Here is a 56504-nt window from a genome sequence, read left to right as displayed (position 1 = left end):
GATCATGTCGACGACGGGCTGCTCGACCTCGACCTGGTCGACCGCGACCTCGGCGATCTTCCAGGCGAGCTGATCCTCGCGGGCAAGGTTCTCGGAGCTGGCGTGCACGCGGACGTGGTGGGTGACGGTCATGAGTGTCCTTCGCTGTCGGGGAGGGAGTCGAGGATGCCGGTGAGCGCGTTGTGCAGGTGCACGTGCGTGGCATGGGCGGCGAGGTCGCCGTCGCGCGCGGCGAGCGCCTCGGCGATCGTGCGGTGCTCGGCGGCGGAGGCAGCGAGCCGGGCGGGCTTGTCCCGCGCCATACGCCGCACGCGGACGAGGTGGGTGCGGACCGTGCGCAGCGCCGCAGCGATGTAGTCGTTGGCGACGGCGTCGTCGAGGGCCGCATCGAATCGCGCGATCAGGGCGTAGTAGGCGTCCCGGCCCTCCGCCCTGGTGAGGTCCACGTGCGCGAACTCCGCGGCGAGCGCGGCGAACCGGTCGGCGTCGCCCCGGACGGCCGCCAGTCGGGCGGAGGTCTCCTCCAGCGCGCGACGGATCTCGAACAGGGACCGGATGTCGTCGGCGTCGAGGTCAGCGACAACCGTGACGCGCGGCGACTGCTGCACGACCAGGCCGTCGGCGGCCAGGCGACGCAGAGCCTCCCGCAGCGGAGTCCGGCTCACACCCAGGCGCTCGGCCTGCTCCACCTCGCCGAGCACGAAACCGGCCGGCAGCTCCCCGGACTGGATGCCGTCGAGGAGCGCCGCATAGGCACGATCGCCCATGGACGCGCGCTCGACAGGGAGGACCATTCCGCCAGTGTATACATAAACCCGCCCACATGGTCGACTTCTCGGGCGCGAGCGGTCCATTCGTATACATAGTCTCCCCCGCCTCCTTCCGCCACCCGGGCACAGCTTCGGAGATCGCCCGGGACACGCCGCACGGCCGGGCCGGGGGCCGGCGTGTCGGCTCCGATCTCCGAAGCCGTGCGCGCGAGTGGGCTCAGGCCGCGGGGCGGGGCTCGCCGAGCTTCACGACGACCACGCCGGCGAGCACGAGCACGCCCCCGAGGGCCTGCAGCGGACCGGGGAGCTGCCCGAGCAGGAGCCAGCCGAAGAGCAGGGCCGCCACGACCTCGGCGAGCGCGACGAACGAGGCCAGCCGGGAGCCGAGCATGCGCGTCGAGACGATGCCGAGCACGTACGCGAGGGCCGTGGCGATCACGCCGATCGCGAGGACCGGCACGAACCAGGGCACCGCGCCGAACCGGTAGTCCACGTCGGCCGTCGTCCACGCGAACGGCAGCACGCCGACGAGCCCGGCGAGACTCAGCCCCACGGCACCGAGCAGCAGGCCGCTGCCCGCGAGGGCGATGGGCGGAATCCCGGTGTCGGCCCGGGCGGACAGCACGAAGTAGCTCGCGGCACCCACCATCGCCCCGAACGCCCAGAGGACACCGACCACGTCCACCTGCGCCCCGGTGACGATGTCGAGCATGAGGACGAGTCCGACGAAGGCGATGCCCGCACCGAGGATGCTGCGCCGCGTGGGACGCTCGCCCCGGCGCAGCCAGAGCCAGAGGAGCACCGCGACCGGGGCGGTGTACTCGATGAGCAACGCGATCCCGACGTCCATCACCGCGACGGCCTGGAAGTAGCAGAGTTGGGTGGCCGCGACGGCGAGGAGGCCGTAGGCGCAGACCATCCCCGCGTTCTGCCGGAGGGCACGCCACCGACCCCGCAGCGCGAGGATCGTGGGGACGAGCAGCACGAGCGCTGCGACCCACACCCGCACCGTGACGGCGGCGCCCGGCGTCCATCCCGCGTCGATGAGTCCGCGCGCCCACGCCCCGGACGAGCCGAACGCGAAGGCGGCCGCGACAGCGAGCGGGAGCCCCAGGCGCATGCCGGTCCGCGTCCGGACGGCGTCATCAGCCACAGCGCTCATGGGACGTGACGCTACGCCGGCGGGAGTAAGCTGTCAACATGGTCTTCACCGATGACACAGAGGATGCGCTGCGCGCGGCGGTCTGGCTCGCGAACTCGGCAGAGGACCCGGACACCCTCGTCGACATCGAGGACGAGAAGACCTTCCTGCAGGTGTTCCCCTACACGGGGCGCGTCGACGGGGACACGGTGGAGCTGGACGACCTCCGCGCCCTGCGTCCGCGGCTCCGCGCGATGCTGCTGGCCCCGCGCGACGAGATGGCCGCGCACGTCAACGCCGCCCTCGCCGAGGTGCGACTGACCCCTCGCCTCGTCCGCCACGGCGAGCTGGACTGGCACCTGCACGGCCTGGCCGATGAGCGCCCGCTCGCCGAACGCGTGCTCGTGGAGACGGCGATGGCCCTGATCGACGTCATCCGCACGGACGAGGGCTCCCGGCTCACCGTCTGCGAAGACGCGACCTGCCAGGCGATCGCGCTCGACCTCTCCCGCAACCGCTCCAAGCGGTACTGCTCCACGAGCTGCGCCAATCGCAACGCCGTGGCGGCCTACCGCGCCCGCCGCGCCGCCGGCTGATCCCGTCGCCCACCACGCTCGGAGTCCGCCTTCTCCGAGCGTGACCTGATGCTGCCCGCTCTTCACAAACGATTATCGATTAGTGTAATGTCGCGAGCGGCCCTCCCTCATGCATCAGGAAAGGATCAACGATGATCAAGGCCCGAGTCCTCCCCCTCGCCGGCATCGCGGCGGTGTCCGCCCTCGCCATCGCCGGCTGCTCGACCACCGCCGGCGACGACGGCGGGGACGCCGGCGGCGACGTCACCGTGCGCATGCTCGTGAACGTCACCCCGAACCTGACCGAGGAGTTCTGGAACGACCTCGTCGCGCCGTTCGAGGACGCCAACCCGAACATCGACGTCGTCATCCAGAACCCGGGCGCGGAGGGCGTCGAAGCCGCCGTGCCGCGCCTGCTGGCCGCCGGCGACGCTCCCGACGTCGTGCAGTCCATCGCCCCCACCACCAAGCTCGCTCCCGAGCTCGTCGACCTCTCGCAGTACGAGTGGGCGTCGTCCGGTCCGCTCGCCGACCAGTACTCGATCGACGGCAAGAACTACATGGCCGGCATCGGCGTGCAGCTGCAGAGCCTCTTCTTCTACAACAAGACCGCGTTCGAGGAGGCGGGGATCACGGAGGTGCCGACCACGGTCGACGAGCTCACCGAGGCCCTCGGCAAGCTCAAGGACGCCGGGTGGACGCCCGTCCAGACCGGCGGCGACTGGATGACGAGCCACACCTTGCAGGCGCTCGGACTGCCGACCATCATCGCCGAGGACCCGGAGTGGTTCCAGGACATCTCGGCGGGCGACGTCACCTTCAGCGAGACCTACGGCGATGCGGTCGAGACCTACGCGGACTGGGTGTCCGAGGGCTACATCCCCGGCGACGCCCTGGGCATCAAGTACCCGGACGCCGAGCAGGCCTTCCTCTCGGGCAAGACCGCGGTGTACTCGATGGGCAGCTGGTTCGCCGGCACGCAGGCGAAGGCCGCCGACTCCGCGGACATCGGCGTCTTCCGCGCCCCCGCCATGAGCGCCGACGAGCAGCCCGCGATGGGCGCCAACATCGCCAGCCCGTACTCGATCCTCAAGGCGAGCAAGAACCAGGACGCGGCGGCGAAGCTCATCGAGTTCCTCACCACCGACCAGACCGCGGTGAGCGACCAGCTCGCGGTCGACGGCAACTTCCGCGACGGCTACGAGTACGACATGACGCCGCTCGGCGAGGAACTGCTGCAGATCGTGGCCGACACCCCTGCCGAGGCCTACACGCCCACCGGCGGCGGGTACGGCGAGCGCACGCTCCCCGACGGCTACTCCGGCGAGATCAACACCCAGACCCAGGCCCTGCTCGGTGGCGCACCCGCCGACCAGGTGCTGCAGGCCATGGACGACTGGTTCGCCGCCAACGCCGGCTGACCCTCGGGGCGCCGGGGAGGCTTCCTCCCCGGCGCCTCCCCGGCGCCTCCCGCGCCCTCCCCCGAACGCGCCACCGAGAACGAGAGTGCCGCCATGACCCCGCCCACCACGACCGCGCCGCCGTCGGCCGCCGCCGCCATCCCGACAGGACCATCGACGCCGATGAGCTCGACCCCCGCCCCGCGCCGCCGCACCGCGCTGCAGCAGTGGCGGAACCGCATCCCCGGCATCCTCATGGGCGGCCCGGCCGTCGCCGTGTTCCTGGCGATGTTCGTCATCCCGATGATCCTGGCTGCGGTGCTCAGCTTCACCGACTGGAACGGCTACAGCCTCAACTTCACCTTCATCGGCTGGGACAACTACATCAAGGCGTTCCACAGCCCGCGCTCGACGCAGGCCGCGATCTTCACGGGCATCATCGCGGTGGTGGGCACGATCCTCTGCAACGCCATCGGCCTCGCGATCGCCGCGCTCATCTCCGGGCCCGGCCGCTCGAACACGATCCTGCGCACGATCTTCTTCTACCCGTACGTGATCAGCGCGCTCATCATCGGCTTCCTCTGGTCGGCGATGCTCTCCCCCACCGGCGCCGTCAACGGTCTGCTCAGCACGCTCGGCCTCCCGGCGATGCCGTTCCTCACGGACCCGACCTTCGCCAAGGCGAGCGTGATCTTCACGATCGTGTGGTCGCACTTCGGCTTCAACATGATCCTGTTCCTCGCCGGCATCAAGTCCGTCCCCGCGGAGTACTACGAGGCGGCGACCGTGGACGGCGCCTCGCGGTGGCAGCAGTTCCGCTCCATCACGCTGCCGCTCATCGCGCCCGTCTTCACCGTGAACCTCGTGCTCACCCTCGTCGGGCTCCTCAAGGCGTACGACGTGGTGCTGTCGCTCACCGACGGCGGGCCTGCCGGCTCCACGCAGACGATCGTCTACCAGATCCTCAAGGACTCCTTCGCGAACTCGGCCCTCGGCTTCGGCGCCGCGCAGTCCATGATCCTCCTCATCGTCACCGCAGTCGTCGGCCTCGCCGTCACGCTGGTGCGACGCCGCGCCGAGCAGAAGGCGACCGACTGATGAAGCAGACCCGCAACCGCCCGGCCCTCGCCGTCAGCACGATCCGGTGGATCGTCCTCGGCGTCGTCGCGATCACGATGCTGATCCCGATGTACACGATGCTGATCAACGCCTTCAAGCCGCAGGCCGACATCATCGAGAACCCCCTGCTGATCACTCCGCAGATGTTCACGTTCGACTACCTGTGGGCCGCGATCACGAGCAGCAAGTTCAACGTGATCGCCGCGTACGGGATCACGCTGCTGTTCGTCGTGCTCGTGAACCTGTGCTGCATCGCCCTCGCCGCGCCCGTCGCGTACGTCATCGCCCGCGGGCGATCGAAGTGGCACCTGGGACTGCTGCTGCTCTTCGTCTCCGGGCTCTTCATCCCGGGGCAGGTGACGCTGATCCCGGTGGTCTTCGTGCTGCGGGTGCTCGGGCTCATCAACACGATCCCCGGGTTCATCCTCTTCGAGACGGCGGCGACCCTGCCGGTGACGATCTTCCTGTTCACCGCGTACCTCCGCAGCGTGCCCCGCGACATCGACGAGGCGGCGTCGCTGGACGGCGCCGGTCCCATCCGCGCGTTCTGGGCGTGCATCTTCCCGATCATGAAGCCCGTGGTCGCGACGGTCGTGGTGCTCAACTCGATCGGGGTGTGGAACGACTTCGTGAGTCCGCAGATCATCCTCGGGCCGAGCTCCGGGATCTACACGGTCACCACCGGCGTCTACGCGGCGGTCGGACAGTTCTCGACCGACTACACGCAGGTGTTCCCGACCCTCCTGCTGGCCGTGCTGCCCGCGATGGTGTTCTTCATCGTCATGCAGCGCCACATCATCGGCGGCCTCGTCGCCGGCGCGACGAAGGGATGACCGTGCCCGAGACCCCGCTCACCCGTCCGCTGCGTGCCATCCCTGCGTGGGCCGTGCTGCAGCGCCGGCTCTTCGCCGAGGTCGAGGAGGCCCGCCGCCTCTTCCGCGACCGCTACACGCTGCCGGACGGCCGCCTCCGCGGCGTCGCCGAGTTCATCGACCGTGACGGCGTGGACGACCTGTACGAGCCCTTCTTCAACTGGCCCGCGTTCTACCTGCTCGGCGGACCGGACGAGGTGCTCGCCGACGCGAAGCGGAACTGGGAGGGCGTGACCGTGCAGCTCGCCGAGGCGGGCATGCTTACCGAGGAGTACGACAACGGCTACGACTGGTTCCATCAGGGGGAGTCGCTGCTGTTCCTCGCCGGCATCTGCGCCGCCGACCCAGCCGACACCGCGTTCGCCGCGCGCGCCGCCCGGTTCGCCGCCCTCTTCACCGACCCCGCGCAGGGCAACTACGACGCCGAGCGCAACATGATCCGCTCGCCGCACAACGGAGCCCTCGGCGCCCGCGAGGGGCTCGACGAGAAGATCGTGCCGTACACCGCTGACCGGGACGAGATGCGTCCCTACGGTCTCCCGCTGCACGGCCTGGACGGCATCGCCTCGTGGGACGATCTCGCCGACCCCGCGCACGCGCAGCGGATGGCGGAGGAGATGCAGCGCCGGGCTGCTGGCGACATCGCCGTGAACCTCGCCGCGACCTCGCTCGCCGCGAACCGCTGGCTCTACGACGGCGACGAGGAGGCGGCCGCGTGGATCCGCCGCTACGTCGATGGCTGGCGCGCGCGGGCGGACGGGGGCCTGCTCCCCGACAACGTGGGCCCGGACGGCACCGTCGGCTCCCTCCACGACGGCCGCTGGTGGGGCGGCCACTACGGCTGGGCCTGGCCGCACGGGCTGCACTCCGTCGGCATGAGCGCCCTGATCGGTGCCCTCAACCACGCGCTCGTCACCGGCGACGACGGCGCCCTCGACCTCGTGCGCACCATGCTCGACACGGTGCTCGCCGAGGCGCGCAGAGGCAGCGTCGCGGAGTCCACGTACAGCCTGCGCGGCGGGTGGATGGCCCGACTCGGCGCTGCCGCCACCGAGCCTGCTCTGCTCGTCCCCTACCGCCACGGTGCGGACGGCTGGTTCGACTACGGTCCGCTGCAGCTCGATCTGCCGCTGTGGCTCTGGTGGTGGTCGCGACGTGCGTCCGATCGGGAGCGGCTGGAGACGGCCATCGCCGGTCTGCCGGAATCCGCCGACCTCGTCGCCCCGTTCCGCGACAAGGAGGAGGCGGGTCACGAGGCCGGCTGGTTCGCGTACCTCTCCGGCAACCTGCCCGACTACCCGGTGCGGGCGCTGGAGATGGCGCTCGGCCAGGTGGCGCGCCGTGCTGCCATGATGCTCGCCGACGACCGCGACCCCGACGCCGCGCACCTGCACTTCTGGCAGCGTGTGAACCCGGTGGTGACGGAGGTGCTGACCCAGCTCGTCGGCGGGGCACCGCAGGTGCTCTACAACGGCGGGCTCGGTTTCACGGCGCTCCGCTACGAGGACGTCGACCGCGCCCGGCCCGGACTCCCGGCGGACGTCGCCGCGCTCGTGCACCGTCTCGAGGACGACGGCATCGGCGTGCAGCTCGTGAACACCTCTGCCGTGCACACCCGCACCGTGCGCCTGCGCGGCGGACGCTTCGGCCTCGACCGGATCGTGCGGGTCACGGCCTCCGGCGAGGAGCCCGGCTTCTGGCCCGGCGCCTCGGGCACGTACACCGCCCCGGACGCCCCCACCGTCACCACGACCTTCGACGTGGACGACGACCTCGTGGTGACCCTGCCCCCGGCGCACATCGCCGACCTCGACCTGACCATCGCGCGTGCGACCGGATCGCCGCGCCACCTGTTCCCTGAAGGAGACGCATGAGCGCCGATCTGATCCGACCCGACTTCGCCCTGCCTGTGCGGGGTGGGGCCTACCAGCGGCCCTCGCGCGAGGTGGTCGACTCGTTCGACGCGATCTCGTCCGCCACCGCGTGCGCCAAGCTGCACGGGCTCGGGATCCGCCGCAGCTACATCGACGGGCCAGAGCCGCTGAGCCTCGGCCAGCGCGTCGTCGGCTCGGCGCTGACCCTGCAGTTCATGCCGCAGCGCGAGGACATGGCCTCGGGCGACGGCCAGGAGTACGCCGAGCGGCACACCGCCCTGTGGCACGTGCTCGAGGCCGTGCAGCCCGGCGACGTGCTGGTGATCCAGGCCTACGGCAGCCGGTTCTCCGGGTGCATCGGCGACATCCTGGCGCGCTACTTCGCACGCAAGGGCGGCGCGGGGATCGTCGTGGACGGGCGCATCCGCGACGCCGGCCGCATCCGCGAGCTCGGGATCCCGGTGTGGTCGACGGGCACGACCCCGCACTACGCCTCGCAGTCGGAGCTCGTGCCGTGGGCGTACGACGTGCCGGTCGCGGTGGGCGGGGCCCTGTGCATGCCGGGCGACCTCGTGGTCGCCGACGACGACGGCCCCGTCGTGGTGCCGCAGGCCCTGGCGCCGCAGGTCGTGGACGACGCGCGCGATCATGAGGAGTGGGAGGTGTTCAGCCGCCGCCGCCTCGACGAGGGCGCGCGCCTGAGCGACTACTACCCGTTGACCCCCGACAGCCGCGAGGAGTACGAGGCATGGCGTTCCGTCCAGAGCTCCGTCCGCTGAATCCCGAGGTCGCCGCCCGCGACGACGTCGGACTCGGGTGCGCGCCGATCGGCAACCTCTTCGCCCCTGTGCCTGACGGCGACGCGGTGGCGACGGTGCAGGCGGCGCTCGCCCGCGACGTCCGTTTCTTCGACACCGCACCGCTGTACGGCTCGGGCGAGAGCGAGCGGAAGCTCGGCCTCGCCCTGCGCGGCGTGCCGCGGGACGACTACGTGATCGCGACGAAGGTCGGCCGGGTGCTCGTCGATGCGGACGGCCGGCCCGTCGCGGGCGCCGCGAGCGGGCACGACTCCGTCGTCGATCTCACGAGGGACGGCGTGCGGAGGAGCCTCGACGGCAGCCTCGCCCGGCTGGGCGTCGAGCGCGTGGACGTTCTGCACCTGCACGACCCCCTGGACGTGGAGGCGGCGTTCGCGACGGCACTTCCGGCGCTCGTCGAACTGCGCGACGAAGGGGTGGTGCGCGCGATCAGCGTGGCCCTCGGGCGGCTCGACCCCCTGGAGCGGTACGTCGCCGAGGCGCCGCTGGATGTGGTGATGGAGGCCGGCCGGCTCACGCTGCTCGACCGCACCGCGCTGGACCGGCTGCTGCCGACCGCGGCGGCCCGCGGCATCGGGGTGCTCGCGGCCGCGGTGTTCAACTCCGGCATCCTCGTCGACCCGGTCGGCTCCCCCTTCTTCGAGTACAAGCCGGCACCCCCGGAGCTTCGGGAGCGGGCACAGCGCTTGCAGGCCGTGTGCGCCGCGTACGGCGTGCGCCTCGCGGATGCCGCGGTGCAGTTCCCGCTGCGGCAGGGTGCGGATGCGGTGGTCGTCGGGGCGCGCACCCCCGCCGAGGTGGACGCGTTCGTGGACGGCCTCGACGCCGTGCTGCCCGCCGCGCTGTGGGACGCCCTCGACGCGGAGGCTGCATGACCGCGCGGCCCGGGAGCTGACGTGCGGATCGTCGACGCCCACGTGCACGTCTGGGACGCGGATGCCGCGCCGATCCCCTGGTTCCGCGACGACCTCGGGCTCCCGCGGCAGGCCGCGGCCGCTCGTCTCGGACGGGAGCTGACCGACGCCGGCGTCTCCTCCGCCATCGCCGTGCAGGCGGCGGACTCGGTGGCGGAGGCGGAGTGGCTGACCGCGACCGCCGCCCGCGACCCGTTCCTGCGGCGCGTGGTGCTGCAGTACACCCCCGCGCCGGGACGGGCCGCCGGCGCCACCGCAGTCGCGTTCTCTCCCGCCGTGGTCGGCGTGCGCGCCGCGGTGCCGCAGTACGCCGCGGATCTCTCCGATGTGCACGGCCTCGACGCCCTCGCCGACCACCTCGGCGCGACCGCCCGCACCCTCGAACTCCTCATCCGCCCGGATCAGCTGCCCGCCGCGGCCGCCCTCTCCCGACGGCACCCCGACACCGCGATCGTCGTCTGCCACCTCGGCCTCGGCGCCCGGACGGCCGATGCCGCATGGCTCTCCGCGCTCGCCGAGGCTGCGTCGGCTCCGGGGGTGTCGGCGAAGGTCTCCGGGCTCGACCTCGCGGCGCGCGGGGCGGACGAGTCGCGGGGACTGCTGCGCTCCGCCTTCGCCCTCTTCGGCGCGGATCGGCTGATGTACGGCAGCGACTGGCCGATGTCCACGCGGACCACGACCTACGCGGAGGTGCTCGCCGCGACCCGGCGGGCTCTTCCACCGCTCTCCCCTGCCGAGGCTCGAGCATTCTGGTCCGGCACCGCCGACCGCCTCGCCCCCTTCACCGCGTAGCCCCGTCGCAGTTTCGCACCGAGGTCGCAGCGACTCCGGTCACCCCTGCGACCTCGCGCCGATATTCCGACCTCGCGCAGGGACTCCGCACCCCGGACACGTCCGCACCCCCGTCGCGGATCCTCACCGTGCCGCAGGGACTCCGGTCAGCCGTGCGACCCCGGTGCGAAACTGCGACCTCGCGCGGGGGTCAGTCGAGGAGGGTGCCGGCAGCGTGGGCGCGGAACAGGGAGGACGCGGCCTCTTCGTCACCGGCCTCCAGCGTGTCGAGCAGGCCCTTGTGCCAGTCCGCGACCTCGTGCCAGTCCCCCGTGAAGGTGGGGTCGCCGAGCACGTGCATCACGCGCAGGCTCGGCTCCAGGAGGTCCCACATGCGCGGGAGGTACACGTTGCCGCTGGCCTCGATGACCGCACGGTGGAAGGTGAAGTCGAGTTCGCGGAACCGGGCGAGGTCTTCCGCCTCAGCCGCCTCGTGCATCTGCGCGATGAGGCCGACGAGCTCGGCACGCCGCTCGGGATCCAGCGCCCCGCAGGCCAGCCGACCGGCGAGCCCCTCCAGCTCGACGCGCGCCACCTTCGCCTGCGTCGCCTCCTCCGCGGAGTAGCTCGCGACGAAGTTGCCCTGATGCCGCACGTGCGACACGAGCCCCTCGTGGGCGAGCCGCTTGAGGGCGTCGCGCACGGGCGCTTGGCTCACCTGCATCTGCCGGGCGAGCTGCGACTCCACGAGCTGCTCGCCGGGAGCCAGCGTGGAGTCCTTGATCATCGCCTTGATGAGCGCGTAGATCTGATCGGACAGCAGTCCGCGCTGCAGTCCGGCCGTGCCGAGAGCATCCGTCATGACCATCAGTCTACGTCCATTATCGACTATCGCTAATGGACGCGGCCGTGCGCCAGGCATCCGCGATGAGGGCGGATCCGAGGGGCGTCGGGTGCACCCCGTCCGGCGCGAGCTCGACGACCGGATACTGCTCCGCCGCCGCCGTCAACACCCCATGCAGGGGCACGAACGCCGCCCCGTGCTCCGCAGCGAGAGCCCGTACCGCCGCCCGCTTCCCGTCGAGGTCATCGAGCCATGTGCGCTGCTCCTCCCTCACCGGAAGGAAGTACGGCTCCATGAGGATCAGCCGCGGGGCATGCGCGGCCACCGCGCGGCCGAGGAGGTCGCCCAGCGTGGCGGCGAACTCCTCGGGCGAGGTCGGGTCGTCGCTGTCGAAGCGCCGCCACATGTCGTTCACGCCGACGTACACGGTCAGCAGCTCCGGTGCCGTCGGCAGCAGCTCCGCGTCCCACCGCGCGGCCAGGTCGCGAGCGCGGTCCCCGGCGATCCCGAGGTTGCGGACCGTGGCCCCCGCCGCCTGCAGCTCGGGCGCGAGGAGCGAGACGTAGCCGTCGCCGAAGGACTCGGGGTCGGAGCGGTCGCGCCCCGCGTCGGTGATCGAGTCGCCGATGAAGGTCACCCGCATCGTGGCACATCCTGTTCGTCGTTCTTGAGCTTCGGTCGCACCGAGATCGGGAGCTCGACGCTCGCGCCAGCGTACGTCACGGTGAGCGTGTGGTGCGGGCGCACCTTGCTGCTGTCGAACCCGCTGACCATGTCGGCCGTCACCTGCTGCGTGGTGCGGGACCCGTCGCTCCAGTCCACGCCCAGCAGCATGCCGGTCACGTCGAGCTCCTCGCCGCGCACGTAGCGGGTCTTCGGGTCGGCCTCGGGCGCCCAGCAGACGCCGGTCACCGTCGCGGGCGGCGGGGTCGGCCGGACGGCCAGCGTGTTGGTCTTGCCGTAGTGGTAGACGTTGAAGAACCCGTCGGCGCCGATGCGCAGGTTCTCCCGCGCGTCGACCATGTTCCACACGGTCACGTCGTCCACCCGGAGCACGATGCGGGTGCCGCCGTCCTCGGCGACGGCACCGAACTCGATGCGGTGCGTGGAGTTCGGCTCGATGACGGTGTTGGGGATGCTGTCGAGCATGGTCTGGCCCGGCGTCCAGCTCTGGAACTCGATCACGTCCTCCTTGATCACCGCGAGGTATCCGGTGTTGGAGTTCTGCCAGGCGGGGAGCCCGGTCTGGTCGGAGCGCGCCTGGAAGCCGTACCAGCCGCCGTCGAAGGCGCCGAACTCCGCGTCGAACTGCAGCAGGGTGTCGCCGAAGCGCTCGGCCTCGTAGCCGTGCACGCCCTGACCACTGATCACGACACCGGTGTCGTCCACCGCGATGAGGTCGGACTCACTCCAGTTCGCCCCGTCCTTCAGCTGACCGTCGAGGCGGGTGGTCGGGTACTCGGCGTCGTCCACGGTCACGGTGACCGTGTCGCTGAGGCTCGGATCGGCGACCGAGGTCGCGGTGATCGTCGCAGTCCCCGCCGCCACCCCCGCGATCCGTCCGCCGGAGACCGTGGCGACCTCCGGGCTGTCGGTCGTCCAGGTGACCCGGGCGTCGCTGGCATCCTCCGGGGCGACCGTGGCGGCGACCGACCGCCGCTCCCCCACGGTCAGCCCCACGGCGTCGGCGTCCAGGCTCACGCCCGTGACCGGCACGCCGGAGAGCGAGAACCCGATGTCGTCGAAGTCGAGCGAGGCGTAGTTCTCGACGTAGAACCCGACCCGACCGGCCTTTCCGGGGCCGGGGTCGGCGCCTTCCAGCGCGATCGCCCCGTTGACGGAGATGCGGATCTGCCCGTCCTGCACCGCGATGCGGACGTGCGACGTCTCGCCGGGGGTCAGGCCCTGCGCCGCCGGCACGACCTTCTCGGCGACGACCTTCCAGGCGTCGTCGAAGATCGTCCAGGTCGGCCCTGCCGCGGCCTGGCGGAAGCGGATGTAGCCGCCGCCCTTGCCGTTGCGGTCGTACACGATGAGCCCCGCGTTGGCGGGGGTCGTCGCCGGAGCCGTGACGTCGAAGTCGAGCACGAACTCCGTGAAGTCCCGCGGCAGGATGCTGTTCGCCCCCTTGAGGATGCGGTACACCTTGTCGCCCGACGCATCCACCTGGATGCTGCGGTTCGGGTCGGTCGGCCAGCCGTTCGCCCCCGACTCGAAGTCGGTGAAGTGCAGCACGCCGTCGCCCTCCTCGACGATCACCTCGATGGTCGCGGTCTTGGTGGCATCGGCCTTCGCGGTCGCGGTGACCGTGGTCGCACCGGGGCCCATGCCGAGCACCACGCCCTTGTCGTTGACGGTGGCGACGGCGGCGTCGGCCGAGGCGTAGGTCACCGCGGCGTCGTCGGCGTTCCAGGGCAGCGGCACGGCGCGCACGCGCACCTCGTCGCCCGCGTCGATCGTGAGCGTGTCGCTGTCGAACGCGATGTCCTCGAGCGGGATGGTCTGCGGCTGCTGCGTCTGCCCGATCGCGCCGTCGACCCCGATCTCGCCGAACGCGATGGCCTCGAAGCCGGGGATCTGGTCGAACACGGCCGCATCGGCTTTCAGCGTGTAGTCGCCGTTCGCAGCGTCCACGAAGCCGGGGTCGGCGTCGGCCACCCAGTTGTCCTCGTAGTTCAGGAGGTTCTTCCCGTCCTTCGCGCCGTGTTCGTTGACGCCGGCCATCCGGGCCCGGTTCGGGTTCCACACGACGTTCTCGGCGAACGTGCTGTGGTTCGGGAAGTGGTGGTCGTCCTCGAAGAAGTGCGCGAGCTCGGGGTACTTCGTCAGGTACGGCGTGCCGACGAAGTCGTTGTTGTCGGCGAACACCTTCTCCCAGGCCGGCATGTAGTCGCGGTCGACGACGTTGCCCTCCTGATTGCCCATCCACTGCTCGTAGTTGTCGTACGGCGCGTACGCGTCGACGAACACGTTGTTGCGCGCCTCGATGTAGTCGGCCGAGCCGCTCTTGATCGCGCCGTTGCCCATGTTCACGAACACGTTCTTCTCGATCGTGAGGTCCCACGTGAAGTTGTCGGCGTAGATGCCCTCGACGCCCGCCATGCCGACGCCGATGTCGTGGAAGTAGTTCTCCCGGAACACGTGGCCGCGCTGCTGCGGGGTCTTGCCGGAGTTCATGTAGATCGCACCGAGGTCGTGGAACTGCTTGCAGACGTCGTACACCTCGTTGCGTTCGAACAGGTGGTCGTTGCCGTGCACGATGATCCCGGGGTGCGGGGCGTCGTGGATCTCGTTGTCTCTGGCGATGTTGCCGACGCCGTCGAACATCACGCCGGGGTTGTAGGCCTTGTGGTAGTACGCGAAGTCGGCGATCTCGGAGTTCTCGACCCGGTTGCGGCCGGGTTCGAGCGTCGTCTTGTCACCGCCCTGGAGCACCACGCCGACGCCGCCGACGTGCGTGAGCCGGCTGTCGGTGACGGCGTGATCGCGCCCGCCGCGGTTCACCGGGATGCCGTCGTAGGTGTAGCGGCCCGGCGAGTTGATGAGCACGCCGCCGTCGGTGAAGTTGCGGATGTCGCTGTGCGAGATCGTCACGTGCGAGCCGCCGAGGATCACCGCGGCCGTCGCGCGCCCGTACTCCATCACGAGGTCGTCGAAGTTCACGTACGAGGCCCCGTCCGCGCGCAGCATCGGCTCGTCGAGGGTCGTCACCGTCACGGCGCCGCGACCCGACGTGAACGCGGCGTTGGGGATGAGGTACAGCTTCCCGGCGTCGCGGTCGATGTAGTACTCGCCGGGGGCGTCGAGCTCCTCCAGCAGGTTCTGCGCGAAGTGGAAGTCGGGGAACCAGCTTTTCATGATCCCGGACATCTCGCCGTAGCGGAGGGTGATGGTCTTCGCCTCGGTGTCGATGCTCTCGATCTTGTTGTACGACCACTCCCAGCTGTAGCCGAAGATGCCGTCCAGCCACACGTCCTCGGCCTGGGTCCAGTGCTTCGGACGGTCGTAGCCGTAGCGGAACGTGCCGCCGCGCTCCTGCAGGTCGGCGTCGTTACGGTCCGGCCCGGCGTCGATGATGTCGCCCATCTGCACGGTCGGGGTGGCCGCGTCGGCGTTGGGCCAGCGCGCGAGGGTCATGCCCTGGCCATCGATGAACAGCTCCATGGGCGGCGTGGTGCTGACGTCGTTGGCCTTCCAGTAGCCGTGACGGCTGAGCTGGCCGTAGTCGGTGATGCCGAGGTCGGCGAGGTCGATCCCGACCACGCGGTCGCGGGCAGCCGGGTCGATGATGCGGTCGGTCACCGCCGCGTCGTCGACCGCCGCGAACTGGTCACGCGGCAGCTCGCGACCGCCGGTGAGGGTGGCGGTCTCCCCCGGGTACGAGCGGTAGGTGATGGGGGCGTCGGCAGTGCCCGAGTCCTGCGCGCCGATCTCGAACGACGCCGAGCGGGGGTACGTGCCCTCCCGGAGGTACACCGTGAGGCCGTCGTCCGGGAGCGCGGAATCCGCCTTCAGCGCGCGGATCCGGTCGCGGGCGCCTTCCAGCGTCGCGAGGGGGTCGTCGATCGTGCCGGAGGCCGCGTCGTCACCTCCCGGCGCGAGGTAGAGGGCGTCATCGTCCGCGGCCGCAGCCGCCGACGGGACCGCCGCAGCGAGGGCGGATCCGAACACCGCCGCCAGGGTCAGGCTTGCCAGTACACGCTTCATCGCGTCTCCGAACTGTCGCTTCCCGCACGGCCGATGCGCGCGGCGCCGCGGGAGCGGCTGCTCCGACCGTAGCCAATCGATAATCGACTAGCAAGGATCGATACTGATCGTTTCGGATCCTCGAGGCGCCAGGGCGTCGCGGCTGATCGGGCTCGGCGCTGGTCGACGCCGCCTTCGGCATCCCGATCCCGATGGCCCTCGCGTACCGAGGCTCGCATCCGAGAAACCAGTTCACAAAACAAACACTTTCCACCACTTTCTGACTATTGCGCTCTCCAGTTGACGTCGCTGTAATCTGCCGGAAATACTGAGGAAGCCCGAGACCGCACTGCGAGAGTGCGGACACATCACCCCAGGCCAAGGATGACCTAGATGACAGAACAGACCATTTCCTCACAGATAGGAACAGGTCGCCGGCCCCGTCGCCTCTCGGACGGGATGTTCGCGCTCCTCCTCACGGCTCCCGGCCTCGCGCTCCTCGCCGCCGTGGTCGTGTACCCGCTGATCACGGCCCTCATCACCGCGTTCTACAAGCAGAGCCTCGTCGAGCCCGGCCGCGAGTTCGTCGGCTTCCAGAACATCGTCGACGTGCTGACGGGCGAGTTCTTCCCGCTCCTCACCCAGACGCTCGTCTTCACCCTCGGCACGACCATCGCGCCGTTCGTGATCGGCTTCGGCCTCGCCCTCGCCCTGAACACGCGCATCCGCGGCGCCAAGGTGCTCCGCGGCCTCATGCTCATCCCGTGGCTGATCCCCGGAGTGGTCGTGTCGTTCCTCTGGATGTGGATCTTCAACGCCAACTACGGCGTGCTCAACGCGGCCCTGGAGACCGTCGGCCTCATCGACTCCCCCCAGGCATGGCTCGCGAACCCCACCACCGCCATGATCGCCGTGATCGTCGCGAAGACCTGGCAGTCGTTCCCCTGGATGATGGTCATGCTCCTCGCGGGCCTGCAGACCGTGCCGATCGAGCTGCACGAGGCCGCGGAGATCGACGGCGCCGGCACCATCCGCCGCTTCTTCTCCATCACAGTCCCGCAGATGAGCGGCATCATCGGCCTCGTGATCCTGCTGGAGTTCATCTGGAACTTCCAGCACTTCGACATCATCTACGTCCTCACCGGCGGCGGTCCCGCCGGCTCCACCCAGACGTTCGCGACCGCGGTGTACGAGACCGCGTTCGACGGTTTCGACCTCGGCCACGCCGGGGCGATCGGCCTGCTCTGGATGATCCTGCTGATGGCGCTCGTCGTCGTCTACGTCCGCCTGTCCGAGAAGGGAGAGAAGCGATGACCGCCGTGCTGACCGAGGAGACGGTGGCCGCCGTCTCCGCCCCGCCCGCCGCGCCCCGCCGTCGGCGCCACCGCGCCGACCGCCGTGCCTCCACCGTGAGCGCCTGGATCGCCGTCGTCGTGTTCGGCGGGTTCGCCCTGCTGCCCGTGTACTGGCTGCTCGCGACCTCGCTGACCCCGCGCACCGAGGTGTTCAGCTACCCGCCGAAGCTGTTCCCCACCGAGATCACGTTCGAGGCCTATGCCGCCCTCGCGAACAACCCGGCCCTGTTCGGCTACCTCCGCAACAGCATCGTGGTCTCCGTCATCACCGCGATCCTCTCGGTGCTGGTGTCGGCGTACATGGGCTACGCGTTCTCGAAGTTCCGCTACCGCGGCCGCCGCAGCCTCATGTACTTCGTGCTGGCGTCGCAGATGTTCCCTCAGGCGCTGCTGCTCATCACCCTCTACGCGGTGTTCTCGGCCTACGGCCTGCTCAACACCTACACGGCGCTCGTGCTGTCGTTCACGACGTTCACGCTGCCGCTGTGCGTGTGGATGCTGAAGGGCTTCTTCGACACGATCCCGGACGAGCTCATCGAGGCCGCCCGCGTCGACGGCGCCTCCCGCCTGCGCATCATCCACTCGATCGTGCTGCCGCTTGCCGCGCCCGGCCTCATCGCCGCAGGACTCTTCGCGTTCGTCCGGGGCTGGAACGACTTCATCTTCGCCCTCACGCTCGCCGGCCCCGACAAGCAGACCCTGCCGCCGGGACTCGTCAACACGTTCATCGGGGAGGCGTCCACCGCCTGGCCCGAGCTCATGGCGGCTTCGCTCGTGGTCTCGCTCCCCGTGGCCATCGCGTTCATCGCCCTGCAGCGCTTCCTCGTCGGCGGGCTCACCGCCGGCGCGGTCAAGGGCTGACCCGCACCACCCCCTCATCCGCAGTCCCTCGAAGAAGAGAGAGCACCCCCATGTCCGAGAACACCACCGTCTCCCGTCGCCAGCTCCTGCAGTTCGCCGGGCTCGGCGCCGCCGGCCTCCTCCTCGCCGGTTGCATGCCGAGCGGCGGCGGCAGCGGCAGTCCGTCCTCCACCCCCGGCGCCGGGCTCGGCGCGGGCGACTTCACCGCGACCGACTTCTCCTTCTCCAGCTGGTCGCTCACCGAGGAGGCCGCCGCGCCGGCCACCCGCGCGCTGCTCGACGGCTACAAGAAGACCAACGACGTCGGCATCACCGAGGTCTCCTTCCCCTACAACGAGTACTTCAAGCAGCTCATGCTCCAGGTGCGCGGCGGACAGTTCACGGGCGCCGCGCACGTCGACGTCGCCTGGCTCGCCTCGCTGGCCGCGCTCGGCAAGCTGGAGGACGTCTCGGCGCTCACGAAGGGACGCGGCTACACCGCGTCGAGCCTGGACGCGACCCAGCTCGACGGGAAGCAGTACGCGTTCCCGTGGACCATCGGCGCGATCGGCCTCATCACCAACTCCGAGCTGCTGAAGAAGGCGGGGATCTCCACGTTCCCCACCACCGTCGACGACTTCGAGGCGGCGCTGAAGAAGCTCAAGGCCCTCGGCGGCGGCCTCATCCCCTACGCCGCCTCGACCAAGGCCGCCCAGCTCAAGGACGTCCTCATCTGGATGCAGACGTTCGGCAGCGACCTCGTCAAGGACGGGAAGGTCACGATCGGCGACGACGCCAGCATCGAGGCAGTCACCTGGTACAAGTCGCTGTACGACCAGGGACTCATCGCCGCCGACGTCGACCGCTTCGACGCCCGCTCCCTGTTCTCCCAGGGCCGCGCCGCCATCTACGACGACGCCCCCGTCGGTCGCGCGTCCGTCACGAAGGACTCGCCGGATCCCGACCTCGCCTCCAAGCTCGTGCCCGAGTCCCGCCCGGTGCTGAAAAAGGGCGACACCCCGCGCGCCCTCGTCTGGGGTGGCGCCATCGCCATCGTCGGCGGCGGCTCCGGCGACAGCACCCGCACGGCCGCAGACTTCGGCCAGTGGGCCACGAGCGACCTGAAGGCAGTGCTCGGCGACTACGAGCTGCGCGGCCTGCCGCCCGTGACCGAGGAGGCGCAGGCCTCGAAGGAGGTGGCGTCCGACGCGTTCGGGGCCCGCTTCGCCGAGAAGATCACGGCGACCGCCACCACCAACCCCTTCTGGCAGTACCCGCAGTACGCCCAGATCGAGACCGTGATCGCCGACCGCGTGCAGGCCGTCCTCGTCGGTCAGCAGAGCGCCAAGGACGCGATGGCGCAGGCCGGCGACCAGGCGCAGAAGCTGCTGGGCTGAGGAGCATCGCCATGACCCTCCGCTGGAAGGCCGGCGCCACTGCTGCCGCCGCCCTCACCGCACTCGTCCTCGCTGTGCCCGCTCCGGCGGCCGCCGCGACCCCCGACGTCGAGACCGTGCCCGTCACGGTCGACAGCTCCAACCAGTCCGGCTGGTGGAACCCGATCGTCGTCGACGGCGATGAGACGTACTTCGCCTACAACGTGCCCGGCTCGGTGGCCGCGAAGCACCAGGTGAACCTGGCCGTCCGCGCCGCCGACGGCACGTGGACCTCGGGCTGCCTGCGACTGGCCACCGGGGCCTGCGCGGAGTACCTCGACGACAACGGCCACAACCAGCCGTCCATCGCGATCGACGGCGACGGGTACATCCACGCGTTCGTCTCGATGCACCACGAGCCCTGGAAGTACTTCCGCTCCACCGTGCCCTATGACGCGACCTCACTCGTCGACGTGAGCGCCGAGATGCCCGACGCCGGGGCCGCGGTCTCCTACCCGGTCACGGCGCAGGGCGCCGACGGCGACATCTGGCTCATGGTGCGCATCGGCGCCGACCCGCAGGCTCGCCGCGACGGGGTGCTGTACCACTACGACCCCGCGGCCGGGACGTGGACCCGCGAGACGACGATCGCCGCCGCCGTGAACCACTCCTTCTATCCCGACGACCTCGAGGTCGACGCGAGCGGCAAGGTCCACGTGCTGTGGGAGTGGGGCCCGTGGCCCGCCGATCCCTACCGCCACCTCGGCTCCTACGCGGTGTACGACCCGGCCGCGGGCGGCTTCCGCGACGTCGCCGGGCAGGCGCTGCCGACCCCGATCCGCCCGGACACCCCCGGCGCCGTCGTGTGGCGCGGCTACGAGCCCGGCGAGACCATCGGCGACGCCGTGCCGGCGGTGCAGACCGCGAAGATGGCCCTCGCCGACGGCGAGCTCGTGGGCGTGACCTACCGGTACGCGGACGAGACCGAGAACGCCTTCGACGTGCGGTGGGCGACCTGGACCGGCTCCGCCTGGACGAGCGAGACCCTGCTCGACACGGACGCCCTGGGTGGTGGCGTGCAGACCATCGCCGCCCTCGACACCACCACCGCCGGCGGAGAGACCCGCGTCTACGCCGTGGTGTCGGTGCAGGACTGCGGCATCACCCGCAGTCAGACGGTGCTGCTGACCGCCGGGGCCTCCGGATGGACTGCCGACACCGTGGGCGATCCGGTCGTGGGCCAGCAGCGCCTCCGCGCGGCCACCCGCACCGACGGCACCGACGTCGTCTACCTCAGCGCCCCCGCTGTTCCCGGCGGAGGGACGCTCCGGCACGCCGAGGTCCCGCGCGACGGGCAGCCGGGGGCGACCACCCTCCCCGCCATCGTCGCCTCCCTCCGCGGCGACGCCGACGGCGAGAACCTGGCGCTCGGCGGCACCGCGACCGCCTCGTCCCAGCTCCGCGCCGACACCGGCCCGGAGAAGGCGATCGACGGCGGCTGCACCGACGCGAGCCGGTGGATCTCGGCGACCGAGGACACCCAGCCGACCATCACCGTCGAGTGGGACGAGGCCACGCCGCTGGACGTCGTCCGGGTGCGCAGCGGCTACACGGTCGGGCTGCCGCAGACGTCCGTGCTGCGCGACTTCACCGTCCAGCTGCGCACCGCGAGCGGCTGGGTCACGGTCGGCACCGTCACCGGCAACACCCAGACGACGGTCGTGGTCGACGCCCAGGGGCGGACGGCCGATGCCGTGCGCCTCGTCATCACCGACCCGTCCGACTCCGCCACCGACGTCGCCCGCGTCTACGAGATCGAAGCGATCGCCGCACGCTGAGCGGCATCACCACCCCACCCGAAAGGAACCCATCCCCATGCGCACCCAGACCGTCGAAGCCGACATCATCGTCGTCGGCGGCGGCCTCGCCGGAGTGAGCGCCGCCGTCGCGGCGGCCCGCCTCGGCCGACGTACCGTGCTGATCAACAACCGGCCGGTGCTCGGCGGCAACTCCTCCTCGGAGGTGAGGGTCTGGGTGTGCGGAGCGACCGCCCACGGCAACCAGCGGTGGGCGCGGGAGACCGGGATCATCGGCGAGATGTACCGGGAGAACCAGTTCCGCAACCCCGAGGGCAACCCCGTGTACTGGGACGACGTGGTGCTCGACATCGTGCGCCGCGAGCCCAACCTCACGCTGTTCCTCAACACGGAGGTGCTCGAAGCCGAGGCCACCGGCCCCGACGACGCCCGTCGGGTCCGGTCGGTCACCGGCTGGACGATGGGCTCGGAGATCCGCACCGTCTTCCGCGGGCCGCTCTTCCTCGACTGCACGGGGGACGGCCTGGTCGGACGGCTCGTCGGCGCCCGGCACCGGCTGGGCAAGGAGAGCCGCAGCGAGTTCGGCGAGGACTGGGCGCCCGAGCAGCCCGTGCGCGAGTTCCTCGGCTCGACGCTCCTCTTCTACACGAAGGATCTCGGGCACCCGGTGAAGTACGTCGCGCCGGAGAGCGCGAAGGACATCTCGACCACCCCGATCCCCTCGTCGCGCATCATCCGCAGCGGCGACAGCGGCGCGCACTACTGGTGGATCGAGTGGGGCGGCACGCTCGACATCGTCGACGACAACGAGGCGATCCGCGACGAGCTGCGGTCGGTGATCCTCGGCATCTGGGACCACATCAAGAACTCCGGCGAGTTCGACGCCGACAACCTGACCCTGGAGTGGATCGGCAACATCCCCGGCAAGCGCGAGTACCGTCGCTTCATCGGCGACTACACGCTGCGTCAGCAGGACATCCTGGAGCAGACGTCGTTCGACGACGGCGTCGCGTTCGGCGGCTGGTCCATCGACCTCCACCCCGCCGAGGGCATGTACGCGACGGGGGCGGGCGCGGTGCAGCGCTTCTCGGACGGCGTCTTCGAAATCCCGTTCCGCTCGCTGTACTCCGTCAACGTCGACAACCTGCTCATGGCGGGCCGCGACATCTCGGCCACGCACATCGCCTTCGGTGCCGCCAGGGTGATGGCCACGTGCGCGGCGATGGGCGAGGCCGCGGGCACCGCCGCCGCCCTCTGCTACGCGCACGACGCCACGCCCCGCGAGCTGTACGAGCACCATCGTGCGGAACTCCGCCAGACGCTGCTCCGCGCCGACGCCTCCCTCATCGGCGTCGCGAACGAGGACGCCGCCGACCGCGCCCGCGCCGCTGCCGTCACCGCATCGAGCACCCTGCGCACGATCGGCACCCCGGAGAGCACCGTGGCCGCGGCGACCCCGCACGCCCTGACGGACGACCTCGGCATCGTCGTCCCCGTGCACCCGCGCCTCGACACGACCGAGCTGCTGCTCAGCGCCGAGGCCGACACGCAGGTCACGGTGGAGGTCTGGTCCACCGGCCGTCCGCAGAACATCGTGCCCGCGGTGCTCGAGCACCGCACCGTGATCGACGTCCCCGCCGGGGGTCCGTCCTGGGTGCGGGCGGAGACGCCTTTCGCCCCGGAAGACCCGCAGAACGCGATCATCGTGCTCCGCGCGAACCCGCAGGTGCAGGTGCAGCTCGCCACCGAGCTCCCACCAGGGGTGCTCACCCTCGTGCACCGGGTCGACAACGACGACCGGAACGTGCAGGTCGACCGCGACGGCCTCCTCGTGCAGTGGCCGACCAAGCCGCTGCGCGGACGCGTGCCCGCGTTCCGCACGAGCCCGGACTCCGAGGCCGTCGCCCCGGAGCGCGCCGTCTCCGGGTACAACCGCCCGTTCGGCGGACCGCACCTGTGGGCGTCCGCCCCGGAGGCCGAGGGCCCGCAGTGGTTGCGCCTGGACTGGGAGCAGCCGGTCACGGCCTCCGAGATCCGCCTGGTGTTCGACGACGACGTGGACCTCGAGCTCAACACCCTGCATCACCACCGGAGCCCCGACGAGGTGCTGCCCCAGCTCGTCCGCGACTACCGGGTCGAGGTGCAGCAGGCGGGTTCCGAGGAGTGGCGCACCGTGGCGGAGGAGCGGGACAACCGCCATCGCCTGCGGGTGCATCCGCTGCCGGACGACCTCGGCGCCCTCACGGCCGCCCGCCTCGTGGTGGAGCGGACGAACGGCGTCGCGGAGGCACGCGTGATCGCGTTCCGAGTGCAATCGTGACGGAGGGCGCTAACGTGAAGGGCATCCGTCGACCCGGCGGAGACCGTCGTCCCTCCAGGAGGCCGCAGGTGACCACCTCGCCCGGCGGCCGCGTGCTCCCCGTCGCGCGCGCCACCCGCACGGGACTCATCGCGCTCGCGGTGCCGCATCTGGAGGAGCCGTACTTCGCGGAGCTCGGCTCGCGCATCGTCCGCGGCGCCGACGATCGGGGCCTGGCGGTGCTCATCGTGCAGACCGAGGGCGATCACGGCCGCGAGATCGACGTCGCCAACGGCGTCGGCCTGCCGCCCATCGACGGGCTCATCCACATCCCGCGCTCGCTCACGGTCGCCGACCTCACGCGCCGCACCTCCCCCGGGCCGCTCGTGCTGCTGGGCGAGCACATCCAGGTGAGCCCGTTCACGCACGTCACGATCGACAACCGCGCCGCCGCCTACACCGCCACCGAGCATCTGGTGGCGGTGGGGTGCCGTCGCATCGGCTTCGTCGGACGCCGCGACGCCCGCCCCTCGGACGCCGCCGACCGCCGGCATGCGGGGTATCTGGAGGCCCTGGCGGCCGCCGGCATCCCGGCTGACCCCGCGCTCACCGCGCAGGTCGACGCCTTCACGGCGGAGGAGGGTGAGCGCGTGGCGGGCGCCATGGCCACCGCGATCCCCGATCTCGACGGCATCGTCTGCTCGAACGACTCGGTCGCCCTCGGTGCGCTGGCCGCTCTCCAGGCCCAGGGGCGGAGCGTGCCGGGCGACGTCGCCGTCGTCGGCATCGACGACATCCGGGCCGCGCGCTTCGCCGTGCCCGCCCTCAGCACCATCGCCCCCGACCACGCCCGCCTCGTGGACGCGGCGTTCACGGAGCTCGAACGGCAGATCGCCGCGCCGCCGGGGGCGGATCTGCCGGTGCGGCATGTGACGGTCGGCGCCCGGCTGATCCCGCGGGCGAGCACGGCCCGATGACGGCGGCGGACTCAGTCCGCGAGGGCCGTCGCGAGAGCACGCTCGTCGCCGCCGTCCCGCGGCGCGACGTGCAGGGTGCCGACGTGGGCCGCGAGCAGCTCCCGCGCGCCGTCGTCGAGGCCGTCGTCGGTGACCAGGCGGTCGATGTCGCTGAGATCGGCGACGGTCGTGAGCCCGACCACGCCCCAGCGGGTGTGCTCCGCGAGGACGACGACCTCACGCCCCGCAGCCATGAGCGCCCGGTTGGTCTCGGCCTCCAGCAGGTTCATGGTCGTGATGCCGGCCTGCTCGTCGAGGCCGTGAGCGTCGAGGAACACGAGGTCGCAGTGCAGGTGCTCCAGGGCGCGGACCGCGACCGGCCCGACGAGGGCCTGAGAGGGCGTGCGCACGCCCCCGGTGAGCACGACCGTCTGCGTGTACGGGGCGTCGGCGCGGTCCGGTGGCGAGAACAGGTCGGAGACCGGCAGGGCGTTCGTGACGATCGTGAGCTCGGGAACGCGCACGAGCTCCCGTGCGAGCGCCAGGGCCGTGGGTCCGCCGGAGATGCCGACCGCCATGCCGGGCTCCACGAGGTCCGAGGCCGCCGCGACGATCGCCCGCCGTTCGGCCGAGGCCGCCGGAGCCGGAACCAGACGTTGGAGGCCCCGCGCCCGCACGCCGCCGCGGATGCGCTCGACCGCGCCCTCCTCGGCCAGCTGGTCGATGTCGCGCCGCACGGTCATCTCGCTCACCTGCAGCGTGGCCGCGAGCTCGCCGATGGAGGCGGTACCGCGATCGCGGGTCAGGGCGAGGATGCGCTCGCGGCGTTCCGTGACCAGCACGCGGTCTCCTTCCGATGGAGCCTCCAGTCTGCCACGCACCCCCGCCCGTCCCACTCCCGGAACAGGATCCCTCAGCCCGCATGACCTTCCCCGAGCCCTACGCCACCTGGTTCCCCGATGCCGCGTTCGACGGCAGCTATGGGCGGACCGAAGCCGACCTCCGCACTGTCCGCCCGGTACCCGCGCCGCCCGGGTTCGCCGACCGCTGGCGGCGCTGGCGGCGCGAGGCGGCCGCGATGGACGCCGCCCCCGTCGTCCTCTCCACCTCCGAGGAGCAGGGACGCCGGGTGTCCGTCGTCGAGCATGCCGGCGTCGACGGTGTACGGCTGCGGGCCTGGGTGGTCGAGCCCCTCGACGGCCCTCCCCGCGCCGGGGTCGTGCACGGGCACGGCTACGGAGGTCGGGAGGCGGTCGATCTCGCCCGGGTGCCGGACGACGTCGCGGCGATCTATCCCGTCGCCCGCGGGCTCGGCGTGCTGAACGCCGGTGTGGGTGCACCCGAGCCGACCCCGGAACACGTGCTCGCGGGCATCGACGATCCGGAGCGCTACGTGCTCGGCCTCTGCGCGCGTGACCTGTGGCTGGCGGCCGACGTCCTCGTCTCGGTCGTCGGGGCGTTTCCTCTCTACTACGTCGGAGAGAGCTTCGGCGGCGGCATCGGCGCGCTCGCCCTGCCGTGGGACGACCGGTTCGTGGGGGCCACCCTCATCGTGCCGAGCTTCGGCCAGTACGACGAGCGGCTGGCGGTGCCCTGCCTGGGGAGCGGGGAGACCGTGCGTCAGCACGTGCAGCGCCACCCCGAGGCCCGCGAAGTGCTGCGCTGGTTCGACTCCTCCACCGCGATCGGGTTCACGGAGGTGCCGGTCCGCGTGGAGGCGGCCCTGTGGGACCAGTACGTGCCGCCGCAGGGGCAGTTCGCGGTCGCCGCCGGGGCCCGCGCCCTCGACCTGGCAGTGCTTCCCGCCGGTCACGCCGAGTACCCGGGGTCGGCGGAGGTGACGGCGAGCGCCATCCGCGGCGGGCGCGCGCACCTGGAGCGCGTGCTCGCCGGCTGATGGCCGTCGCGCGCGCGTCCTCCTCCGCGCAGGAGAGCACTGGACGCAACCTGTCATAACAGGTACAGTGAGCTTGTCATTACAGGTTGCGCGACGACGCAGCACCCGTTTCGAGGAGCATGGATGCCCGAGTACCAGACCCCGCCGATCTCCCCGATGGCGATCGCCTTCGACGCCGAGAAGCTGACCCTCTCCCCCGAAGGCCCCACGCTGACCCGGCGGATGTCCGACCTCGAGGGCCTGTTCCGCGACCACGACGCGTGGGCGACCGCCGCCGCGGGCGACGACCCGATCGTCTACACGGTCGTCAGCTCCCCGGTCCCCGAGATCGAGCGGGAGCTGCCGCAGTCGATCACCACGATCATGCCCGGCGACACGGGCGGCGAGCTCTGGATGACCAAGGGCCACCAGCACCCCGACCACCAGGGCGAGATCTACCTCGCGCTGCACGGCCGCGGCGGGCTGCTCATGTTCGACGGCGAGCGCACCGAATGGCTCGACATGCTCCCGGGCACCATCGGCTACATCCCGCCGGGCTGGGCGCACCGCTCTGTGAACACGGGGGACGAGCCGTACTCCTTCCTCGCCGTGTACCCCGGCGGCGCCGGCCACGACTACGGCTGGGTGCTGGAGCACGGCATGGGCTCGCGGGCGTTCCGCGCGGAGTCCGGCGTCGACCTCCGCCCCTACGCGGAATAGGCTCCGGCCATGATCATCGCCCACGACCTCGGTACCACCGGGAACAAGGCGTCCCTGCACCACGACGACGGCCGCCTGATCGCCGCGGTCACCGTGCCCTACCCGGCCCACTTCGCGGCGGGCGGCGTCGCTGAGCAGGACCCGGCCGACTGGTGGCACGCGGTCGTCACGGCGACCCGCGACCTCCTCTCGCGCACCGGCACCGCCGCTGCGGAGGTCGCCGGCCTCGTGGTCAGCGGACAGATGATGGGCGCCGTGCTGCTCGACGCCGACGGCGAGCCCGCACGACCCGCCATCATCTGGGCCGACACCCGCGCCGGCGTCCAGCAGCGCGAGCTCGAGGCGGCGGTCGGCGCCGAGCGCGCCTACGGGATCCTCGGCCACCGTCTGAACCCCACCTACTCGATCGAGAAGATCATGTGGGTGCGCGACAACGAACCCGAGGTGTGGGAGCGCGTGCGCCGGGTGTGCGTCGCCAAGGATTTCATCGTGCTGCGGCTGACCGGGCGGCTCGCCACGGACCGCTCGGACGCGTCCGGCACCAACGCCTACGACCAGGTCGCGGGCACGTGGTCCCCGGAGATCCTCGCCGCGGCGCGGCTGGACCCCGCCCTGTTCCCCGAGATCCTGGAGTCGACGCAGATCGCGGGACCGCTCACGCCCGCCGCGGCCGAGGCGCTCGGACTGCACACGGGCGTCCAGGTCGTGATGGGCGGGGGCGACGGACCGCTCGCCGCGGTCGGCTCCGGCGTCGTGGCCCCGGAGGACGGCGCCTACGTGTGCCTCGGCACCTCCTCGTGGATCTCCTTCGCGGCGGACGCCCCGCTGCACGACCCCGCGATGCGGACCTTCACGTTCGACAACGTCGTCCCCGCGTCCTTCGTGCCGACCGCGACCATGCAGGCCGGCGGCGCCTCGGTGCAGTGGATCGCCGAAGCCCTCTCCGTCGACCCCGCGCACCCCGAGACGGGGCGCCTCGTCGCCGAGGCCGCGAGCGACATCGACACCGACGACCTCTACTTCCTCCCCTACCTGCTCGGCGAGCGCTCCCCGCTGTGGGACCCGGATGCGCGCGGGGCCTTCGTCGGCCTCGCCCGCCACCACGGGCGGGCCCACCTCGTGCGCGCGGTCCTGGAGGGGACGGCGTTCAACCTCCTCACCTGCATCCAGGCGTTCCGGGAGGCCGGCGCGACGATCGACCGCATCGACGCCGTCGGCGGCGGGGCGCAGAGCGACGTCTACCTCGCCGTCCTCGCCGACGTGTGGGGCGTGCCGGTGCGACGCCGCACGATCGTGGAGGAGGCGAACAGCCTCGGTGCCGCGGTCACGGGAGCCGTCGGCCTCGGTCTCACCGACTTCTCTGCCGCCCGGGCGCTCAGCGAGGTCACCGCCGAGTTCACGCCCGATCCGTCCCGGCATGCGGTCTACGCCGAGCGCCACGCCCGCTTCATCGACGCGTACACGGCGCTCGCGCCGTGGTTCGCGGGAAGGCCCCGCTGATGGGCGTCATCCTCGTCACGAGCCGCTCCTTCTCGGACGGCGACCTCGACCTGGTCGGACGCGCCGCGCAGGCCGGACACCGCATCCTCCGCGGGCCGGCCCACCACGACCTCGACGAGCTGGGCGTGCTGCTGCACGGCGCCGACGCCTGGATCGCCGGCACCGGACCGGTCACCGACGCGCACCTCGCTGCCGGCCCGAAGCTCAAGGTCGTGGCGCGCTACGGGGTCGGCACGGAGGCGGTGGACCTCACGGCGGCGCGCGACCGCGGCATCCCGGTCACGAACACCCCGGGCGCGAACGCGGATGCGGTCGCCGACCACGCGGTCGGCCTCATGCTCGCCGCCCTGCGCACCATCCCGGACGGCGACCGCCGCGTGCGGAACGGCGACTGGAGTGTGCGCCGCGGGCGGGAGCTCGGGGCCGCGACCGTCGGCATCGTCGGCTTCGGGCGGATCGGCCAGGGGGTCGCGCGGCGACTGGGCGGGTTCGGTCCGCGGCTGCTCGCCTCCGACCCGTTCCTGCCCGCCGACCTCGTGCGGGACCGCAGCGCCGAACCCGTCGACCTCGACGACCTGTTCCGCACCGCCGATGTGATCACCCTGCACGCCCCCGGCGGGCAGCAGCTCGTCGACGCCGACCGCCTCTCCGGGATGCGACCGGGGACCGTGCTCGTCAACACCGCCCGCGGCGACCTCGTGGACGAGCAGGCCGTGGCCGACGCGCTCCGCGACGGCATCCTCGCCGGGTACGCGGCCGACACGCTCGACGGCGACACCGCCGCGCACGACAGCCCCCTGCTCGCCGCGGACCTCGCCGACCGTGTCATCGTCACCCCGCACCTCGGCGCCCAGACCACCCAGGCCGTCGACAACATGGGGGCGCTGTCCCTCGACGACGTGATCGCCGTCCTCCGCGGCGCCGACCCCGCCCACCTCGTCCCCGTCCCCGCGTCCGCCCCCGAGGAGAACCGATGACCACCGCCGCGACGTCCGCCCCCGCCACCGCCGACTACATGGGCTTCGTCGGCGTCACCACCGCCTCGTCGTCGATCATGAAGGCGTTCCCGCTGTGGGCCGACATCCTCGGCCTCCCCACCCGGACCCTCGTCGGCCACGACCTGCCGATGGATGCCGACCCCGCGCAGTACCGCGCCATGGTCGAGCAGATCCGCGACGACCCGCACCACCGCGGCGCGCTGGTCACCACGCACAAGATGAACGTGTACGCGGCGGCGTCCGACCTGTTCGACGAGCTCGACCCGTTCGCCGTGTCCTGCGCCGAGGTCTCCAGCATCGCCAAGCGCGGGTCCACGCTGTCCGGCCGTGCGAAGGACCCGATCACGGTCGACCTGGCGCTGCGCGACTTCCTCCCCGCCGACCACTTCGCGCGCACCGGGGCCGAGGTCGTGATCCTGGGTGCGGGCGGATCGGGCACCGCGCTGAGCTGGGCCCTCGCCGAGCGGGAGGATGCCCCGGCCCTCATCACCGTCACCGCGCGCACGCAGGACAAGCTCGACCACCTCCGCGAGGTGCACCGCCAGCACGGCACCCCCGAGGGACTCCTCCGCTACGTCGTCACCGAGACACCGGAGGAGGCCGACGCCCTGGTCGCCGCCGCGCCCGCGGGATCGGTCATCGCGAACGCCACCGGGCTCGGCAAGGACCGCCCAGGCTCCCCGCTGACCGACGCCGTCGTGTTCCCCGAGGGCGCGTACGTGTGGGAGTTCAACTACCGCGGCTCGCTGGAGTTCCTGCACCAGGCCGAAGCCCAGGAGGACGATCGCGCGCTGCACGTGGTCGACGGCTGGCGGTACTTCATCCACGGCTGGTCGCAGGTCGTGGCGGACGTGTTCGACCTCGACCTCACGCCCGAGACCGTCGAGCGCCTCGCGGAGGCCGCGGAGTCGGTGCGCTGATGCCCGCCGTGCGGACCGTCCTCGGCGATCTCGACCCGTCGCGGCTCGGGCGCGTGGACTACCACGAGCACCTCTTCCAGGTGTCGCCGCTGCTGGTCGGGGACGAGCTCGACGACGAGGCCGCGTCCGGCGAGGAGGCCGGTCTGCTGCGGGCGAGCGGCTTCGAGGCCATGGTCGACGCCACCCCGTTCGGCCTCGGTCGCGACCCGGCCGCCGTCGCCCGCATCAGCGCCGCGACCGGACTGCACGTGGTCGCCACGACGGGTCGGCACCGCGAGGCGCACTACGGCGCCGATCATCCGATGCAGGTGTGGGGCGCCGACCGCCTCGCCGCCCTGTTCGTGTCCGACCTCACGCGGGGGATGCCGGCGGACGACGCCGCGGTGTTCGAGACGCCCGAGGTACCCCTCGCGGCGGGTCCCGATGGGCAGCCGGTGCGCGCCGGCATGCTCAAGGGCGGGGCCGACTACTGGCGCCTCAGTCCGTTCGAGCGCACGACCCTCGTCGCCGTGGCTCAGGCGCACCGGGAGACCGGAGCCCCTGTCATGGTGCATCTGGAGTTCGGCACCGCGGCCCACGAGGTCCTCGATCTGCTGGGCGCCGAGGGGGTGCCGGCGGAGCGCGTCGTGCTGGCCCACGCCGACCGCGACCCCGATCCCGGTCTGCACGTCGCGTTGGCCGAGCGCGGTGCCCACCTCGGGTACGACGGCTTCGCCCGCCCGCGCACCCGCTCCGACGCCGAGCTGCTGGCCCTCACAGTCGCCGTGGTGGAGCGAGGAGTCGGCGACCGGATCCTGCTCGGGGGCGACGTCGCCCGGCGCACCCGGTACATCGCCTACGGCGGCATGCCGGGTCTCGCCTACCTCGGCGACCGCTACCTGCCGCGGCTCCGCGAGGCCGTGGGCGACGACGCCGTGCACCGGATGCTCGTGACCACGCCGGCGCGCTTCCTGGCCCTCCGCACCTGATCACCCGAACCCGAGGAGTCGTCATGCCCGAACCCACCGTCCTCCACGCCGTCTTCACCGCGCAGCCGGGAGCCGCCGACCAGGTCGCCGCGCTGCTGCGGGACTTCGCCGAGGTGGTCCGCGCCGCGGAGGGCAACATCGTCTTCGACGCCCACCGCCTCGTCGACGACCCTGACCGCTTCTTCGTCTACGAGGTCTACCGCGACGAGGACGCCTTCCAGGCCCACCTGCACGCGCCCGCCGGCATCCCCTTCAACGCCGCCCTGCAGGAACTCATCGTCGAGCCCACCTCGATCCTCACCTTCCTCCGCCCCCTCTGACCCCCTCCTCCCCCCTTCTCTCCCTCTCCGCCTCTCCGTCTCCCCGTCTCCCCGTCCCCGTCTCCCCGTTTCACCTGCACGACCCCGCGACGCCCGCACGCCCATTCGGGCCGCCGCGTCGTGCGCCCGTCCCCCGGCCGTGCATCCGTCCCTCGTCGTCCCGCCCGTCATCCGGGGACGGTCCCCTCGGGCTGACCGTCCCTGCCCCGAACGGCTCCCCTCGGCCATCCGGTTTCACCTGCACGACCCCGTCACGACTGCACGACCGAACTACCCATCCGGCCACACATCGGTCCCCTCGTCGTGCATCCGGCCACGCATCGGTCCCCTCCCAGGCCCAGGCCGAGACCCCACCCGACTCCGGACCCGGTTCGTCTGCACGACCCCGACACGGGTGCACGAGGAAACCGGGGATCCGATCGTGCAGTCGTCCCGGGATCGTGCAGCCGGACCCACGGACCCACGGACCCACGGACCCACGGACCCACGGACCCACGGACTACGGACCCACGGACCCGGAGCCGGACTTCCCCACACACGACGAAGCCCCCCGCCGGAAGGCGAGGGGCTCCGCCGTGCGGGTCACTCGTAGAGGACCGCGGCGATCTTGTCGTCCTCGATGTTGTTCTTGTCGTACCAGTAGGAACCGGTGTCGTAGAACTCCTCGACGTCGTCGCCGTTGGCTGCGTCGTAGGCCGCCTGCACGACCTGGGCGCCGATGCCGATCGGGTCCTGCGTGATGGCGCCGGCCATGGTGCCGTCCTTGATGGCGTTGATCTGGGCCGCACCGGAGTCGAAGCCGACGATGGTGATCTTGCCCTTCTCGAGGCCGAGCTCGTTCACGGCGTTCACGACGCCGATGGCCGAGCCCTCGTTGGTGCCGTAGATGCCCTTGAGGTCGGGGTGGGCCGCGATGAGCGTCTTGGCGATGTCGGCCGACTTCAGGTGGTCGCCGTCACCGTACTGGATGTCGACGATCTCGATGTCGGGGTAGTCTGCCTCGATCTTCTCGACGAAGCCGTCGCGACGCTCGACACCCGTCGAGTTGATCTGCGAGTGGCCGACGATGGCGACCTCGCCCTCGCCGCCGATCAGCTCGGCCATGTGCTCGGCCGCCAGCGCGCCGGCGACCTTGCTGTCCGTCGCGGAGAGGCTGAGTCCGACGTCGCCGTTGCACGGGGCGTCGAAGTAGACGACGGGGATGTCCTTCGACTTCGCCTGCTCGAGCGGGGCGACGCACGCCTCGGGGTCGAGGGCGGCGTAGGCGATGGCGTCCGGGTTCTTGTCGATCGCGGCGGTCAGCATCTCGAGCTGCTGCGCGATCTCCGTCTCGGCGGCCGGGCCCTCGAAGGTGATCTTGACGCCCAGCTCCTGGGCCTTCTCCTCCGCGCCCTTCTTGACGGCCTGCCAGAACTGGTGCTGGAAGCCCTTCGAGACCATGGCGATGTACATCTCGCCGTCGCTGCTGCCGGTGTCGCCACCCGAGCCCTCTTCGATCACGTCGCCGCCGCCGGCACAGCCGGCGAACACGAGCGCGGATGCGGCCACGAGTGCCGCGAATGCGGTCTTCTTGCCGAATTTCATGGAAACTCCGTTGTTCTGTGTGGGTGCCGGCCAGGACCGGCGGGTGGACATTCGTGGTGCCTGTGCGGAGGGTTTCCGCGGGGTCCGGCCGGAGCCGGGGACGGCGGCGGGCACGGGTTTCGCCGCCGCCGTGTCTCAGGTCCGCTGGCGGTTGCGCAGCGAGTCGAGGAAGACGGCCAGCAGGACGACGACGCCGACGACGATGTTCTGCCACTCGGGCTGGATCGACATGATCCGGAGGCCGTTGACGAGGACGCTCATGATGAGCGCACCGATCACGGTTCCGAGGATCGAGCCGCGGCCGCCGAGCAGCGAGGTGCCGCCGATGATCACGGCCGCGATGGCCTGCAGCTCGTAGCCGGTGCCGATCTGCGGCTGGGCCGAGTCGAGGCGGGCGGCGATCACGATGCCCGCGATGCCGGTGAAGGCGCCGGCGAACATGTAGATGAGGATCGTCCAGCGGCGGGTGTTGACGCCGGAGAGGCGCGTGGCCTCCTCGTTCGATCCGATCGCGAAGGTGTACCGGCCGAGCAGCGTCTTCGACAGCACGAGCCAGGCGACGATCGCGAGGGCCGCGGTGATGAGCACCGCGTTCGGGATGCCGGGGATGAGCACGCCGAGCGCGATCTTCTTGAAGTCGGGAGCCGAGGTCGAGAAGTAGATCGGCGCGACGTTCGAGATGACGAGGGCGAGGCCGCCGGCGATCATCATCATGGCCAGCGTCGCGATGAACGGAGGCAGCCGCAGGAACGTGATGTTGACGCCGTTCACCAGGCCCATGAGCACGCCGGTCGCGATGCCGCCGAGCACGCCCACCCACACCGGCAGGCCGAGGTTGGTGATGAGCACACCCGTCATCACGGCGCAGAGCGCCATGCCGGTGCCGATCGACAGATCGATGCCGCCCGTGATGATGACGAACGTCGTGCCGAGGGCGAGGATGCCGATGACCGCGGTCGACAGCAGCACCGTGGCGATGTTGCTGAAGGTGAAGAAGTTCGGGCTGGCGACCGAGAAGAAGATGACCAGGACGATCAGGGTGCCGAATGCGAGCGACTGCTGGAACTGCCGCTTGAGGAAGCCGGCGACGTCGCGCTTGTCGGTGTCCTCGTTGACGGCCGTCTGGATGATCGTCGTCGTCGACGATCCGGACTGCTGTGGGGTGCTCATCAGTCTTCCTCCCCGTGGGCTGCGAGTTGCATGATCTTCTCCTGGCTGGCTTCCTCGTTGCGGAGCGTCCCGGTGATGCGGCCGTTCGCGAACACGGCGATGCGGTTCGCGACCCGGAGGATCTCGGGGAGCTCCGACGAGATGACGATGATGGACTTGCCCGCGTCGGCGAGCTGCTGCATGAGGCGGTAGATCTCCTCCTTCGCGCCGACGTCGATGCCTCGCGTCGGCTCGTCGAAGATGAGGATGTCGCAGTCGCGCATCAGCCACCGGGCGATGACGACCTTCTGCTGGTTCCCTCCGGAGAGGAGCTTGACGACCTGGTTGACCGAGGGGGTCTTCACCCGCAGCTGCTGCACGTACTCCTTGGTGCGGTTCTTGGCCTTGCTGTCGCCCATCCACCCGATGCCGTTGGCGTAGGAGCCGAGCGACGCGAGCACGGTGTTGAAGGTGACGTCCTGCTCGAGCATGAGGCCGAGCAGCTTGCGGTCCTCGGAGAGGTAGCCGACGCCGTGCTTGACCGCGTCCGCGGGCTGCGCGATGCGGACGGTGCGCCCGCCGATCGTGATCGTGCCGCCGTCGCGGTGGTCCGCGCCGATGACGGCACGGGCGGTCTCGGTGCGGCCGGCGCCCATGAGGCCGGCGAATCCGAGGATCTCGCCCTTGTGCAGCTGGAACGACACGTCCTTGAGGAGCTTCCGCGTGGAGAGCCCCTGCACGTCGAGCACGATCGGGTCGTTGAGGTGCTCCCGCGCCTGCGGGCGGGTGCCCTCGTCGATCACGCGGCCGACCATCATCTCGATGATCGTCGGGATCGTGATCTCGGACTTGTCGAGTGATCCGATGTATGTGCCGTCGCGGAGCACGGTCACCCGGTCCGCCAGGCGGCGCAGCTCGTCCATGCGGTGCGAGATGTACACGATGCCGGTGCCGCGGGCCTTGAGCTGCTCGATGAGGACGAAGAGGGTCTCGACCTCGCTGTCGGTGAGGGCCGACGTCGGCTCGTCCATGATGAGGACCTTGGCGTTGAAGGACAGCGCCTTGGCGATCTCGACCATCTGCTGCTCGGCCACCGTCAGCTCGCCCACGCGCTGGCGCGGGTCGAGGTGGATGTCGAGGCGCTGCAGCAGCTCCGCCGTCTGCCGGTTGAGCTTCCGCTCCGACAGGAACGGGCCCGTCGTGGGCTCGCGGCCGACGTAGATGTTCTGCGCGACCGTGAGGTCGGGCATCAGGTTGAGCTCCTGGTGGATGATCGTGATCCCCAGCTCCTGCGCCTGCAGCGGGCTGGTGAGCTCGACCTCCTGCCCCTCGAACGTGATCGTGCCCTCGTCCTTGGTGTAGATCCCGGAGAGGATCTTCATCAGGGTGGACTTGCCGGCACCGTTCTCACCCACGAGCACGAGCACCTCGCCGGCGCGCACCTCGAGATGCACGTCCTTCAGCGCCTGGACACCGGGGAATCCCTTGCTGATCCCCTCGACCCTCAGGATGGGTCCACTCATGCGCTCACCTGCTTCCTTGAAGGTTCTGTCGCGATTGCGGCGGACCGTTCCGCCGTAAACATCGGATCAATTCTGCGACCTGCACCCGGGTCAGTGCAAGTTGTATCTAAATGTATCTAACGATCGGCGGCGAGGGAAGACCTGTAATAACATCTTGGTCTCGAACCGCCGCCCGGGCGTCAGTGGAGGCGGATCGAGTCGACGGCGACGAGCTTGTCGCGGATGTACGCGTTCGCGTGCGTACCCAGCTCGTCGTTGTCGGTCCAGAGGTTGCGCCAGATGCCGAGCATGCGGCTGAGGTCGGGCGCCACCACGGCCGAGGAGAACGACTCGAACACGATGGGGCCGTCGTAGCCGATGCGTCCGAGCGCCTTGAAGAACGTGTCGAAGTCGACCGTCCCGGTGCCGAGATAGCCGCGGTGGCTCTCGCCGATGTGCACGTACCGCAGGGCCGGGGCCGCGTCGAGCACCGGCGCGAACATATCCGACTCCTCGATGTTCATGTGGTACGTGTCCAGGTGGATCCCGAGGTTCGGGCGGTCGACCTCGCCGAGGTACGCCAGCGCCTGCCGAGCGGTGTTCAGCACGTTGGTCTCGTACCGGTTCACGACCTCCAGCGAGACCGAGACTCCGCGCGCGGCGGCGTGATCGGCGACGCGCGCGATGGTGCGACGGCTCGACGCCAGACCCTCCGGCGTCACCGGATCCATGTACTTCTTCATGGCGCTGTAGATCACCCCGCAGAAGTGCGTACCGCCGAGCTCGGCGAGCACGTCGACCGCGCGGAGCAGGAGGGCCTCCCCCGCGGCGACCACGGCAGGGTCACCGCTCGTGATGTCGGTCTCGTCGGAGAGCCCGAGCGAGGCGCTGACCGCGAGTCCGTGCTCCGCGAGGGCGGCCCGAGCGGCAGCGACGTCGAACGAGAACGGGTCCATGAGCGGGAACTCGATGAGGTCGAAGCCCGCGTGCTTCGTCTTCTCCACCGCGAGCCGGATGCCGTCCGCGTCGAAGGTCCCCGTCCAGACGAGTCCGTGGCAGCCGATGTTCATGAACGCTCCTCCGGCGGGTGTCCGGCACCGTCGCCGCACGGACTTGGCACGTTCCAAGTCCACTGTGCGAGTCACGCTACGTCGCCCTCCGCGGACGTGTCAAGAACTTTCTTGGCACGTTACAAGTCCTCCGCTAGCCTGGGCCTCATCCGGCCGCACGCCTGCGGTCCCATCGCCGAAGGAGGCCCATGCCCGCGAGCGTGAAGGATGTCGCGGCTCTCGCGGGGGTCTCGGCATCGACCGTGTCGAACTACCTCAACCACCCGCACGTCCTCGGGGCCGCCAGCCGGGAGCGGGTGCGGGCGGCGATCGCCGAGCTCGGCTTCGTGCCGAACGAGTCGGCTCGCCAGCTCCGCGCGGGATCGAGCAAGGCCCTCGCCCTCATCCTCCTCGACGCCTGGCTGCCCTACTTCAACGACCTGTCCCGCGGCGTCGACGACGTGGCCCGTGAGGGCGGCTGGTCGCTCTTCTTCAGCGACAGCGCCCGCGATGCCGCTCGCGAGGAGCAGAACATCGACATGTTCGAGGCCCACCGGGTGCAGGGCATCGTGATCTACCCGCATGGAGATGTCGTGCCGCGGCTGGAACAGCTCGCGACGCGCGGGATCCGCGCGGTGGTCGTCGGCCCCATCCGCGATTCGCCCTCCGTCGCCGCGGTCACCTTCGACGACCGCGGCGGTGGGCGGCTCGCCGGCGAGCACCTGGTCTCCCTCGGCCGTCGCCGCATCCTGTTCCTCGGAGCCCCGACGGTGAGCCAGTCGAACGATCGCCTCGCCGGGCTGCGCGACGCGGTGGCGGGGACCGACGCCCGCGTCTCCGTCCTCGATGTCGAGCATCTGACGACCGAAGACGGCCTCCGGGCCGGGGCGCACCTGGCGGGGCTTCCCGCGGATGAGCGCCCGGACGCGGTCTTCGCCGCGAACGACGGGGTGGCCCTCGGCGTGCTGACGCAGCTGCTCCGCCACGGCATCCGGGTGCCGGAGGAGATCGCCCTCGTCGGCTTCGACGACGTGGCCGCCGCACATCAGAGCGTGGTGCCGCTGACGAGCGTGCGGCAGCCCGGCTACGAGATCGGTCGCGCCGCCGGGGCCGCGCTGCTGCAGCTCCTCGCCGATCCGACCGCTGCGCCTCCGGCACCCACGCCGTTCCCCGCCGAGCTCGTCGTGCGGGAGTCGACCGTCGGGCGCTCATCGCGTTCCGTCCCTCCGGAGGGGTTCACCGCCTGAGACCGCGCCTGGCGACGCCACGCCAGCGGCGCCTGCCCGAAGCGGCGGCGGAAGGCCCGGGAGAATGCCGGCTCCGATGTAAAGCCGACGGCACCGGCGACCTCACCGATCGGCATGGCCGTCGCAGCGAGCAGACGCTGCGCCGCTGTCATTCGGCGCTCCGCGAGATAGGCCAGGGGAGGCCGACCGACGAGCGCGGTGAAGCGATGCGCGAACGCCGACCGCGACTGGTGCGTGAGCGCGGCGAGCTCTGCCACCGTCCACGCATGCTCGAGACGTCCGTGCATGGCGGACAGCGCCGGGGAGAGGCGCTCGTCGAGAGCGCTCGCCAACCAGCCGCGCTCGCCGTTCTCTCCACTCGCCCAGCGCCGCAGCGCGTGGATGAAGACGAGGTCGAGGATGCGCGAGATCATCGCCTGCGACCCTGGTCCGCGCCTCCGGATCTCCGCGAGCAGAAGGCGCTCGCTGACCATGATCCACTCGTTCTCCGGCGCGGAGCGTGGGATGTGCACCACGGCGGGGAGCGCAGCCTCGAGCTGATCCGACTCCCCGCATTCGCCACGGAGGTATCCGGTGATCCAGCCGCGGCCGATCGGTGCCTCGACGCTCGGACGGTCGTCGGGACGGAGCGGGCGCGCCGGCGCCGAGGCACCGACGGACGACAGGACATGGGGAAGTCCGCGCCGGACGAGCACGATGTCGGAAGGGGCGACGGGCAAATCCCGCTGTCCGGGGACCTGCAGGATGAGCCCCTCGCCCAGGATGAAGTAGAGGCTGGTCGCAGTGCCGGGAAGAGCGATGCGGAACGGCATCTCGGGGTGGAGCCATTCCGCTCCATCGCCTCGCAGCCGCGACTGCTGGAGCACCTCGGACAACACGTCGAGTTCTTGGACTGCGTCCGGGGATGCAGGATGGGCATGTTCTTCGAGTGGATGGGTCATGGTTTCTGCTCCTGCGTCCACCGTAACCTCGTCGTGACCCCGGGCGGGGTTGACAGGGGGCGGTCCGACGGCCGCCACGACGACAGGAGATGAGCATGACCGACAAGCCGGCGATCGTTCTGGTCCACGGGTTCTGGGGAGGCGCCGCCCACTGGGCGAAGGTCATCGTAGAACTGGACCGACGTGGATTCACCGACGTTCACGCCGTGGAGAACCCCTCACATCCCTTGCCGCGGACGCGGAGCGCACAGTCCAGATGGTGCGGCAGATCGACGGACCCGTGCTCCTGGTCGGACATTCGTACGGCGGAGCGGTGATCACCGAGGCCGGGGATCTTCCCCAGGTCGTCGGACTCGTCTACATCGCGGCCTTCGCACCGGACGCCGGGGAAAGCGCCGGGCAGATCACCGAGGAGCACCCTCCCGCCGCCGTCGACGCCATCGCACCGGATTCGGACGGTTACCTCTGGATCGCCAAGGATCGGTTCCACGCGAGCTTCGCCCAGGACCTTCCCGCGGACGAGGCCCTCGTCATGGCGGTCACACAGAAGGCGCCTCAGGGCTCGACGTTCGCCGACGCCATCTCCGCCCCCGCCTGGAAGGTCAAGCCGACGTGGTATCAGGTCTCCACCGCGGACCGCATGATCGACCCCGATAACGAGCGCCGGATGGCTGCCCGGATGAACCCGCGTGCCATCGTCGAACTGTCGGCGAGCCATGCCTCTCTCGCGTCGCAGCCGGTCGCGGTCGTCGACCTGATCGAGGAGGCGGCTCGCGCGACTACTGCTTCGTAGGCTCCCACTCAGGCGCGCGCTGCCACGGAAGGGTGACCGACCACGCCCTTCCGGAGCAGTGCGTTGCCGTACTTGCGCGTCTCGCCCGTGCGCACCATGAGGTACGCCTCCTTCGCGACCTCGTAGTACGCGAAGCGCTCGACGAAGCGCGTGGTGTCGAGCTTTGTGCCGGCGGCGGCCATGAGCTCGCGCTGCACGTCCAGCACCTCGCCGTCAGCCGAGGTCATCAGATCGATGCCGGGCGCGTCGTCGAGCGGCAGCACGCTGCGGATGGCTGCGACGACCTCGGGTGTCGTGGTGCCGGGAAGATCGACCACGCGCACCCCGAGACCCCAGGCCGGGAAGTGCGCGTCGGCGACGACCACGGCGTCGGAGTGTCCCATCCGGTCGAGATGCAGCAGCAGCTCCCCGGTCAGCAGCGGGTGGATTCCTTCGAGCACGGCGGCTCCTCTCGGTGGACGGAGGTCAGGATGCGGGGATGAGGCCCTCGGCCGCGAGGTTCTCCCACAGGGCCGGCGGGATCTCCCGGGCAGCGTACTCGGCGTTCTGCCGGAGCTGCGCCGGACGACTGCCGCCGACGACAACGGAGCGCACCACGTCGGCCTGCAGCGGGAACCGGATCGCGGCGGCCGGCAGGGGCACGTCGTGATCCGCACACACAGCGGCGATGCGCAGCAGCCGATCCCACAGCTCGTCGGGGAGCTGCCCGTACTCGTAGCGGCCGTCCCGTCGCGGCTCGTTCGAGGCGAGGAGCCCGGAGTTGAACACCGACGCCGCGACGATCCCCGTCCCGGTCTCCCGGCACGCGGGCAGCACGTCGAACGCGGCGGGCTGCTCCAGCAGCGTGTACCGGCCGGCCACCATCACGAGGTCGAGGTCGGCGGAGCGCACGGACGCCGCCAGAGCCTCCGACACCATCGACCCGATGCCGATCGCGGTCACCTCGCCGTCCGCGCGCAGCTGCTCCAGGGCGGGAAGGGCCTCGGCGAGCGCGAGGTCGAGGTCGTGCCGCTCCGGGTCGTGCAGATAGAGCAGGTCGATGCGCTCGATGCCCAGCCGCTCGCGGGACTCCTCCAGGCTCGTCCGGATGCCGTCCGCCGAGAAATCCCACACGCGCTGCAGGTCGTCCGGCACGTGGAAGTCGTTCGCGGTGTCGAGGCCGCCGGCGTGGTCGGGGCTCGGGCGGAGCAGACGGCCGACCTTGGTCGAGAGCACGTACTCGTCCCGCGGCTTGGTCTGCAGGAAGGCTCCGAGCCGGCGCTCGGAGAGGCCGAGGCCATAATGCGGGGCAGTGTCGTAGAAGCGGATGCCGCTCTCCCACGCCGCGTCCAGCACCGCCCACGCGTCATCGTCGGACAGCTCACGGAACAGGTTGCCGACGTTCGCGGCACCGTAGCCGAGGGTCGGGACGGTCAGGCGGTCAGGCGTGGACATGCGCACCCGTCCAGGTGTACTCCGCGATGCTGTCGGCCTTCATCTCCATGCCCGTACCCGGCGCGGTCGGGGCCATGTAGGAGCCGCCCTGGATGTCGGTCGGCACGACGAAGTGCTCGTGCAGGTGGTCGACGAACTCGATCAGGCGGCCCTCGCGGGTACCGGAGACGGCCACGAAGTCGAACATCGACAGGTGCTGCACGGCCTCGCACAGCCCCACGCCGCCGGCATGCGGGCACACCGGCACGTCGAACTTCGCCGCGAGCAGCAGGTTGGCGATGTTCTCGTTGACCCCCGCGACGCGGACGGCGTCGATCTGCATGACCGAGATCGCGTCGGCCTGCAGGAGCTGCTTGAAGATCATCCGGTTCTGCGCGTGCTCACCGGTGGCGACACGGATGGGCGCGACGCCGCGGGCGATCTCGGCGTGGCCGAGGATGTCGTCGGGGCTCGTGGGCTCCTCGATCCAGGCGGGATGGAACTCGGCGAGCGCGTTCACCCACTCGATCGCCTCGGATACCTCCCAGCGCTGGTTGGCGTCGATCGCGATCGGGAAGTCGGGCCCGCACACCTCGCGCGCCTTCCGGAAGCGGCGGATGTCGTCCTGCAGGTCGGCGCCCACCTTGAGCTTGATCTGCGTGAAACCGTCGGCCATGGCCTCCCGGGCGAGGCGCTCGAGCTTCTCGTCGGAGTAGCCGAGCCAGCCGGGGCTGGTCGTGTAGCCGGGGTAGCCGGTGGCGAGGAGCTGCTGCTCGCGCTCGGCCCGGCCGGGCTCCGCCGCGCGCAGGATCTCCAGCGCCTCCTCGCGGGTGAGGGCGTTGGTGAGGTAGCGGAAGTCGACGAGGTCGACGAGCTCCTCCGGGGTCATCCGGGCGAGGAGCTGCCAGAGCGGCAGGCCTGCGCGCTTGGCCTTGATGTCCCACAGCGCGTTGACGACCGCGCCGATGGCCATGTGCATGACGCCCTTCTCCGGGCCCAGCCAGCGGAGCTGCGAGTCGCCGATGATCTCGCGGAACGTGCCGCCCATGTCGTCGAGGAGCGGTTCGATCTCGCGCCCGACGAGGTGCCCGGCGAGCGCGTCGATCGCGGCGACCTGCACATCGTTGCCCCGGCCGATCGTGAAGACGAAGGCGTGCCCCTCGATGCCGTCGCCGGCGTCCGTGCGGACGACGACGTACGCGGCGGAGTAGTCGGGGTCCGGGTTCATCGCGTCGGAGCCGTCCAGGCTCAGCGACGTGGGGAAGCGGATGTCGGTGGTGTCGAGGGCGACGATACGGCTCACGGGGTTCCTCTCCATGCGCGGGTCATTCTTCCGCGCGGATCTCTTGGAGTGTAAACATCCGATGTCTATACTGTCAACGAGACCGGCCGCTGAGCAGCGGCCTCCCGAACGATCAGGAGAATCATGAAGTTCGCGCGGCTCGGCACCCCGGGGGCGGAGATCCCCGTCCTCCTGGAGGGTGACCGCTACCTCGACCTCCGCCCGGTGACATCCGATGTCAACGGCGACTTCCTTGCGGGAGACTTCGTTTCCCGCGTCGCCGCCGCCCGCGACGCCGGGGAGCTCTCCGAGCTGCCGGACGCCGCGACGATGCGCATCGGCGCCCCGATCGCCCGCCCGAGCGCGGTGATCTGCATCGGCATGAACTACGCCGCCCACGCCGCGGAGTCGGGGTCGGAGCCGCCGACCATCCCCATCATCTTCCTCAAGACCCCCAACACCGTCGTCGGCCCGAACGACGCCGTGACCATCCCGCGCGGGAGCGAGAAGACCGACTGGGAGGTCGAGCTCGGCATCGTCATCGGCACCCGCACCGCGTACCTCGACTCCCCGGAGGAGTCGATGGCGCACGTCGCCGGCTTCGTCGCCGCGAACGACGTGTCGGAGCGCGACTTCCAGATGGCGGTCTCCGGCGGGCAGTGGTCGAAGGGCAAGATCGCCTTCGGCTTCAACCCCACGGGTCCGTGGCTGGTCACGCCCGACGAGGTCGACCACCAGGCGCTCGGCCTCCGCAGCTTCGTGAACGGCGAGCCGCGACAGGACTCGAACACGAGCGACATGATCTTCACGGTCGAGCAGATCGTGCACCACCTGTCGCAGTACGTGACGCTCGAGCCCGGTGACCTGATCCTCACCGGCACCCCGCAGGGCGTGGCCCTGTCCGGCAAATACCCCTACCTCAGCGCGGGCGACGTGGTCGAGATCGAGATCGACGGCCTCGGCCGTCAGCGCCAGGACTTCATCGCATGGGAGGCAGAGAAGTGACCCTTCGACAGGCTCAGGGACCCGACGCCGGCACGGAAGGCCTCGTGGCCATCGTCACCGGTGGCGCCTCCGGCATCGGCGCGGCGATCGCCGACCGTCTGCACGCGGACGGCGTCACCGTCGCGGTCCTCGACCGCGACACCACCCACGCCGACGAGCGCTTCGCCGCGTTCACCGCCGACGTCTCCGACCGCGCGAGCGTGGACGCCGCCGTGGCCGCCGTCGCCGAGCGCTTCGGCCGCATCGACATCGTCGTCAACAACGCCGGCATCGGTGCACAGGGCGACATCGCCGCGAACGACGACGACGAGTGGGCGCGCGTCCTCTCCATCAACGTCACCGGCATCGCGCGGGTGACGTCGGCGGCACTGCCCTGGCTGCGGAAGTCCCCGGCCGCCGCGGTGTGCAACACGGCCTCGATCGCGTCGACCACCGGGCTCCCGCAGCGGGCGCTGTACTCCGCGTCGAAGGGCGCCGTGTCGGCCCTGACCCGCGCGATGGCCGCCGACCACCTGCGTGAGGGCATCCGCGTCAATGCGGTCAACCCCGGCACGGCGGACACGCCCTGGGTCGGACGACTGCTCGACTCCGCGGCCGACCCCGCCGCAGAGCGGGCCGCGTTGGAGGCACGACAGCCCCACGGACGCCTGGTGAGCCCGGACGAGGTCGCCGCCGCCGTGGCCTACCTCGTGAGCCCCGCCGCGGGCTCCACCACGGGCACCTTCATCGAGGTCGACGGGGGGATGGCGCAGCTCCGCCTCCGCCCCGAGTGACCCGATCTTCCCGACGGCCCGGTGTCTCCCCGCGAGACCCCGGGCCGTCCCCGTCCCGTCCCGCCGTTCCGCCCCCCTCATCCCGCACGCCGCACGCTCCCCGCAAGCCCCCGCCGTTCGGGATCAATCCCGCTCCCCCACCCCGCCACGCACGCCCCTTTCTGATCCCGCACACGGGCACCCCGCGCGGGCGGGATCAGAATCGCTCCTCGATGCGGCTGCCGCGGACCGTTTCCCATCCCGCATGCCACACGGGGCCCCGGCGGGACGACCGTGAGCGTTACGGCACCCATCCGGCCGGGATCAGAAACGGGCCCGGACGGGGCTCCGGAGGTGGCATATTGCACTCCCCGCGAAAGGGGGTGGGGGGTGGGGGACGAAGGGGGGGGGTTAGGGGGAGTAGACGGAGGTGGCGGTGGCGTGGAAGAGGGCGTCGTGATCGATGCCGCGGGAGGAGGCCCACGTCGCCACGGCGTCGGCCCAGCGGCTGCGGGCGGACGGCTGATACAGCGGCGCACCGTCGGCGGGAGGGTGCTGATCACCCGGCTCCGCGGGACCGACCGCCGACACGGGCCAGTCACTCCCCCACATCAGGCGCTCGGGACCGAAGACGTCGGCCGCGGTGTCGAGGAAGGGTTCGAGCTGCGCGAGGCTCCAGTCCCCTCCGGCCTCTGCGGGCAGTCCGGACACCTTGCAGAACACCCCGGGGTGTCGCGCGAGCTCGGCGAGGTCGCGCTCCCACTCCACCGAGGGCGCGCGCGGAGCAGAAGCCGTCCCGACCTCCGGCTTACCCAGGTGGTCGAGCACGATCCGCAGCTCGGGGATCGCGCCCGACAGTCGTGCGACGTCGGGGAGCTGCCCCGCCCGCACGCACGCGTCGAAGGTCCACCCGTGCGCCGCAACCTCCCGGGCTCCGGAGATGAAGGCCGACGAGAGCATCACGCCGTCCGGCTCCCCCTGCAGGAGGTGACGCACCCCGACCACCAGGGGCTCCGCGGTGAGACTCTCCAGGTGCACCGTGGTGTCGGTCCCGCGGTCGAGCCGAGCGCCGGCGACGATGCCGACCACCCCGAGGCGCTCCGCCTGCCCGGCCACCCACCGCACCTCCGCGAGGAAGTCGTCCTCGGTGGTCTCGGCCTGCACGAACACGGCCCGCTCGTCCGTCGCCCGCTCCACCCGCGCACGCTCGAGCTCGTCGGCGCCGAAGCGCCCCGCGAGCGGCCCTTCGAGCCACGTGTACCCGAGGGCTTCCGGGTCCCACAGGTGCAGGTGCGAGTCGAGGATGCGCATGTCCCCATCCTGCCGCAGACATCGGATGTTGTGCGAGGATGAGCGCCATGGCAGTCACGGACGAGGCGATCGAGAAGATCAAGGCGATGATCGTGTCGGGCGAACTGGCCCCCGGCGATCGCCTGCCCCCGGAGAAGGAGCTGTCCGAGCGTCTCGGCCTCTCCCGCAACTCCATGCGCGAGGCGGTCAAGGCGCTGGAGGTCATCCGCGTCCTCGACGTGCGGCGCGGCGACGGCACCTATGTCACGAGCCTGGAGCCGCACCTCCTGCTGGAGGCGATCGCGTTCGTCGTGGACATGCACGACGACGACTCGATGCTGGAGATGTTCGCCGTTCGCCGGATGCTCGAATCGCAGGCCACCGGTCTCGCGGCGACCCTCGGCACGGATGAGGCGATCGCGGCCCTGCAGGAGGAGGTGGAGGCCGTCGACGCGTCCGTCGGGATCGAGGAGCTCGTCGATCACGACATCCGCTTCCACCGCGAGATCGTGGGCATGGCGGGCAACGCCTACCTCGCGAGCCTCATCGAGCACCTGAGCAGCCAGACGGTCCGGGCGCGCGTGTGGCGGGGTCTCACGGAGGGCGGCGCCGTGGAGCGCACCCTGTCGGAGCACCGCGCCATCGCCGATGCCATCGTCCAGCGCGACTCGGCACTGGCGACCTCCCTCGCCACGGCCCACATCGCGGGTGTCGAGCGGTGGCTGCGACAGGCCGCGTCGGCCTGAGCCGTCAGGCCCCGAGGCGCTGCATCGCGGCGTCGAACTCCGCCGCCGAGCTGTCGCTCACCTCGTGGAACAGCAGCTCGTCGAGCACGTCGGGCGCGGCGGTGAAATACGGGATGCCGGCCGCGCGGAGCCCCGTGATGTCGTCGGCCGAGCGCAGGGAGGCGGCGAGGACGTTGGCGTCGCTGCCCGCGCACATCTCCTGCATCCGGGCGATGAGCGCGTCGCCGTCCATGCCCGCGTCGCGCATGCGCCCGAGGTAGGGCGCGATGTACTGGGCGCCGATCGAGGCGCACGCGAGCGCCTGCGCGACCGAGTAGACCGCCGTGACGAGGACTGTGGCCCCATCCCGGACGAGGGCGGAAGCCGCCGCGAAACCGGCTGCGGTCGCGGGCACCTTGACCGCCACCCGGTCGCCGAGCGCACGGATGCCCTCCGCGTTCCGGAGGAAGGAGTCCGTGTCGCCACCCCACGTCTGGAAGAACACCTCCCGTGCGCCCTCGTCCACCCAGCGGGCATAGAGGTCGGGGATCTCCGCCGCCGTCCGCCCGCCGCGTTCGAGGATCGTGGGGTTCGTCGTCACGCCGTGCACCACCCCGGCGGAGAGGAGCCGCGAGACACGGTCGGTGTCGGCGCTGTCGACGTACAGGCGGGGCGCGATCGCGGTCATCGGGGTCTCCTCGCGGGCAACCTGTCGTTACAGGTGGGGCTTCGGCTAATGTAATGACAGCTCCCGAACCTTGTCAAAGGACGGGAGTCCCGCGCTGTCGAGGAGGATCAGGAGCGAGATGACACCCGCACACCCCGGCGACCGCTCCGGCGTCGTCATCGTCGGCAGCGTGACGGCCGACGTCACGACCTTCTCCCAGCGGCTTCCCGCCCGCGGCGAGACCATCCTCGGCGACGAGTTCACGCTGATGCTCGGCGGCAAGGGCGCGAACCAGGCCGTCGCGGCCGGGCGCTCCGGAGCCCGCACGAGCTTCGTCGGCTGCGTCGGCGACGACCTGTTCCACGACCTCGTGGTGGACGGGCTCACCGCGGCCGGCGTCGACCTGGCGCACCTGCGCACCGTGCCGGGCCCGACCGGCATCGCGCACATCCGTGTCGATGCCTCCGCGCAGAACGACATCGTCATGGTGCCGCTCGCCAACGCCGCCCTCAGCACGGCGCAGATCGACGAGGCCCTCGCGGCTCTCGCCCCGACGACCTCCGTCCTGCTCACCCAGCTCGAGACCCCGTCCGCCCTGACCGCCCACATCACCGCGCGCGGTCGCGAGCACGGGATGACCGTGATCCTCGATCCGGCACCGGCGGCGGAGCTGGCACCGGAGATCTGGCGGAGCATCGACATCGTCACCCCGAACGAGACCGAGGCGTCGCTCATCAGCGGCATCGAGGTGACCGACGCCGCCTCCGCCGAGCGCGCCGGGCACTGGTTCCTGGAGCAGGGCGTGGGCGCCGCGGTCATCACCCTGGCCGGGCAGGGGTCGTGCGTCGTCACCGCCGAGGGGGCCACCGTCGTCCCGCCGTTCCCCGTGGAGGCCGTCGACACCACCGCCGCGGGCGATGCCTATGCCGGCTACCTCGGTGCCGCGCTCGCGAGTGGAGCGGCCCTCACCGACGCGGTGCGGCTGGCGACTGCCGCGGGCGCCCTCACCGTCACGAAGCAGGGGGCCTCGCCGAGCCTCCCCCACCGCGCCGACGTCGAGGCCTTCCTCGCCGCGCGCACCGCGGCCGCCGTCGCGAACTGAACCAGGAGCACACGATGCGCAAGACCTCGACCACGATCAACCCGGCGCTCTCCCGCGTCATCAGCGAGACCGGGCACACCGATCTGATCGTCGTGACCGACGCCGGGCTGCCGATCCCGCCGGGCTCCGAGCGCATCGACCTCGCCTACCGTCCCGGTGCCCCCGCCTTCCTCGACGTGCTCGACACGGTGCTCGCGGAGCTCGTGGTCGAGGGGGCGACGGTGTCGGCCGAGGTCGCCGAGAAGAGCCCGGAGGTGCTGGACGCCCTGCGCGAGCGCTTCGCCGATGCGGAGTTCGAGATCGAGCTCGTCCCGCACGTCGAGTTCAAGCAGCGCACGCACGCAGCCCGCGCCTTCGTGCGCTCGGGGGAGTTCACGCCGTACGCGAACGTGATCCTGCACGCGGGGGTGGCGTACTGATGTCCCTCATCGAGGATGCGATCGACCGCCACAGCGCGGCGCCGATGTACGACCAGCTCCGGCAGCTCATCATCGACGGCATCGCCCGCGACGGTCTGCAGCCGGGCGACCCTCTTCCCGGCGAGCACCGGCTGTGCGAGCGCTACGGCATCTCCCGCACGGTCGTGCGCCAGGCGCTCGCCCAGCTCGAGCACGAGGGACTCGTCGAGCGGGTGAAGGGCAAGGGCACCTTCGTCTCCCGCCCGCGCACGAGCGAGAGTCTCGTGCACACGCTCGTCGGGCTGTACGACGACGTCGAGCGGCGCGGCGGCCACGTGCACAGCGACGTCCTCCGGCACGAGCAGACCGTCGCCGACGAGGAGGTCGCCCTGGCCCTGGAGGTGCCGGTCGGATCGCCGGTGATCGTGCTAGAGCGACTGCGGCACGTCGACGGCGAGCCCTGGTCGCTCTCCACCACGTGGATGCCGGAGGCGGTGGGCGCGGTGACGCTCGGCGCCGACCTCACCGAGGCGTCGCTGTACCGGCTGCTCGCCGACCACGGCATCATCGCCACGCACGGCGTCCGCTCCGCCGAGGCGACGGTCGCCACGCACGAGCAGGCCCAGCATCTCGGTGTGAGTGCCGGCTCCGCCCTCCTCCGCCTGCGCAGCATCAGCCGCAGTGAGGACGGGCTGCCGATCGAGTACTTCATCGCGTATCACCGTGGCGACCGCTCGCGCTTCGAGTTCCAGCTCCAGCAGGAGCAGTCCCAGGCGTCGCTGATGCACGTGGACGGATCGGGCGGCGCCTCCCCCGCGGGCACGGTGGGCTGACCCCGGCCCCGGTACGCTCAAGGGCATGAGCGACTGGACCAGCACCGCGATCGCCCTGCTGGAAGCAGATGCCAACCGCAGCGCCGACACGCACCTGCACCTTTTCCCGCTGCCGCCGGAGTGGGGCATCGACCTCTACCTCAAGGACGAGTCGGTGCACCCGACCGGCTCGCTCAAGCACCGCCTCGCGCGCTCGCTCCTCCTCTACGGGCTCGTCAACGGGCGCATCCACGAGGACACCACCCTCGTGGAGTCGTCGAGCGGGTCGACCGCGGTGTCGGAGGCCTACTTCGCCCGGATGCTGGGGCTGACCTTCATCACCGTCGTACCCCGGTCGACGGTGCAGGAGAAGATCGACCTCATCGAGTTCTACGGCGGCACCTGCCATTTCGTGGACCGCGCGGAGGACATGTCCCCCGAGGCGCAGCGCCTGGCGGCGGACTGCACCGGGCACTACCTCGACCAGTTCACCTATGCGGAGCGTGCGACCGACTGGCGCGGCAACAACAACATCGCGGACAGCGTGTTCGGCCAGCTCGCCCAGGAGCGGCATCCGATCCCCCGCTGGATCGTCACGGGCGCCGGCACCGGGGGCACCAGCGCCACGTTCGGCCGCTACGTGAAGTACCGCCGCCATGACACCCGGATCGCCGTCGTCGACCCCGAGGGCTCGGCCTTCTACGACGGCTGGGCGGGCACGGTCGACCCGCCCGCCGGACGCCCGAGCCGCATCGAGGGCATCGGGCGTCCGCGGGTGGAGGCCTCCTTCGTGCCGTCCGTGATCGACGAGATGATCCAGGTGCCGGACGCGGGCTCCATCGCCGCGATCCGCCTCCTCCGCGAGCGCACCCTGCACTGGGCGGGCGGCTCCACCGGCACGAACCTCTACGGCGCGTTCCAGCTCATCGCCCGGATGCGTGCCGCGGGCGAGACCGGCAGCGTCGTGACCCTGATCTGCGACAGCGGTGTGCGGTACGCCGGCACGTACTACTCGGACGACTGGGTGGCACAGCAGGGGTGGGATCTCGCGCCGCACCGTGCGCGGCTGGAGCGGTTCCTGGAGACCGGGGTCTGGGCGGAGTGATCCTCGGGTTACGCTGACCCCATGACCACACTCATCCTCACTGTCGCGGGTGCCGATCGTCCGGGCCTGGTGGCCGCCGTCGCCGATGTCGTCGATGCCCATGGCGGCAACTGGGAGAACAGTTCCCTCGCCGAGCTCGCCGGCACGTTCGCGGGTGTCATCGAGGTGTCCGTGCCGACGGAGCGCACCGGGGAGCTCGAGACCGCACTTCGGGGGATCCAGGGCCAGGGTCTGCTCACGCTCTCGGTGCTCACCGGCACGCCGGGGCCATCCGAGGACGAGGAGCAGCTGCTCGTGATGCAGGTGCTCGGCAACGACCGCCCCGGGATCGTGCGCGAGGTGTCGGCGGTGCTGAACGCGCACGCCCTGAGCATCGAGGAGCTCACGACCGAGACCCGGGAGGCCGCGATGGCCGGCGGGCGGCTGTTCGAGGCGTCGGTGATCGCGAAGGTCCCGCCGACGGTCGACCTCGACGCCCTGCGTGCCGACCTCGAGCGCCTCGCGTCGGAGATCCAGGTCGACATCAACCTCGGCTGACCCCCGTTCGAATCGCCTGAATGGCTCCATCCGGCCGCCGGATGGGACCAATCGGGCGATTCGAACGGGAGTCAGAGGCCGGAGTACCGCCGCACCCAGTACTCGGTGTAGGCGACGTGGGCGGACGCGGCGGCCGAGGCCGCGACGGGATCCGCGGCGGCGAGGCCGCGCAGGATGGCGCGGTGGCCGGCGTCGGAGTGGATCTTGAGCTCCGCGGCATCCTCCGGGTCGGAGATCCGGTACGCACGGGAGCGGGAGCGCAGCACGTCGATCAGGCTCGTCAGGGCCTCGTTGCCCGCGACCGACGAGATGGCCATGTGGAACTCGTGGTCGAGGCGGGACTGCGCCTCGAAGTCCGTCGTCGACTCGATCTCGGTGAGCACCGCGTCGAGCGCGGCAACCGTGTCCTCGTCGATCCGGGCCGCGGCGAGCGCCGCCGCATGCGGCTCGAGCACCCGTCGGAGCTCCGTCAGCTCCAGCACCCCGGCCATCGGCAGCAGTCCGACCGTGAGGGAGAGACTGCCGATGAGGTCGGCGGCGCGGAGCTCGCTGACGTAGCTGCCGGAGCCGTGCCGCGTCTCCAGCACGCCCAGTGCGGCGAGGGTGCGGATGGCTTCGCGGAGCGATCCCCGTGAGACGCCGAGCCGTTCGCACAGCTCCCCCTCGCTCGGCAGCCGGTCGCCGGGGCGCAGGGCACCGTCGGCGATGAGAGCCCGCAGGCCGTGCAGCGCCGTGTCGAGTGCGCTCATCGTCATCCTCTCTGCCACTCCCCCATCCCTCGTGAAGTCTGTCGGACACACCGGTCGCCGCAAACTCGTATGACAACTATGTTTCATCTCTCCGGTTTCGTAGCTAAAAGTGAAGGCGTGTGGCAAAGTTGTGCAACAACTCGCCCCCACTCATCGATGAGGTCCGATGCCCGCTCCGCAGTTCCCCGCTCCGCTCACGCTGAACTCCGGCCTGCGGGCGCGCGACGCCTGGCCGCTCGACCCGACCGTGATCCACCTCAACCACGGGTCGTTCGGGGCCGTGCCGTCGGTGGTGGTCGCCCACCAGGACGCGCTGCGCCGCCGCGCCGACCTGAGCCCCGTCGAGTGGTTCCCGCGGATCGCGGAGCGGGTGCAGGACGCCAGGCAGCGGACGGCCCCGTTCGTCGGAGCGCGCGCGGAGGACAGCGTGTTCGTGCCCAACGCCTCCGCCGCGGCCACCGTCGTCTACAACGCCCTCCAGCTCGACAGCGGCGACGAGATCCTCGTGACCGACCAGGGCTACGGCGCCATCACCATGGGCGCCGAGCGCCTCGCCCGACGCTTCGGCGCCTCCGTCCGCACGGTCGCCCTGCCCCTGCTCGCGGATGACGACGAGATCGTGCAGCTCTTCGCCGACGCGCTCACCCCGCGCACCCGGCTGCTCGTCGTCGACCAGATCACCTCGCCCACCGCCCGCCTGCTGCCCACCCGCCGCCTCGCCGACCTCGCGGCCGAGCGCGGCGTGCGCACCCTCGTCGACGGCGCCCACGCTCCCGGCCTCATCCCGGACGCGGCGGCCGTCGCCGGCGGCGACTGGTGGTTCGGCAATCTGCACAAGTGGCCCTGCGCCCCTCGCGGCTCCGCCCTCCTCGTCACCACCGCCCCCGACCGCGACGAGCTCTGGCCGCTGATCGACTCCTGGGCCGCGCGCGAGCCGTACCCCGAGCGCTTCGACACCCAGGGCACGATCGATGCGACGACCTACCTCGCCACCCCCACCGCGATCGAGTTCATCGAGGCCGAGTTCGGATGGGAGGCCGCCCGCGACGCCATGGCCGCACGGGCCGACGCCGGCGCCGAGCTCATCGCCGAAGCCCTGCGCCCCTTCAGCGACGAGGATCCGCTGACCCCGCTCCCCTCCCCGGTGCCGTCCATGCGGCTCATCCGGCTGCCGCTCGGCCTCGGCGCCACCCGCGAGGAGGCCGACGCGCTGCGCATGGACCTCCTCGACGAGGTCGGCGTGGAGACCGCGTTCACCAGCTTCCGCGGCGTCGGCTACTTCCGCCTCTCCGCGCACCTGTACACCGAGGCGTCCGACATCGAGGCGTTCGTCGAGCGCTGCGTCCCCGCGATCCTGCGCCGCGCCGGCATCCGCGCCGCGGACGCCCTCATCCTCCCCTGACCCGCATCACCTCCCGCACGACCCACCCGAACACCCACCCACCCCCACCGAGAGGCACATCGTGAAGAACAAGATCTTGACGACCGCAGCCGGAGTCGGCACCGTCGCCGTCCTCGCACTCACCGGCTGCTCCGGAGGCTCCGGCTCGTCCGGCGGCGACGGCAGCGTCACCCTCCAGATGGTCGAGAGCCTGACGAACCCGGCGCGCACCGAGCTGCTCCGCGGACTGCTCGACGAGTTCGAGAAGGACAACCCCGACATCACCGTCACCCTGGTCTCCCCGCCCACCGAGCAGGCCGACCAGAAGATCCAGCAGATGCTGCAGTCCGGCAAGGGCGTCGACGTGCTCGAGGTGCGCGACATCACCGTCGGGCCGTTCGCGAACAACGGCTGGCTCTACGACCTCGGTCCCGATCTGAAGAAGTGGGACGGCTGGGACGCCCTGACCGAGAACGCGCAGTCGGCCTCGGTCGCGGAGGACGGCAAGAGCTACTTCGTCCCCTACGGCTTCTACGGGCTGTCGCTCTTCTACCGCACCGACCTCGTGGAGGACGCCGGCTTCGACGGCCCACCGCACAGCTGGAAGGACCTGCTGGAGCAGGCGTCGGCGATCCAGGACCCGTCGAACAACATCTACGGGTACGCGTTCCGTGGCGGTCAGAACGCGAACAGCAACGTCGTCGCCGCGATCGAGGCCTACACGATCGACGGCCTCGACACGGAGGACGCGTTCCTCATGGAGGACGGCTCGACGATCTTCGCCGCCCCCGAAGCGCAGGAGGCCGTCGACGACTACTTCGACCTGTTCAAGGAAGCCTCGCCGCCGTCCGCCGTCTCGTGGGGCTACCCCGAGATGGTCGCCGGATTCACGAACGGCACCACGGCCTTCCTCCTGCAGGACCCGGAGGTCATCGCGACGGTGCAGGACTCCTCGCTGACCGAGGACCAGTGGGACACCGCGCCGCTGCTCGTCGGCCCGTCCGGCAAGGCCGCACAGCCCCTCGCCGTCGCCGGCTGGGGTGTCGCGGAGAACAGCGAGCACAAGGAGGCCGCGGTGAAGCTCGTCGAGTTCCTGTCGTCCGCCGAGCCCGCCACCGAGTTCGCGCAGGCGAACAGCCTCGTCCCGATCATCGCGGCCGCCGCGGACGACGAGTTCTACTCCACCGGCCCCTGGACGAGCTACGTCACCATGACCGAGGACCCGGAGACCTACGTCAACGTGCGGCAGCCGCGCGGCGTGAGCTGGTGGACCGAGTGGATCCAGAAGTCCGACCAGGACGTGCAGAGCGTGCTGCTCGGCAACATGTCCACCAAGGACCTCCTCGCCTCGTGGGACGCGTTCTGGACCGAGAAGTACGCCGCGGAGAAGGGTTGATCCGTGGCCCGCACCATCCGTGAAGGGGGCTCCGTCGGCACCGCCGGCGGGGCCTCCCCGGCATCGCGTCGCCGCCCCTTCCGGGGCCGCACCGCCCTCACGCTGCTGGCCTTCCTCGCGCCCGCGATCGTCTTCGTCTGCTGGTTCACCTACTGGCCGATGCTGCAGGGCGCCCGCATGGCGTTCCACGACTGGAACCTGTGGGATCTCACGTCGACGCCGTTCGTCGGCTTCGACAACTTCCTCGCCGTCTTCCGCGACCCGGCGTTCCCGACCGTGGCCTGGAACTCGGTGCTCTGGGTGGTCGGCTCGCTCGTGCCGCAGCTCGTGATCGGGTTCCTCATCGCCCTCGCCCTGCGCAAGCGGTTCCGCTTCCGCGGCCTCTACCAGGCGCTGGTCTTCTTCCCGTGGGCGGTGTCCGGCTTCCTCATCGGCATGCTGTTCCGCTGGATGTTCAACGCCGAGTTCGGCGTCGTCAACGACCTGCTCATGAAGGCCGGTCTGATCGATGCCCCGCTGCCGTGGCTGGCCGACCCGAAGCTCGCGATGTTCGCCGTGATCGTCGCGAACATCTGGTACGGCGTGACCTTCTTCGCGATCATGATCCTGGCCGCTCTCCAGTCGGTGCCGGACGAGATGCTGGAGGCGGCGAGCCTCGACGGCGCCGGCAAGGTGCGGCAGCTGTTCTCGATCATCATCCCCTACATCTCGATGACGCTGCTGCTGACGATCCTGCTGCGCGTGATCTGGATCTTCAACTTCCCCGACATCATCTACGCGATGACGAACGGCGGCCCGGCCAACCAGACCCACATCATCACGACGTGGATGATCAACTACACGCAGCAGGGCAACTACGGCATCGCGAGCGCCATCGGGCTCATCGTCGTGGCGTTCCTCATGGTGTTCTGCGCGTTCTACCTGATGGCGATGCGGAGAGTGCAGCGATGACCATCACCTCATCCGTCCGGACCGGCTCCTCGGTCACGGAGACCCGTCGCATCACGGTGCCCGACCCGAAAGCCGCCCCGCGTCCCAGGCCCCGCGTCACGGTGGGCGGCGTGGCGCGTGTCGTCGGCCTGGGGCTGTGGCTGCTCGTCACGCTGTTCCCGCTGTACTGGATCACGCTCACCGCGTTCAAGTCGCCGGGGACCATCAACCGCTTCCCGATCGAGTACTGGCCGAGCGAGCCCTCGCTGGACAACTTCACGAGCCTGTTCGAGAAGAGCTCGTTCGGGACGTTCCTGGCGAACTCGGCGATCGTGGCGGTGTCGGCGGGCGCCGTGGCGACGCTCATCGCGCTGCTCAGCGCCTACGTGCTGGCGCGATTCGAGTTCCGCGGCAAGGGGGCGGTGCTCATCGCGTTCCTGTTGACGCAGATGATCCCGGCGTTCATCGCCCTCGGACCGCTGTACTCGATGATGACCGATCTCGGCCTCGTCGACACCAAGCCGGGCCTCATCCTCGTCTACATCGCGATCTGCATCCCGTTCTCCACGGTCATGCTGCGAGGCTTCTTCGAGAACGTGCCCGACGCGCTGGAGGAGGCGGCGATGATCGACGGCTGCTCGCGTCTCGGCGCCCTGTTCCGGGTGCTCGTGCCGGTGATGACCCCCGGCATCATCGCGGCGTTCATCTTCAACTTCGTGAACTGCTGGAACGAGCTGTTCCTGTCGGTCGTGCTGATGAACACCGACGCGAACCGCACCGTGCCCTCGGCGCTGAACGGCTTCATCTCGACGTTCAACATCGACTGGGGCTCCATGAGCGCCGCGGCCGTGCTGACGATCCTCCCGACGATGGTGATGTTCGCCCTCGCCAGCCGCTGGATCGTCCAGGGCCTGACGGCCGGGGCCGTCAAGGAGTAACCCGCCCGAATCGCGCAAATGGTCCCAT

The 56504-nt window shown here is 70.8% G+C and carries 51 protein-coding genes and 2 pseudogenes (1 of these 53 only partly in view); 35 read left to right on the top strand and 18 right to left on the bottom strand.

The genetic code is table 11. The annotated features are described in order from the left end of the window. From B2W79_RS08815 to B2W79_RS08805, 3 genes are all read right to left on the bottom strand, one after another. Positions 1-132, bottom strand: the 5' portion of a protein-coding gene (locus tag B2W79_RS08815) for an MmgE/PrpD family protein (protein WP_292788695.1). The gene continues 1395 nt to the left of window position 1, outside the view; only the first 132 of its 1527 coding nucleotides appear in the window; its start codon is at positions 130-132; the stop codon falls past the left edge of the window. Next, a complete protein-coding gene (locus B2W79_RS08810; protein WP_292788693.1) occupies positions 129-794 on the bottom strand; it encodes a GntR family transcriptional regulator in 666 nt (221 codons plus the stop codon). Before B2W79_RS08810 ends, B2W79_RS08815 begins: the two co-directional genes overlap by 4 nt. Before the next feature lie 193 nt (positions 795-987). Continuing rightward, the gene (locus B2W79_RS08805) at positions 988-1932 is read right to left on the bottom strand and encodes an EamA family transporter (RefSeq protein ID WP_292788691.1); all 945 of its coding nucleotides are present in this window, start codon (positions 1930-1932) and stop codon (positions 988-990) included. A 38-nt stretch (positions 1933-1970) separates the two neighbouring features. Here B2W79_RS08805 and B2W79_RS08800 point away from each other — a divergent pair, with 38 nt between their 5' ends. From B2W79_RS08800 to B2W79_RS08765, 8 genes are all read left to right on the top strand, one after another. Continuing rightward, positions 1971-2507 (top strand): CGNR zinc finger domain-containing protein, encoded by a 537-nt coding sequence (locus B2W79_RS08800; protein WP_136051808.1) that lies wholly within the window; start codon positions 1971-1973, stop codon positions 2505-2507. Between the two features lie 131 nt (positions 2508-2638). After that, a complete protein-coding gene (locus tag B2W79_RS08795) occupies positions 2639-3907 on the top strand; it encodes an ABC transporter substrate-binding protein (RefSeq protein ID WP_025105402.1) in 1269 nt (422 codons plus the stop codon). 93 nt (positions 3908-4000) lie between these two features. Then, entirely contained in the window at positions 4001-4984 is a 984-nt protein-coding gene (locus B2W79_RS08790) for a carbohydrate ABC transporter permease (RefSeq protein WP_256209445.1), read from the top strand. After that, complete coding sequence (locus B2W79_RS08785; RefSeq protein WP_017204137.1) at positions 4984-5838, top strand: carbohydrate ABC transporter permease; 855 nt, start codon at positions 4984-4986, stop codon at positions 5836-5838. The genes B2W79_RS08790 and B2W79_RS08785 overlap by 1 nt, the downstream gene beginning before the upstream one ends. Continuing rightward, the gene (locus B2W79_RS08780) at positions 5835-7751 is read left to right on the top strand and encodes a hypothetical protein (protein WP_292788684.1); all 1917 of its coding nucleotides are present in this window, start codon (positions 5835-5837) and stop codon (positions 7749-7751) included. Before B2W79_RS08785 ends, B2W79_RS08780 begins: the two co-directional genes overlap by 4 nt. After that, the gene (locus tag B2W79_RS08775; protein ID WP_136051811.1) at positions 7748-8530 is read left to right on the top strand and encodes a ribonuclease activity regulator RraA; all 783 of its coding nucleotides are present in this window, start codon (positions 7748-7750) and stop codon (positions 8528-8530) included. The genes B2W79_RS08780 and B2W79_RS08775 overlap by 4 nt, the downstream gene beginning before the upstream one ends. Then, positions 8500-9444, top strand: coding sequence for an aldo/keto reductase (locus tag B2W79_RS08770; RefSeq protein WP_292788681.1), 945 nt, complete (start codon positions 8500-8502; stop codon positions 9442-9444). Before B2W79_RS08775 ends, B2W79_RS08770 begins: the two co-directional genes overlap by 31 nt. 21 nt (positions 9445-9465) lie before the next feature. Next, positions 9466-10275: an amidohydrolase family protein gene (locus B2W79_RS08765; protein WP_292788679.1), complete on the top strand. Its 810-nt coding sequence runs from the start codon at positions 9466-9468 to the stop codon at positions 10273-10275. Positions 10276-10465: 190 nt separating this feature from the next. On the opposite strand, the gene B2W79_RS08760 is transcribed toward B2W79_RS08765, so the two are convergent. From B2W79_RS08760 to B2W79_RS08750, 3 genes are read right to left on the bottom strand one after another with little or no spacing between them, the layout of a single operon-like run. Next, entirely contained in the window at positions 10466-11116 is a 651-nt protein-coding gene (locus tag B2W79_RS08760; RefSeq protein WP_292788677.1) for a GntR family transcriptional regulator, read from the bottom strand. A gap of 19 nt (positions 11117-11135) precedes the next feature. Beyond that, complete coding sequence (locus tag B2W79_RS08755; RefSeq protein WP_292788675.1) at positions 11136-11741, bottom strand: SGNH/GDSL hydrolase family protein; 606 nt, start codon at positions 11739-11741, stop codon at positions 11136-11138. Next, the gene (locus B2W79_RS08750) at positions 11732-15805 is read right to left on the bottom strand and encodes an Ig-like domain-containing protein (protein ID WP_292788673.1); all 4074 of its coding nucleotides are present in this window, start codon (positions 15803-15805) and stop codon (positions 11732-11734) included. The genes B2W79_RS08755 and B2W79_RS08750 overlap by 10 nt, the downstream gene beginning before the upstream one ends. A 438-nt stretch (positions 15806-16243) precedes the next feature. On the opposite strand from B2W79_RS08750, the gene B2W79_RS08745 reads away from it, so the two are divergent. From B2W79_RS08745 to B2W79_RS08720, 6 genes are all read left to right on the top strand, one after another. Next, positions 16244-17098, top strand: coding sequence for a carbohydrate ABC transporter permease (locus B2W79_RS08745; RefSeq protein ID WP_174235390.1), 855 nt, complete (start codon positions 16244-16246; stop codon positions 17096-17098). Next, positions 17095-18000, top strand: coding sequence for a carbohydrate ABC transporter permease (locus B2W79_RS08740; protein ID WP_025105392.1), 906 nt, complete (start codon positions 17095-17097; stop codon positions 17998-18000). Before B2W79_RS08745 ends, B2W79_RS08740 begins: the two co-directional genes overlap by 4 nt. 50 nt (positions 18001-18050) lie before the next feature. Next, complete coding sequence (locus B2W79_RS08735; RefSeq protein ID WP_071329165.1) at positions 18051-19376, top strand: extracellular solute-binding protein; 1326 nt, start codon at positions 18051-18053, stop codon at positions 19374-19376. Between the two features lie 11 nt (positions 19377-19387). Further along, positions 19388-21193 (top strand): BNR-4 repeat-containing protein, encoded by a 1806-nt coding sequence (locus B2W79_RS08730; RefSeq protein WP_292788668.1) that lies wholly within the window; start codon positions 19388-19390, stop codon positions 21191-21193. Between the two features lie 37 nt (positions 21194-21230). Continuing rightward, complete coding sequence (locus tag B2W79_RS08725; protein ID WP_292788666.1) at positions 21231-23492, top strand: FAD-dependent oxidoreductase; 2262 nt, start codon at positions 21231-21233, stop codon at positions 23490-23492. 68 nt (positions 23493-23560) lie between these two features. Further along, the gene (locus tag B2W79_RS08720) at positions 23561-24448 is read left to right on the top strand and encodes a LacI family DNA-binding transcriptional regulator (RefSeq protein ID WP_256209446.1); all 888 of its coding nucleotides are present in this window, start codon (positions 23561-23563) and stop codon (positions 24446-24448) included. A gap of 11 nt (positions 24449-24459) precedes the next feature. Here the strand turns inward: B2W79_RS08720 and B2W79_RS08715 are convergent, their stop codons facing one another. Next, entirely contained in the window at positions 24460-25269 is an 810-nt protein-coding gene (locus B2W79_RS08715; RefSeq protein WP_071329168.1) for a DeoR/GlpR family DNA-binding transcription regulator, read from the bottom strand. Positions 25270-25349: 80 nt separating this feature from the next. On the opposite strand from B2W79_RS08715, the gene B2W79_RS08710 reads away from it, so the two are divergent. The 7 genes from B2W79_RS08710 (at position 25350) to B2W79_RS08680 (ending at position 31729) form a co-directional block, all read left to right on the top strand. After that, the gene (locus B2W79_RS08710) at positions 25350-26324 is read left to right on the top strand and encodes an acetylxylan esterase (RefSeq protein WP_292788664.1); all 975 of its coding nucleotides are present in this window, start codon (positions 25350-25352) and stop codon (positions 26322-26324) included. A 123-nt stretch (positions 26325-26447) separates the two neighbouring features. Next, complete coding sequence (locus tag B2W79_RS08705) at positions 26448-27023, top strand: glucose-6-phosphate isomerase family protein (RefSeq protein WP_292788662.1); 576 nt, start codon at positions 26448-26450, stop codon at positions 27021-27023. Between the two features lie 9 nt (positions 27024-27032). Continuing rightward, positions 27033-28523, top strand: a complete 1491-nt coding sequence (xylB, locus tag B2W79_RS08700) for a xylulokinase (RefSeq protein ID WP_292788660.1) — start codon at positions 27033-27035, stop codon at positions 28521-28523. Beyond that, positions 28523-29500, top strand: coding sequence for a phosphoglycerate dehydrogenase (locus B2W79_RS08695; protein WP_292788658.1), 978 nt, complete (start codon positions 28523-28525; stop codon positions 29498-29500). Before xylB ends, B2W79_RS08695 begins: the two co-directional genes overlap by 1 nt. Next, entirely contained in the window at positions 29497-30441 is a 945-nt protein-coding gene (locus B2W79_RS08690; protein WP_292788656.1) for a shikimate dehydrogenase family protein, read from the top strand. Before B2W79_RS08695 ends, B2W79_RS08690 begins: the two co-directional genes overlap by 4 nt. Beyond that, complete coding sequence (locus B2W79_RS08685) at positions 30441-31409, top strand: phosphotriesterase family protein (protein ID WP_071329173.1); 969 nt, start codon at positions 30441-30443, stop codon at positions 31407-31409. Before B2W79_RS08690 ends, B2W79_RS08685 begins: the two co-directional genes overlap by 1 nt. A gap of 23 nt (positions 31410-31432) precedes the next feature. Then, positions 31433-31729, top strand: coding sequence for a putative quinol monooxygenase (locus B2W79_RS08680; RefSeq protein ID WP_292788653.1), 297 nt, complete (start codon positions 31433-31435; stop codon positions 31727-31729). Between the two features lie 582 nt (positions 31730-32311). Here B2W79_RS08680 and B2W79_RS08675 read toward each other — a convergent pair. The 4 genes from B2W79_RS08675 to B2W79_RS08660 all read right to left on the bottom strand — a co-directional run bounded on the left by B2W79_RS08675 (position 32312) and on the right by B2W79_RS08660 (position 37034). Continuing rightward, positions 32312-33313, bottom strand: a complete 1002-nt coding sequence (locus B2W79_RS08675; RefSeq protein WP_292788651.1) for an ABC transporter substrate-binding protein — start codon at positions 33311-33313, stop codon at positions 32312-32314. A gap of 135 nt (positions 33314-33448) precedes the next feature. Further along, positions 33449-34483: an ABC transporter permease gene (locus B2W79_RS08670; RefSeq protein WP_205807905.1), complete on the bottom strand. Its 1035-nt coding sequence runs from the start codon at positions 34481-34483 to the stop codon at positions 33449-33451. After that, complete coding sequence (locus B2W79_RS08665; RefSeq protein ID WP_025105377.1) at positions 34483-35985, bottom strand: sugar ABC transporter ATP-binding protein; 1503 nt, start codon at positions 35983-35985, stop codon at positions 34483-34485. The genes B2W79_RS08670 and B2W79_RS08665 overlap by 1 nt, the downstream gene beginning before the upstream one ends. 179 nt (positions 35986-36164) lie before the next feature. Further along, the gene (locus tag B2W79_RS08660; RefSeq protein WP_071329176.1) at positions 36165-37034 is read right to left on the bottom strand and encodes a sugar phosphate isomerase/epimerase family protein; all 870 of its coding nucleotides are present in this window, start codon (positions 37032-37034) and stop codon (positions 36165-36167) included. A 188-nt stretch (positions 37035-37222) separates the two neighbouring features. Here B2W79_RS08660 and B2W79_RS08655 point away from each other — a divergent pair, with 188 nt between their 5' ends. Then, positions 37223-38260, top strand: a complete 1038-nt coding sequence (locus B2W79_RS08655; RefSeq protein WP_292788647.1) for a LacI family DNA-binding transcriptional regulator — start codon at positions 37223-37225, stop codon at positions 38258-38260. Positions 38261-38280: 20 nt separating this feature from the next. Here B2W79_RS08655 and B2W79_RS08650 read toward each other — a convergent pair. Next, positions 38281-39201, bottom strand: a pseudogene (locus B2W79_RS08650) (AraC family transcriptional regulator); the annotation flags it as partial. An 89-nt stretch (positions 39202-39290) separates the two neighbouring features. Here B2W79_RS08650 and B2W79_RS08645 point away from each other — a divergent pair. Further along, positions 39291-39994: pseudogene (locus B2W79_RS08645) on the top strand (alpha/beta hydrolase). Positions 39995-40002: 8 nt separating this feature from the next. Here B2W79_RS08645 and B2W79_RS08640 read toward each other — a convergent pair. The 3 genes from B2W79_RS08640 to B2W79_RS08630 are packed head-to-tail and all read right to left on the bottom strand — an operon-like array spanning position 40003 to position 42710. Next, on the bottom strand, positions 40003-40434 hold the full coding sequence (locus B2W79_RS08640) for an RbsD/FucU family protein (RefSeq protein WP_292788643.1): 432 nt from the start codon (positions 40432-40434) through the stop codon (positions 40003-40005). A 25-nt stretch (positions 40435-40459) separates the two neighbouring features. Further along, a complete protein-coding gene (locus tag B2W79_RS08635; RefSeq protein ID WP_292788641.1) occupies positions 40460-41428 on the bottom strand; it encodes an aldo/keto reductase in 969 nt (322 codons plus the stop codon). After that, positions 41415-42710, bottom strand: a complete 1296-nt coding sequence (locus B2W79_RS08630; protein ID WP_292788639.1) for an L-fuconate dehydratase — start codon at positions 42708-42710, stop codon at positions 41415-41417. Before B2W79_RS08630 ends, B2W79_RS08635 begins: the two co-directional genes overlap by 14 nt. A 123-nt stretch (positions 42711-42833) precedes the next feature. Between B2W79_RS08630 and B2W79_RS08625 the strand changes: the two genes are divergently transcribed. Both B2W79_RS08625 and B2W79_RS08620 read left to right on the top strand, forming a co-directional pair. Continuing rightward, positions 42834-43694, top strand: coding sequence for a fumarylacetoacetate hydrolase family protein (locus B2W79_RS08625; protein ID WP_071329183.1), 861 nt, complete (start codon positions 42834-42836; stop codon positions 43692-43694). Next, on the top strand, positions 43691-44467 hold the full coding sequence (locus B2W79_RS08620) for an SDR family NAD(P)-dependent oxidoreductase (protein WP_292788636.1): 777 nt from the start codon (positions 43691-43693) through the stop codon (positions 44465-44467). The genes B2W79_RS08625 and B2W79_RS08620 overlap by 4 nt, the downstream gene beginning before the upstream one ends. A 390-nt stretch (positions 44468-44857) precedes the next feature. Here B2W79_RS08620 and B2W79_RS08615 read toward each other — a convergent pair whose 3' ends face one another. Next, positions 44858-45757, bottom strand: coding sequence for an amidohydrolase family protein (locus B2W79_RS08615; RefSeq protein ID WP_292788634.1), 900 nt, complete (start codon positions 45755-45757; stop codon positions 44858-44860). 47 nt (positions 45758-45804) lie between these two features. Here B2W79_RS08615 and B2W79_RS08610 point away from each other — a divergent pair, with 47 nt between their 5' ends. Beyond that, on the top strand, positions 45805-46482 hold the full coding sequence (locus B2W79_RS08610) for a FadR/GntR family transcriptional regulator (RefSeq protein WP_292788632.1): 678 nt from the start codon (positions 45805-45807) through the stop codon (positions 46480-46482). A gap of 4 nt (positions 46483-46486) precedes the next feature. On the opposite strand, the gene B2W79_RS08605 is transcribed toward B2W79_RS08610, so the two are convergent. Then, on the bottom strand, positions 46487-47149 hold the full coding sequence (locus B2W79_RS08605) for a transaldolase family protein (protein WP_292788630.1): 663 nt from the start codon (positions 47147-47149) through the stop codon (positions 46487-46489). 118 nt (positions 47150-47267) lie between these two features. Here B2W79_RS08605 and B2W79_RS08600 point away from each other — a divergent pair, with 118 nt between their 5' ends. The 5 genes from B2W79_RS08600 to B2W79_RS08580 are packed head-to-tail and all read left to right on the top strand — an operon-like array spanning position 47268 to position 51082. Then, a complete protein-coding gene (locus B2W79_RS08600) occupies positions 47268-48230 on the top strand; it encodes a ribokinase (protein ID WP_292788628.1) in 963 nt (320 codons plus the stop codon). Between the two features lie 14 nt (positions 48231-48244). Next, positions 48245-48649, top strand: coding sequence for a D-ribose pyranase (rbsD, locus tag B2W79_RS08595; protein ID WP_071329187.1), 405 nt, complete (start codon positions 48245-48247; stop codon positions 48647-48649). Then, positions 48649-49461 carry a GntR family transcriptional regulator gene (locus B2W79_RS08590; protein WP_025105364.1) on the top strand — a complete coding sequence of 271 codons (813 nt, stop codon included), beginning with the start codon at positions 48649-48651 and terminating at the stop codon, positions 49459-49461. The genes rbsD and B2W79_RS08590 overlap by 1 nt, the downstream gene beginning before the upstream one ends. 25 nt (positions 49462-49486) lie before the next feature. Beyond that, positions 49487-50545, top strand: a complete 1059-nt coding sequence (locus tag B2W79_RS08585) for a PLP-dependent cysteine synthase family protein (protein ID WP_071329188.1) — start codon at positions 49487-49489, stop codon at positions 50543-50545. Positions 50546-50566: 21 nt separating this feature from the next. Further along, positions 50567-51082, top strand: coding sequence for a glycine cleavage system protein R (locus B2W79_RS08580; RefSeq protein WP_062637081.1), 516 nt, complete (start codon positions 50567-50569; stop codon positions 51080-51082). A 71-nt stretch (positions 51083-51153) separates the two neighbouring features. On the opposite strand, the gene B2W79_RS08575 is transcribed toward B2W79_RS08580, so the two are convergent. Further along, the gene (locus B2W79_RS08575) at positions 51154-51831 is read right to left on the bottom strand and encodes a FadR/GntR family transcriptional regulator (protein ID WP_102209425.1); all 678 of its coding nucleotides are present in this window, start codon (positions 51829-51831) and stop codon (positions 51154-51156) included. Positions 51832-51997: 166 nt separating this feature from the next. On the opposite strand from B2W79_RS08575, the gene B2W79_RS08570 reads away from it, so the two are divergent. The 4 genes from B2W79_RS08570 (at position 51998) to B2W79_RS08555 (ending at position 56476) form a co-directional block, all read left to right on the top strand. Further along, a complete protein-coding gene (locus B2W79_RS08570; RefSeq protein ID WP_292788623.1) occupies positions 51998-53233 on the top strand; it encodes an aminotransferase class V-fold PLP-dependent enzyme in 1236 nt (411 codons plus the stop codon). A gap of 61 nt (positions 53234-53294) precedes the next feature. Then, positions 53295-54608, top strand: coding sequence for an ABC transporter substrate-binding protein (locus B2W79_RS08565; RefSeq protein ID WP_292788621.1), 1314 nt, complete (start codon positions 53295-53297; stop codon positions 54606-54608). A gap of 3 nt (positions 54609-54611) precedes the next feature. Beyond that, positions 54612-55559 carry a carbohydrate ABC transporter permease gene (locus B2W79_RS08560; protein ID WP_025105358.1) on the top strand — a complete coding sequence of 316 codons (948 nt, stop codon included), beginning with the start codon at positions 54612-54614 and terminating at the stop codon, positions 55557-55559. Beyond that, positions 55556-56476: a carbohydrate ABC transporter permease gene (locus tag B2W79_RS08555; RefSeq protein ID WP_292788619.1), complete on the top strand. Its 921-nt coding sequence runs from the start codon at positions 55556-55558 to the stop codon at positions 56474-56476. Before B2W79_RS08560 ends, B2W79_RS08555 begins: the two co-directional genes overlap by 4 nt. Positions 56477-56504 lie beyond the last annotated feature (28 nt).

The organism is Microbacterium sp. UBA7513 (genome assembly GCF_002478345.1).
GTDB lineage: Bacteria > Actinomycetota > Actinomycetes > Actinomycetales > Microbacteriaceae > Microbacterium.
This window is presented reverse-complemented; position numbering and strand designations above follow the sequence as displayed.

Excerpts from the sequence above, each read along its gene's own strand:
- B2W79_RS08690 (WP_292788656.1), top strand. The coding sequence starts at position 29,497 with ATGACCACCGCCGCGACGTCCGCCCCCGCCACCGCCGACTACATGGGC.
- B2W79_RS08740 (WP_025105392.1), top strand. The coding sequence starts at position 17,095 with ATGACCGCCGTGCTGACCGAGGAGACGGTGGCCGCCGTCTCCGCCCCG.
- B2W79_RS08615 (WP_292788634.1), bottom strand. The coding sequence starts at position 45,757 with ATGCGCATCCTCGACTCGCACCTGCACCTGTGGGACCCGGAAGCCCTC.
- B2W79_RS08585 (WP_071329188.1), top strand. The coding sequence starts at position 49,487 with ATGAGCGACTGGACCAGCACCGCGATCGCCCTGCTGGAAGCAGATGCC.
- B2W79_RS08610 (WP_292788632.1), top strand. The coding sequence starts at position 45,805 with ATGGCAGTCACGGACGAGGCGATCGAGAAGATCAAGGCGATGATCGTG.
- B2W79_RS08685 (WP_071329173.1), top strand. The coding sequence starts at position 30,441 with ATGCCCGCCGTGCGGACCGTCCTCGGCGATCTCGACCCGTCGCGGCTC.
- B2W79_RS08750 (WP_292788673.1), bottom strand. The coding sequence starts at position 15,805 with ATGAAGCGTGTACTGGCAAGCCTGACCCTGGCGGCGGTGTTCGGATCC.
- B2W79_RS08555 (WP_292788619.1), top strand. The coding sequence starts at position 55,556 with ATGACCATCACCTCATCCGTCCGGACCGGCTCCTCGGTCACGGAGACC.
- B2W79_RS08570 (WP_292788623.1), top strand. The coding sequence starts at position 51,998 with ATGCCCGCTCCGCAGTTCCCCGCTCCGCTCACGCTGAACTCCGGCCTG.
- rbsD (WP_071329187.1), top strand. The coding sequence starts at position 48,245 with ATGCGCAAGACCTCGACCACGATCAACCCGGCGCTCTCCCGCGTCATC.
- B2W79_RS08795 (WP_025105402.1), top strand. The coding sequence starts at position 2,639 with ATGATCAAGGCCCGAGTCCTCCCCCTCGCCGGCATCGCGGCGGTGTCC.
- B2W79_RS08675 (WP_292788651.1), bottom strand. The coding sequence starts at position 33,313 with ATGAAATTCGGCAAGAAGACCGCATTCGCGGCACTCGTGGCCGCATCC.
- B2W79_RS08770 (WP_292788681.1), top strand. The coding sequence starts at position 8,500 with ATGGCGTTCCGTCCAGAGCTCCGTCCGCTGAATCCCGAGGTCGCCGCC.
- B2W79_RS08635 (WP_292788641.1), bottom strand. The coding sequence starts at position 41,428 with ATGTCCACGCCTGACCGCCTGACCGTCCCGACCCTCGGCTACGGTGCC.
- B2W79_RS08780 (WP_292788684.1), top strand. The coding sequence starts at position 5,835 with ATGACCGTGCCCGAGACCCCGCTCACCCGTCCGCTGCGTGCCATCCCT.
- B2W79_RS08665 (WP_025105377.1), bottom strand. The coding sequence starts at position 35,985 with ATGAGTGGACCCATCCTGAGGGTCGAGGGGATCAGCAAGGGATTCCCC.
- B2W79_RS08660 (WP_071329176.1), bottom strand. The coding sequence starts at position 37,034 with ATGAACATCGGCTGCCACGGACTCGTCTGGACGGGGACCTTCGACGCG.
- B2W79_RS08575 (WP_102209425.1), bottom strand. The coding sequence starts at position 51,831 with ATGAGCGCACTCGACACGGCGCTGCACGGCCTGCGGGCTCTCATCGCC.
- B2W79_RS08800 (WP_136051808.1), top strand. The coding sequence starts at position 1,971 with ATGGTCTTCACCGATGACACAGAGGATGCGCTGCGCGCGGCGGTCTGG.
- B2W79_RS08600 (WP_292788628.1), top strand. The coding sequence starts at position 47,268 with ATGACACCCGCACACCCCGGCGACCGCTCCGGCGTCGTCATCGTCGGC.
- B2W79_RS08680 (WP_292788653.1), top strand. The coding sequence starts at position 31,433 with ATGCCCGAACCCACCGTCCTCCACGCCGTCTTCACCGCGCAGCCGGGA.
- B2W79_RS08710 (WP_292788664.1), top strand. The coding sequence starts at position 25,350 with ATGACCTTCCCCGAGCCCTACGCCACCTGGTTCCCCGATGCCGCGTTC.
- B2W79_RS08605 (WP_292788630.1), bottom strand. The coding sequence starts at position 47,149 with ATGACCGCGATCGCGCCCCGCCTGTACGTCGACAGCGCCGACACCGAC.
- B2W79_RS08775 (WP_136051811.1), top strand. The coding sequence starts at position 7,748 with ATGAGCGCCGATCTGATCCGACCCGACTTCGCCCTGCCTGTGCGGGGT.
- B2W79_RS08695 (WP_292788658.1), top strand. The coding sequence starts at position 28,523 with ATGGGCGTCATCCTCGTCACGAGCCGCTCCTTCTCGGACGGCGACCTC.
- B2W79_RS08670 (WP_205807905.1), bottom strand. The coding sequence starts at position 34,483 with ATGAGCACCCCACAGCAGTCCGGATCGTCGACGACGACGATCATCCAG.
- B2W79_RS08805 (WP_292788691.1), bottom strand. The coding sequence starts at position 1,932 with ATGAGCGCTGTGGCTGATGACGCCGTCCGGACGCGGACCGGCATGCGC.
- B2W79_RS08580 (WP_062637081.1), top strand. The coding sequence starts at position 50,567 with ATGACCACACTCATCCTCACTGTCGCGGGTGCCGATCGTCCGGGCCTG.
- xylB (WP_292788660.1), top strand. The coding sequence starts at position 27,033 with ATGATCATCGCCCACGACCTCGGTACCACCGGGAACAAGGCGTCCCTG.
- B2W79_RS08730 (WP_292788668.1), top strand. The coding sequence starts at position 19,388 with ATGACCCTCCGCTGGAAGGCCGGCGCCACTGCTGCCGCCGCCCTCACC.
- B2W79_RS08625 (WP_071329183.1), top strand. The coding sequence starts at position 42,834 with ATGAAGTTCGCGCGGCTCGGCACCCCGGGGGCGGAGATCCCCGTCCTC.
- B2W79_RS08785 (WP_017204137.1), top strand. The coding sequence starts at position 4,984 with ATGAAGCAGACCCGCAACCGCCCGGCCCTCGCCGTCAGCACGATCCGG.
- B2W79_RS08655 (WP_292788647.1), top strand. The coding sequence starts at position 37,223 with ATGCCCGCGAGCGTGAAGGATGTCGCGGCTCTCGCGGGGGTCTCGGCA.
- B2W79_RS08725 (WP_292788666.1), top strand. The coding sequence starts at position 21,231 with ATGCGCACCCAGACCGTCGAAGCCGACATCATCGTCGTCGGCGGCGGC.
- B2W79_RS08745 (WP_174235390.1), top strand. The coding sequence starts at position 16,244 with ATGTTCGCGCTCCTCCTCACGGCTCCCGGCCTCGCGCTCCTCGCCGCC.
- B2W79_RS08810 (WP_292788693.1), bottom strand. The coding sequence starts at position 794 with ATGGTCCTCCCTGTCGAGCGCGCGTCCATGGGCGATCGTGCCTATGCG.
- B2W79_RS08790 (WP_256209445.1), top strand. The coding sequence starts at position 4,001 with ATGACCCCGCCCACCACGACCGCGCCGCCGTCGGCCGCCGCCGCCATC.
- B2W79_RS08735 (WP_071329165.1), top strand. The coding sequence starts at position 18,051 with ATGTCCGAGAACACCACCGTCTCCCGTCGCCAGCTCCTGCAGTTCGCC.
- B2W79_RS08705 (WP_292788662.1), top strand. The coding sequence starts at position 26,448 with ATGCCCGAGTACCAGACCCCGCCGATCTCCCCGATGGCGATCGCCTTC.
- B2W79_RS08755 (WP_292788675.1), bottom strand. The coding sequence starts at position 11,741 with ATGCGGGTGACCTTCATCGGCGACTCGATCACCGACGCGGGGCGCGAC.
- B2W79_RS08760 (WP_292788677.1), bottom strand. The coding sequence starts at position 11,116 with ATGACGGATGCTCTCGGCACGGCCGGACTGCAGCGCGGACTGCTGTCC.
- B2W79_RS08590 (WP_025105364.1), top strand. The coding sequence starts at position 48,649 with ATGTCCCTCATCGAGGATGCGATCGACCGCCACAGCGCGGCGCCGATG.